This window comes from Enterobacter cloacae complex sp. HYC074_NIDB, from assembly GCF_056673345.1.
In genome coordinates, this window is record NZ_CP114214.1 from 1,543,630 (window position 1) to 1,601,300 (window position 57,671).

Annotated in this window: 52 protein-coding genes and 1 pseudogene (1 of these 53 running past the window's edge); 28 read left to right on the plus strand and 25 right to left on the minus strand. The window is 55.9% G+C overall.

Going from position 1 to position 57,671, the window contains the following annotated elements:
* The 3 genes in view from O1724_RS07595 to O1724_RS07605 are tightly spaced (at most 51 nt apart) and all read left to right on the plus strand, a layout consistent with a single transcriptional unit that may run on beyond the window.
* A protein-coding gene (locus O1724_RS07595) for a glycoside hydrolase family 1 protein (protein WP_045894927.1) crosses the window boundary here: on the plus strand, nt 1–1,010 show its 3' portion. 367 nt of this gene lie to the left of the window's left edge; only the last 1,010 of its 1,377 coding nucleotides appear in the window; its start codon lies off the left edge, out of view; its stop codon occupies nt 1,008–1,010.
* 51 nt (nt 1,011–1,061) lie between these two features.
* Nucleotides 1,062–2,384 carry a PTS sugar transporter subunit IIC gene (locus O1724_RS07600; protein WP_126296941.1) on the plus strand — a complete coding sequence of 441 codons (1,323 nt, stop codon included), beginning with the start codon at nt 1,062–1,064 and terminating at the stop codon, nt 2,382–2,384.
* Nucleotides 2,385–2,399: 15 nt separating this feature from the next.
* On the plus strand, nt 2,400–3,116 hold the full coding sequence (locus O1724_RS07605) for a GntR family transcriptional regulator (protein ID WP_032657805.1): 717 nt from the start codon (nt 2,400–2,402) through the stop codon (nt 3,114–3,116).
* A 41-nt stretch (nt 3,117–3,157) separates the two neighbouring features.
* On the opposite strand, the gene ldtB is transcribed toward O1724_RS07605, so the two are convergent.
* Entirely contained in the window at nt 3,158–4,078 is a 921-nt protein-coding gene (gene ldtB, locus O1724_RS07610) for a L,D-transpeptidase (protein WP_003858435.1), read from the minus strand.
* Nucleotides 4,079–4,300: 222 nt separating this feature from the next.
* Between ldtB and O1724_RS07615 the strand changes: the two genes are divergently transcribed.
* Nucleotides 4,301–5,896, plus strand: coding sequence for an ABC-F family ATPase (locus O1724_RS07615; protein ID WP_003858434.1), 1,596 nt, complete (start codon nt 4,301–4,303; stop codon nt 5,894–5,896).
* A gap of 91 nt (nt 5,897–5,987) precedes the next feature.
* On the opposite strand, the gene O1724_RS07620 is transcribed toward O1724_RS07615, so the two are convergent.
* Together O1724_RS07620 and O1724_RS07625 are read right to left on the minus strand one after the other, a co-directional pair.
* A complete protein-coding gene (locus O1724_RS07620; protein ID WP_126296940.1) occupies nt 5,988–8,351 on the minus strand; it encodes a glycoside hydrolase family 31 protein in 2,364 nt (787 codons plus the stop codon).
* 17 nt (nt 8,352–8,368) lie between these two features.
* Nucleotides 8,369–9,670 (minus strand): MFS transporter, encoded by a 1,302-nt coding sequence (locus O1724_RS07625; protein WP_023315692.1) that lies wholly within the window; start codon nt 9,668–9,670, stop codon nt 8,369–8,371.
* Nucleotides 9,671–9,958: 288 nt separating this feature from the next.
* On the opposite strand from O1724_RS07625, the gene O1724_RS07630 reads away from it, so the two are divergent.
* Nucleotides 9,959–11,032, plus strand: coding sequence for a LacI family DNA-binding transcriptional regulator (locus O1724_RS07630; protein ID WP_032657815.1), 1,074 nt, complete (start codon nt 9,959–9,961; stop codon nt 11,030–11,032).
* On the opposite strand, the gene O1724_RS07635 is transcribed toward O1724_RS07630, so the two are convergent.
* Both O1724_RS07635 and O1724_RS07640 read right to left on the minus strand, forming a co-directional pair.
* Nucleotides 11,029–12,285, minus strand: a complete 1,257-nt coding sequence (locus tag O1724_RS07635; protein ID WP_023324369.1) for a DUF1479 domain-containing protein — start codon at nt 12,283–12,285, stop codon at nt 11,029–11,031. The genes O1724_RS07630 and O1724_RS07635 overlap by 4 nt on opposite strands.
* A gap of 151 nt (nt 12,286–12,436) precedes the next feature.
* Nucleotides 12,437–13,252, minus strand: coding sequence for a Cof-type HAD-IIB family hydrolase (locus O1724_RS07640; RefSeq protein ID WP_045417410.1), 816 nt, complete (start codon nt 13,250–13,252; stop codon nt 12,437–12,439).
* Between the two features lie 304 nt (nt 13,253–13,556).
* Between O1724_RS07640 and O1724_RS07645 the strand changes: the two genes are divergently transcribed.
* Nucleotides 13,557–14,648: an IS4 family transposase gene (locus O1724_RS07645; protein ID WP_411320431.1), complete on the plus strand. Its 1,092-nt coding sequence runs from the start codon at nt 13,557–13,559 to the stop codon at nt 14,646–14,648.
* Between the two features lie 48 nt (nt 14,649–14,696).
* On the opposite strand, the gene O1724_RS07650 is transcribed toward O1724_RS07645, so the two are convergent.
* Together O1724_RS07650 and O1724_RS07655 are read right to left on the minus strand one after the other, a co-directional pair.
* The gene (locus O1724_RS07650) at nt 14,697–17,129 is read right to left on the minus strand and encodes a formate C-acetyltransferase/glycerol dehydratase family glycyl radical enzyme (RefSeq protein WP_126297420.1); all 2,433 of its coding nucleotides are present in this window, start codon (nt 17,127–17,129) and stop codon (nt 14,697–14,699) included.
* Nucleotides 17,130–17,133: 4 nt separating this feature from the next.
* On the minus strand, nt 17,134–18,033 hold the full coding sequence (locus O1724_RS07655; RefSeq protein WP_032665428.1) for a glycyl-radical enzyme activating protein: 900 nt from the start codon (nt 18,031–18,033) through the stop codon (nt 17,134–17,136).
* A gap of 127 nt (nt 18,034–18,160) precedes the next feature.
* Between O1724_RS07655 and fsa the strand changes: the two genes are divergently transcribed.
* Nucleotides 18,161–18,823 (plus strand): fructose-6-phosphate aldolase, encoded by a 663-nt coding sequence (fsa, locus tag O1724_RS07660; protein WP_017384896.1) that lies wholly within the window; start codon nt 18,161–18,163, stop codon nt 18,821–18,823.
* A gap of 89 nt (nt 18,824–18,912) precedes the next feature.
* On the opposite strand, the gene moeB is transcribed toward fsa, so the two are convergent.
* Together moeB and moeA are read right to left on the minus strand one after the other, a co-directional pair.
* The gene (moeB, locus tag O1724_RS07665; protein WP_032608915.1) at nt 18,913–19,665 is read right to left on the minus strand and encodes a molybdopterin-synthase adenylyltransferase MoeB; all 753 of its coding nucleotides are present in this window, start codon (nt 19,663–19,665) and stop codon (nt 18,913–18,915) included.
* A 1-nt stretch (nt 19,666) separates the two neighbouring features.
* Nucleotides 19,667–20,899, minus strand: a complete 1,233-nt coding sequence (gene moeA, locus O1724_RS07670) for a molybdopterin molybdotransferase MoeA (RefSeq protein WP_022650670.1) — start codon at nt 20,897–20,899, stop codon at nt 19,667–19,669.
* Nucleotides 20,900–21,088: 189 nt separating this feature from the next.
* On the opposite strand from moeA, the gene iaaA reads away from it, so the two are divergent.
* The 5 genes from iaaA to gsiD are packed head-to-tail and all read left to right on the plus strand — an operon-like array spanning nt 21,089 to nt 27,311.
* A complete protein-coding gene (gene iaaA, locus O1724_RS07675) occupies nt 21,089–22,027 on the plus strand; it encodes a beta-aspartyl-peptidase (protein WP_126297419.1) in 939 nt (312 codons plus the stop codon).
* Nucleotides 22,028–22,038: 11 nt separating this feature from the next.
* Complete coding sequence (gsiA, locus tag O1724_RS07680) at nt 22,039–23,910, plus strand: glutathione ABC transporter ATP-binding protein GsiA (protein ID WP_048209045.1); 1,872 nt, start codon at nt 22,039–22,041, stop codon at nt 23,908–23,910.
* Between the two features lie 23 nt (nt 23,911–23,933).
* On the plus strand, nt 23,934–25,472 hold the full coding sequence (gsiB, locus tag O1724_RS07685) for a glutathione ABC transporter substrate-binding protein GsiB (protein WP_126297418.1): 1,539 nt from the start codon (nt 23,934–23,936) through the stop codon (nt 25,470–25,472).
* Nucleotides 25,473–25,477: 5 nt separating this feature from the next.
* Nucleotides 25,478–26,398, plus strand: coding sequence for a glutathione ABC transporter permease GsiC (gene gsiC / locus O1724_RS07690; RefSeq protein ID WP_006809475.1), 921 nt, complete (start codon nt 25,478–25,480; stop codon nt 26,396–26,398).
* 1 nt (nt 26,399) lies between these two features.
* Entirely contained in the window at nt 26,400–27,311 is a 912-nt protein-coding gene (gsiD, locus tag O1724_RS07695; protein ID WP_003858425.1) for a glutathione ABC transporter permease GsiD, read from the plus strand.
* 118 nt (nt 27,312–27,429) lie between these two features.
* Here gsiD and O1724_RS07700 read toward each other — a convergent pair whose 3' ends face one another.
* The 4 genes and pseudogenes from O1724_RS07700 to O1724_RS07715 form a co-directional block, all read right to left on the minus strand.
* Complete coding sequence (locus O1724_RS07700) at nt 27,430–27,891, minus strand: hypothetical protein (RefSeq protein ID WP_045332519.1); 462 nt, start codon at nt 27,889–27,891, stop codon at nt 27,430–27,432.
* A 331-nt stretch (nt 27,892–28,222) separates the two neighbouring features.
* Nucleotides 28,223–28,537: pseudogene (locus tag O1724_RS07705) on the minus strand (C40 family peptidase); the annotation flags it as partial.
* Between the two features lie 155 nt (nt 28,538–28,692).
* A complete protein-coding gene (locus O1724_RS07710) occupies nt 28,693–29,331 on the minus strand; it encodes a winged helix-turn-helix transcriptional regulator (protein ID WP_052685722.1) in 639 nt (212 codons plus the stop codon).
* An 86-nt stretch (nt 29,332–29,417) separates the two neighbouring features.
* Nucleotides 29,418–30,080, minus strand: a complete 663-nt coding sequence (locus tag O1724_RS07715) for a winged helix-turn-helix transcriptional regulator (RefSeq protein ID WP_045332520.1) — start codon at nt 30,078–30,080, stop codon at nt 29,418–29,420.
* A gap of 406 nt (nt 30,081–30,486) precedes the next feature.
* Between O1724_RS07715 and O1724_RS07720 the strand changes: the two genes are divergently transcribed.
* The 8 genes from O1724_RS07720 to O1724_RS07755 all read left to right on the plus strand — a co-directional run bounded on the left by O1724_RS07720 (nt 30,487) and on the right by O1724_RS07755 (nt 37,858).
* Nucleotides 30,487–31,017 (plus strand): fimbrial protein, encoded by a 531-nt coding sequence (locus O1724_RS07720; protein ID WP_060579557.1) that lies wholly within the window; start codon nt 30,487–30,489, stop codon nt 31,015–31,017.
* A gap of 61 nt (nt 31,018–31,078) precedes the next feature.
* Entirely contained in the window at nt 31,079–31,756 is a 678-nt protein-coding gene (locus O1724_RS07725) for a fimbrial biogenesis chaperone (RefSeq protein WP_479983951.1), read from the plus strand.
* A 51-nt stretch (nt 31,757–31,807) separates the two neighbouring features.
* Nucleotides 31,808–34,342: a fimbria/pilus outer membrane usher protein gene (locus O1724_RS07730; protein ID WP_126297415.1), complete on the plus strand. Its 2,535-nt coding sequence runs from the start codon at nt 31,808–31,810 to the stop codon at nt 34,340–34,342.
* Nucleotides 34,343–34,402: 60 nt separating this feature from the next.
* Nucleotides 34,403–35,437: a fimbrial protein gene (locus O1724_RS07735; protein ID WP_060579560.1), complete on the plus strand. Its 1,035-nt coding sequence runs from the start codon at nt 34,403–34,405 to the stop codon at nt 35,435–35,437.
* A 20-nt stretch (nt 35,438–35,457) separates the two neighbouring features.
* A complete protein-coding gene (locus O1724_RS07740; protein WP_126297414.1) occupies nt 35,458–35,976 on the plus strand; it encodes a fimbrial protein in 519 nt (172 codons plus the stop codon).
* A 43-nt stretch (nt 35,977–36,019) separates the two neighbouring features.
* Nucleotides 36,020–36,529, plus strand: coding sequence for a fimbrial protein (locus O1724_RS07745; RefSeq protein WP_052685721.1), 510 nt, complete (start codon nt 36,020–36,022; stop codon nt 36,527–36,529).
* 46 nt (nt 36,530–36,575) lie between these two features.
* Entirely contained in the window at nt 36,576–37,253 is a 678-nt protein-coding gene (locus O1724_RS07750) for an EAL domain-containing protein (RefSeq protein WP_060579562.1), read from the plus strand.
* A 50-nt stretch (nt 37,254–37,303) separates the two neighbouring features.
* A complete protein-coding gene (locus tag O1724_RS07755; protein WP_157846200.1) occupies nt 37,304–37,858 on the plus strand; it encodes a helix-turn-helix transcriptional regulator in 555 nt (184 codons plus the stop codon).
* 159 nt (nt 37,859–38,017) lie between these two features.
* On the opposite strand, the gene rimO is transcribed toward O1724_RS07755, so the two are convergent.
* The gene (gene rimO / locus O1724_RS07760; RefSeq protein ID WP_022647549.1) at nt 38,018–39,343 is read right to left on the minus strand and encodes a 30S ribosomal protein S12 methylthiotransferase RimO; all 1,326 of its coding nucleotides are present in this window, start codon (nt 39,341–39,343) and stop codon (nt 38,018–38,020) included.
* A gap of 216 nt (nt 39,344–39,559) precedes the next feature.
* Here rimO and bssR point away from each other — a divergent pair, with 216 nt between their 5' ends.
* Both bssR and O1724_RS07770 read left to right on the plus strand, forming a co-directional pair.
* Nucleotides 39,560–39,943 carry a biofilm formation regulator BssR gene (gene bssR, locus O1724_RS07765; protein WP_003858412.1) on the plus strand — a complete coding sequence of 128 codons (384 nt, stop codon included), beginning with the start codon at nt 39,560–39,562 and terminating at the stop codon, nt 39,941–39,943.
* 106 nt (nt 39,944–40,049) lie between these two features.
* Nucleotides 40,050–41,168, plus strand: coding sequence for a PQQ-dependent sugar dehydrogenase (locus O1724_RS07770; RefSeq protein WP_032608921.1), 1,119 nt, complete (start codon nt 40,050–40,052; stop codon nt 41,166–41,168).
* Here the strand turns inward: O1724_RS07770 and O1724_RS07775 are convergent, their stop codons facing one another.
* A complete protein-coding gene (locus tag O1724_RS07775; RefSeq protein ID WP_003858411.1) occupies nt 41,169–41,795 on the minus strand; it encodes a glutathione S-transferase family protein in 627 nt (208 codons plus the stop codon).
* Nucleotides 41,796–42,038: 243 nt separating this feature from the next.
* On the opposite strand from O1724_RS07775, the gene dacC reads away from it, so the two are divergent.
* A complete protein-coding gene (gene dacC / locus O1724_RS07780) occupies nt 42,039–43,244 on the plus strand; it encodes a serine-type D-Ala-D-Ala carboxypeptidase (protein ID WP_022650677.1) in 1,206 nt (401 codons plus the stop codon).
* Nucleotides 43,245–43,330: 86 nt separating this feature from the next.
* On the opposite strand, the gene deoR is transcribed toward dacC, so the two are convergent.
* From deoR to O1724_RS07795, 3 genes are all read right to left on the minus strand, one after another.
* Complete coding sequence (deoR, locus tag O1724_RS07785; RefSeq protein ID WP_022650678.1) at nt 43,331–44,089, minus strand: DNA-binding transcriptional repressor DeoR; 759 nt, start codon at nt 44,087–44,089, stop codon at nt 43,331–43,333.
* A 67-nt stretch (nt 44,090–44,156) separates the two neighbouring features.
* Nucleotides 44,157–44,765, minus strand: a complete 609-nt coding sequence (ybjG, locus tag O1724_RS07790) for an undecaprenyl-diphosphate phosphatase (RefSeq protein ID WP_003858405.1) — start codon at nt 44,763–44,765, stop codon at nt 44,157–44,159.
* A 7-nt stretch (nt 44,766–44,772) separates the two neighbouring features.
* Nucleotides 44,773–45,501 carry a phosphatase PAP2 family protein gene (locus O1724_RS07795; RefSeq protein ID WP_022650679.1) on the minus strand — a complete coding sequence of 243 codons (729 nt, stop codon included), beginning with the start codon at nt 45,499–45,501 and terminating at the stop codon, nt 44,773–44,775.
* Between the two features lie 167 nt (nt 45,502–45,668).
* On the opposite strand from O1724_RS07795, the gene O1724_RS07800 reads away from it, so the two are divergent.
* Nucleotides 45,669–46,901: an MFS transporter gene (locus O1724_RS07800; protein ID WP_023315707.1), complete on the plus strand. Its 1,233-nt coding sequence runs from the start codon at nt 45,669–45,671 to the stop codon at nt 46,899–46,901.
* Between the two features lie 524 nt (nt 46,902–47,425).
* Here the strand turns inward: O1724_RS07800 and O1724_RS07805 are convergent.
* Entirely contained in the window at nt 47,426–48,238 is an 813-nt protein-coding gene (locus O1724_RS07805; RefSeq protein ID WP_022650681.1) for a Cof-type HAD-IIB family hydrolase, read from the minus strand.
* A complete protein-coding gene (locus tag O1724_RS07810; RefSeq protein ID WP_058672684.1) occupies nt 48,228–49,442 on the minus strand; it encodes an MFS transporter in 1,215 nt (404 codons plus the stop codon). Before O1724_RS07810 ends, O1724_RS07805 begins: the two co-directional genes overlap by 11 nt.
* Nucleotides 49,443–49,524: 82 nt before the next feature.
* Here O1724_RS07810 and O1724_RS07815 point away from each other — a divergent pair, with 82 nt between their 5' ends.
* Entirely contained in the window at nt 49,525–50,076 is a 552-nt protein-coding gene (locus O1724_RS07815) for a TetR/AcrR family transcriptional regulator (RefSeq protein WP_022650683.1), read from the plus strand.
* 27 nt (nt 50,077–50,103) lie between these two features.
* On the opposite strand, the gene arsC is transcribed toward O1724_RS07815, so the two are convergent.
* The 4 genes from arsC to O1724_RS07835 form a co-directional block, all read right to left on the minus strand.
* Nucleotides 50,104–50,529 (minus strand): glutaredoxin-dependent arsenate reductase, encoded by a 426-nt coding sequence (arsC, locus tag O1724_RS07820; protein ID WP_126297339.1) that lies wholly within the window; start codon nt 50,527–50,529, stop codon nt 50,104–50,106.
* 12 nt (nt 50,530–50,541) lie between these two features.
* Complete coding sequence (locus O1724_RS07825; RefSeq protein WP_479983952.1) at nt 50,542–51,831, minus strand: arsenic transporter; 1,290 nt, start codon at nt 51,829–51,831, stop codon at nt 50,542–50,544.
* A gap of 40 nt (nt 51,832–51,871) precedes the next feature.
* The gene (locus O1724_RS07830; RefSeq protein ID WP_045337505.1) at nt 51,872–52,192 is read right to left on the minus strand and encodes a metalloregulator ArsR/SmtB family transcription factor; all 321 of its coding nucleotides are present in this window, start codon (nt 52,190–52,192) and stop codon (nt 51,872–51,874) included.
* A 949-nt stretch (nt 52,193–53,141) separates the two neighbouring features.
* Nucleotides 53,142–54,827 (minus strand): aspartate:alanine antiporter, encoded by a 1,686-nt coding sequence (locus O1724_RS07835; protein WP_032610193.1) that lies wholly within the window; start codon nt 54,825–54,827, stop codon nt 53,142–53,144.
* A gap of 274 nt (nt 54,828–55,101) precedes the next feature.
* Between O1724_RS07835 and O1724_RS07840 the strand changes: the two genes are divergently transcribed.
* Nucleotides 55,102–55,476, plus strand: coding sequence for an inner membrane protein YbjM (locus O1724_RS07840; RefSeq protein WP_017384878.1), 375 nt, complete (start codon nt 55,102–55,104; stop codon nt 55,474–55,476).
* A 30-nt stretch (nt 55,477–55,506) separates the two neighbouring features.
* Here the strand turns inward: O1724_RS07840 and O1724_RS07845 are convergent, their stop codons facing one another.
* A complete protein-coding gene (locus O1724_RS07845; protein ID WP_006809455.1) occupies nt 55,507–55,776 on the minus strand; it encodes a GrxA family glutaredoxin in 270 nt (89 codons plus the stop codon).
* A 185-nt stretch (nt 55,777–55,961) separates the two neighbouring features.
* On the opposite strand from O1724_RS07845, the gene nfsA reads away from it, so the two are divergent.
* Nucleotides 55,962–56,684, plus strand: coding sequence for a nitroreductase NfsA (nfsA, locus tag O1724_RS07850; RefSeq protein ID WP_003858388.1), 723 nt, complete (start codon nt 55,962–55,964; stop codon nt 56,682–56,684).
* A gap of 64 nt (nt 56,685–56,748) precedes the next feature.
* A complete protein-coding gene (gene rimK / locus O1724_RS07855; RefSeq protein ID WP_032621711.1) occupies nt 56,749–57,651 on the plus strand; it encodes a 30S ribosomal protein S6--L-glutamate ligase in 903 nt (300 codons plus the stop codon).
* Nucleotides 57,652–57,671 lie beyond the last annotated feature (20 nt).

Consider the following 57,671-nt stretch of genomic DNA (forward strand, 5'->3'; position numbering starts at 1 on the left):
TGGCGCAGGAGTACAACGGCTTCAACGATCGCCGCGTGGTGGACGCCTTTATCCGCTACGGCAAAAAGATGATCGACTGCTTCGCTGACCGGGTGAAGTACTGGCTGACCTTCAACGAGCAGAACATTTTCCATATGCCGGAAGCTTTTCGCATTTCCGGTTACATGAAAGGTGAGCAAACCCTGCGTGAGCTGTATGAGCTTCAGCACCATGCGATGGTGGCGCACATGACTCTGACCGAATACCTGCACCAGACTAAGCCGGGCAAGCTGATGGGCGGCATGCTGGCGCACCAGCTGATTTATCCGGCCACCTGCAAACCGCGCGATATCTTCTGCGCCCAGCAGTACGACGAATTCCTCAACCAGAACCTGCTGCGCGTCTTCGCGGGCCAGGGCTACAGCCCGGCGGTAATGGCGGTGGTGGAGCAGGAGGGCTTCGGCGATATCTACCGCGCAGACGATCTCGCGCTGTTTGCGCGCACGAAGAACGACTTTATGGCCTTCAGCTACTACGCCAGCAAAACGCTGGACAGCGATGCCATCCCGGAAGGCACGCCGGTTAACTATTACCTGCTGCACGGCGAGAAAAACAATCCGTACCTGAAGGCCACCGAGTGGAACTGGCAGATCGATCCGCTGGGCTTTCGCACCATCATCACCCGCTACGCCAACGACTGGCGGATGCCGGTATTCCCGATTGAGAACGGTATTGGGGTGATTGAGTCCTGGGATGGCGTGAATCCGGTTGAGGACACCTACCGCATCGACTACCACCGGGCGCACATCGAGGCGATGAAAGCGGCAATATTCGAGGATGGGGCAGAGGTGATGGGCTATCTCGGCTGGGGGTTGATTGACATTCTCAGCTCGCAGGGTGACATGCGCAAGCGCTACGGCGTGGTCTACGTCAACCGTGAAAATCACGACCTGAAAGACCTGAAGCGCGTGCCGAAGAAGAGCTACGCGTGGTTAAAACAGGTTATCCATACTAACGGACGCGAGATGTAAGCCGTACGCTGCCGGGCCGTTTTTGTTACTGATTAATGGGAACACTCCGCTATGTCTGAAACAAAAATAACACCGCACATGCAGTCTTTTGTCGATAAATTTGTAGAGTTCTCGGCGCGCCTGGCAAACCAGGTGCATCTTCGCTCCCTGCGCGATGCCTTCGCCACGGTAATGCCGATTTTCATCCTTGCCGGTCTGGCGGTGCTGGTGAATAACGTGGTGTTCCCGTGGATTTTTGCGGGCGACACGCTTACGCAGTTTAAGGTGTGGGGCGAGGCGATTATCAACGGCACGCTGAACATCGCTGCGCTGCTGCTGGCCCCGATGATCGCCTGGTCGCTGGCGCGCAACAAAGATTTCGACAATCCGGTCTCGGCAGTGGTTATCGCCGTCAGCAGTTTCATTATCATGATGCCGATGCGCTTACAGATTACCCCCGTCGGCAGCGACGCCACGGTGAACGTCACCCAGGTTCTGACGTTCACCAATATTGGCTCCACCGGGATTTTCGCCGGGGTGCTGATTGGGCTGCTCTCAACCGAGCTGTTTATCGCCATTTCACGGCTGAAGGCGCTGCACATTTCGCTCGGGGAGAACGTACCGCCAGCGGTGAGCAAATCCTTTACCGCGCTGATCCCGACGATCCTCACGCTCTCCCTGTTTGCGGTGCTGGCGGCCATACTGGCGAACGTGCTGCACACGGATCTGATCCATCTCATTACGACATTTATTCAGCAGCCGCTGCGGTTGATCAACACCAGTCTGCCCGGGACGATTTTCATCTACAGCTTCGGTAACTTCCTGTTCACGCTCGGTATTCATCAGTCGGTGGTCAACAGCGTGGTGCTGGAGCCGTTCCTGCTGATCAATACCAATGAAAATATGCTGGCCTTCGCCAACGGCCAGCCGATCCCGCACATCATCAACAACATCTTTGTGCCGACCTTTGGCATGGTGGGCGGGACGGGCAGCACAATCTCATTGCTGATCGCTATCTTCATCTTCTCAAGACAGAAATCAGCGAAGCAGGTGGCGCGTCTCTCGCTGGCGCCGGGTCTGTTTAACATCAACGAGCCGGTGATTTTCGGCCTGCCGATAGTCTTTAACCTGCCGCTGATGATCCCGTTTGTGCTGCTGCCTGCTATCGGGATTTACTTTGCGTGGCTCTGTACCACGCTGGGGTTCATGTCGCGCTGCGTGGTGATGATCCCGTGGACGACCCCGCCGATCCTTAGCGCCTGGCTGGCGACGGCGGGGGACTGGCGGGCGGTGGTGGTGCAGTTGGCAATCATCGTATTTGGTGTATTCTTCTACCTGCCTTTCCTAAAGGTGGCCGAGCGAGTGGCCTTGAAAAACAGCGGGATAGAAAACTAACTGAAAGGAAGGACGATGGCGGCGAAGTACATCACCATAGCGCGGGAAATTAAAAAACGCATCATCAGCCAGCAGTACGCCGCCAATGAACCGCTGCCGGACCAGTTCGCGCTGGCGGCGGAGTTCAGCACCAGCCGGATGACCATTCAGCAGGCGATGCGCCAGCTGATCGTTGAAGGGCTGGTCTATACCCGACAGGGGCAGGGCACGTTCATCCGCAAAAATTTCCTCCAGCTTTCCCAGTGGGATCTCTCCGGCAGCGACTACTTCGGGGCGACCAAAACCTGGGAACATTTAGGCACGGTGAGCAGTCAGGTTGTGCACTTCGAACTGCGCTTCCCGAACGAGAAAGAGCAGGCATCGCTGATGATAAATCCGGATACGCCGATCTATGACTTTATCCGTCTGCGTTTACTGAACGGTGAGCCGATGTCTCTGGACGCCACGGTAATGCCGCTCAATCTGGTCCCCGGTCTGAACAAAACCCATCTTGAAAGTTCGGTATTCCGGTATGTGCAGGAGACGCTGGGGCTGAAGATCATGGGATCGTATCGTGTGGTGCGGGCGCTGAAGCCCAGTGCGCTGGATATGCAGCACCTTGTCTGCGAGCCAACCGACCCGGTGCTGGAGGTAGAGCAGGTGATCTATCTGGAAGATGGTACGCCGCTGGAGTACGCCCATTGTCACTATCGCTATGACCATGGCGGCATCGTTATCGTGAATAACGGATAAAAAAAAACGGACTTCAAGGTCCGCTTTTTTAATTATCACGATTAGTTTAAACGCACCGGCATACCGGAACGGTTCTGAATCGCCTGGTCAACGATGGTCGTGTCAACATCCGCCTGAGAGGTGACGGACTGCACCGCGCTGGTCAGCTTAATCGGTACGATTTCGTTGTTGTTGATCTGATCTTCGCTGGTGGACAGCGGGTTATGCACTTCAATGTAACGGCTGCCGTCCGGCTCTGACGTCGCTTTCACCGGTTCGTTAATGAACTGCACGCGCGTACCAACCGGCACGTTATCGAACAGGAATTTGATGTCTTCATTACGCAGACGCACGCAGCCGTGGCTTACGCGCAGGCCGATACCGAAGTTGGCGTTTGTACCGTGGATGGCATACAGACGACCAATGTACAGCGCGTACAGACCCATCGGGTTATCCGGGCCGGCAGGCACAACGGCTGGCAGCGGTTCACCGGCAGCAATGTACTCAGCGTGCATTTTGGCGGTCGGCGTCCAGGTTGGGCCCGCTTTCTTACGCTCCACTTTGGTGGTCCAGTTCAGCGGGGTGTCTTTACCCAGCTGACCGATACCGATAGGCAGAACGATCACGGTGTTGGTGCCTTTCGGGTAGTAATACAGACGCATTTCGGCGCTGTTAATCACGATACCTTCGTGCACGGTATCCGGCAGGATCAGCTGCTGTGGAATGTTGAGTACGGTACCCGCTTTCGGCAGATACGGGTCAACGCCCGGGTTCGCTTCCAGCATGTTAGACAGGCCGAGCTGATACTGCGCCGCGAAGTATTCCAGCGGCTGAGTGTTACCTTCCGGCACCGTCACCACCTGGTTTTCACCCACCAGACGGCTTCCGTCTGTCGGCAGGGGATACGTCACCGCAGACGCGGTCTTACAAAAACCTACTACGGCTAACGCCGCCGCAAAAAGCGTTGTTAATTTCATGTTCATGTTATGCGAGGTATCTAAGCCATTCTGGCGATGAGTTGATAAGTCTGAATCAGTAATGGGAGCGCATTATATGTGCATTCCCGTTAACTGGGAATTCAGATGTGTACGAAATCACATTTTTTTCGATTTTGTTAAAGTTTAGTGGATTACCGCAACACGGGATCTCAATTCGGAATTGTGGCATAATGCCGCGTTTATCACACTTTTCGCAGGAATCTCTCCGTGTTAGTTACCAGCAACGTCACTATGCAGTTTGGCAGTAAGCCGCTGTTCGAAAATATTTCCGTCAAATTTGGCGGCGGCAACCGTTACGGCCTGATTGGTGCCAACGGTAGCGGAAAATCCACCTTTATGAAGATCCTCGGCGGTGACCTGGAGCCAACGCTCGGTAACGTGTCGCTCGACCCTAACGAGCGCATCGGTAAGCTGCGTCAGGATCAGTTCGCCTTCGAAGAGTTCACCGTGCTCGACACCGTGATCATGGGGCACGCGGAGCTGTGGGAAGTGAAGCAGGAGCGCGATCGTATCTACGGTCTCGCTGAGATGAGCGAAGAAGACGGTTACAAAGTGGCCGACCTGGAAACGCAATACGGTGAAATGGACGGCTACTCTGCGGAAGCGCGTGCGGGCGAGCTGCTGCTGGGCGTCGGCATTCCGGTTGAACAGCATTACGGCCCGATGAGCGAAGTCGCGCCAGGCTGGAAGCTGCGTGTGCTGCTGGCGCAGGCGCTGTTCTCTAACCCGGACATCCTGCTGCTCGACGAACCAACGAACAACCTGGACATCGACACCATCCGCTGGCTGGAGCAGACGCTGAACGATCGCGACAGCACCATGATCATCATTTCGCACGACCGTCATTTCCTGAACATGGTGTGTACCCACATGGCGGATCTGGACTACGGCGAGCTGCGCGTTTATCCGGGCAACTACGATGAGTACATGACGGCGGCAACCCAGGCACGTGAACGTCTGCTGGCCGACAACGCCAAGAAGAAAGCGCAGATTGCGGACCTGCAATCCTTCGTCAGCCGCTTCAGCGCCAACGCCTCTAAGTCGCGTCAGGCGACCTCGCGTGCGCGTCAGATCGACAAAATCAAGCTGGAAGAGGTTAAAGCCTCCAGCCGTCAGAACCCGTTCATCCGCTTCGAGCAGGACAAGAAGCTGTTCCGTAACGCGCTGGAAGTGGAAGCCCTCACCAAAGGCTTCGATGAAGGCCCGCTGTTCAAAAACTTCAACCTGCTGCTGGAAGTGGGCGAGAAGATTGCCATCCTCGGCGCCAACGGCGTGGGTAAATCCACTATGCTGAAAACCCTGGTGGGTGAACTGCAACCGGACAACGGAACCGTGAAATGGTCTGAAAACGCGCAGATTGGTTACTACGCGCAGGACCATGAATATGAATTCGAAAACGATCTGACTGTCTTCGACTGGATGAGCCAGTGGAAGCAGGAAGGCGACGATGAGCAGGCGGTACGCAGCATTCTGGGGCGTCTGCTGTTCAGCCAGGACGACATCAAAAAGCCCGCCAAAGTGCTCTCCGGTGGTGAAAAGGGCCGTATGTTGTTCGGCAAGCTGATGATGGAAAAACCGAATATTCTGGTGATGGACGAACCGACTAACCACCTGGATATGGAATCGATCGAATCCCTGAACATGGCGCTGGAGATGTATCAGGGCACCCTGATCTTCGTCTCTCACGACCGTGAGTTCGTCAGCTCGCTGGCGACCCGCGTGATCGAAATTACGCCAGAGCGCGTGGTGGACTTCACCGGTAACTACGAAGATTACCTGCGCAGTAAAGGTATCGAGAGTTAAAAAATAGCCGGGTGGCGGCTTCGCCTTACCCGGCCTACATTTTATCCCCTCTCCCTGTGGGAGAGGGTTAGGGTGAGGGCTACAGGCCGCACTACACCACCCACTCGCCCCCTTCAACTCCATTCACCCGCAGCGTACGTTTTTCCCCCGCCGGTAATGATACCTTCAGCGCCTTCCATGCCGGACGATAGTCGCCGCGAGCGTTCACCTTCAGGTTGATGGTTGCGCCATCGCACACCATTTCCCATTCCACCCACAGCGCATTGCCGTTCAGGTAGCCCCAGCTTTCACCGTCGTCTTCAAACAGCAGCCCCGAGGTTGTGCCGACGCCTTTCACCGGGAACAGCTTCAGCTCACGGGTATCGTCTTTATCGGCGCTCACGTGACGGATGCGCTCGCTGAGCGGCAGACCGGCCCCGGCGCGCACCAGCAGCGGCAGTTTTTCCAGCGGCGCATCAAGGACGATCGCTTGCCCGCCCGCATACCACGCGTGAGTGTAAAAATCGTACCAGCCGGTTTCGTTATCCGGCAGCCAGACGCGGCGCTCGCGCTGCCCGGCTTCGACGACGCTGGCGACCAGCAGGTCGCGGCCCAGCAGGAAGTCGTCGCACTCTTCAAAGGTCTGCGCATCGTGCTCGTGGTCGAGGAAGGTCGGGCGCAGCATCGGTTCGTCGTCGGCGTGCGCCTGCCAGAGCAGGGTGTAAAGATACGGCAGCAGGCGGTAGCGCAGCTCAATCGCGCCGCGGATGGCAGGCGTGACGCCCGGATACATCCACGGCTCGTTCACCGTGTGGTCATCGTTCCACGAGTGAATGGTAAAGCGCGGGTGCATCACGCCGTTCTGCACCCAGCGCACGAACAGCTCGGCGTCCGGCTTGTCGCCGGAGAAACCGCCGACGTCGTGCCCGACGTTGAACAGCCCGGACAGGCTCATGCCCAGCCCCATGCGGATGTTATAGCGCAGGGTGTCCCAGTTGGTGCGGTTGTCGCCGCTCCAGGTCTGGACGTAGCGCTGCATCCCGGCGCAGCCGGAGCGGGAGATCAGATACGGACGCTTTTCCGGCGCAAAGCGCTGCTGCGCTTCCAGCGAGGCGCGCATCATCAGCAGCGGCATCACCGGGCGAATATGCTTGATGGCTATCTCCTTGCCGAAGCCATAGCAGCGCGCTTCCCCGTCCCACACTTCATACTCGTTGTTGTCGTTCCAGGTGGAGTCGATGCCCATCTCCAGCAGCTGCGTGGTCACGCCGTTCTGCCACCACTGCACCGTCTGCGGGTTGGTAAAGTCGAGGTGTGAGCCTTCATCATCCCAGAAGCTGGAACGTTCAGGCGCATCGGTTTCTGAATCACGAATGAACAGGCCGCGTTCCGCCACTTCGCCGTAGCGGGGATGATCCTGCAACAGACACGGCTTGATGTTGGCCGCAAGCCGCAGCCCCGCGTCGTGGAACGCCTGGCTCATCACCTTCGGCTGCGGCACTTTGTCGTAGTTCCAGTTAAAGACGTAGCGCTTGCCGTTAATCGAGGTATAGCCGGAGGAGAGCTGGAACGAGTCGCACGGAATGGCATGCTCTTCGCACAGGCGAATAAAGTTCATCAGCTGATTCTGCGCGTCCGGCGCGTCGGTGTAGTGCATGGTTGAGCCGCTGTAGCCCAGGCTCCATTTCGGTCCGAACAGCGTTTTTCCGGTCAGGCGAACAAAGGCTTTAGTGACGTCCAGCACGCGCTTGCCGGTAAAGATGTAGTAATCGATATCGCCCGCTTCCGCCTGCCAGCGGCGGTAGGCGGTGTGATAGTTGTCGATCTCGTTACCCAGATCCAGCCAGCAGCTGCTCAGGTTATCGTAGAACAGACCGTAGCTCACGTCATCGCGACGGGTGAGGGTGAACGGGATGTGCTTGTACAGCGGATCGGTGCTGGCCGCGTTATAGCCCATCGCATCCAGGTTACGCATCTCGTAGCGTTTGCCGTTGCGCTGTAAATCGCCCGCTTTCTCACCCAGACCGTAAAAACGTTCATCATTACGGCGGCTGAGATAGTGCGCCACGCCGTCACCGTGGGCGTTCAGCAGGTAGGCGCTGGTCGGGCGGTCATTGACCAGCGGCTGCCACTCGCCCGCGTCATTGCGGTAGTGCCACTCCAGCCACAGCGGCTGGTGGACGGTGACGCGCAGCTGCTCGGTTGCCACGGTTAACGTATCGTCCTGCTGCGTCAGCGTCCAGGCGGGGCAGGAGAAGCCGCTGATATCGTCACGACGGCGACCTTCCCACGGCACGTCTTTTTCCGGTGCGATGCTCCAGGTGCGGTCCAGCGCCAGCTCGCCTTTACGCTTGATCAGCACGCGGAACAGGTTCTCTTCCAGCACATACAGGCACAGGCGGTGCTGGCTATCGACCAGCAGTTCCAGATGGTTTGCCGACTGCGTATCAAGGGTCCAGTTTTTCAGGGTTTTCATATGCAATACATCCACTATCAGGCGCGCTTCGCGCGACGTTCAGCAATAAATGCTACCAGGAAGAGAGCGCCAATCAGGTCAAAGAAGCCCATGGCGATAAAGAGCGGGTTAAAGCCGATTTTGTCGGCGGTCACACCGATTAACAGCGAGAACAGGAAGCTGGCGATCCACGCCGCCGAGCCGCGCATGCCGTTGACGGTCGCCATCTGGCCTTTGTCGAATGACTCCACGACCAGGGCGCTGAGCATGCAGGAGATGATCTGGTGCCCGAAGCCGCCGATGGAGATCAGCACGATGGTGATATACGGGTCGCGGGTAATGGCCACGATGGCCAGCGAGATCATCAGGAACGCGCCGGTCACGGAGCTGGCGACAACCGAGTTCACGCGGGAGCAGCCGAACAGGCGGGTGTACAGACGCGTCAGGTAGCCGCTCGCCACGCTGCCGAGGTCGGCGGCGAGGAACGGCAGCCAGGCAAACATCGCAATCTGCTTCAGGTCCATGCCGTGCTCTTTGGCGAGGTACAGCGGCACCCAGAAGCTCAGCACCGCCCAGGCGGGTTCTGCCATAAAGGCCGGAATGGCGATACCGTAGAAACGTTTGTTTTTTGAAACGGTTTTCAGCGCGGTCAGGAAGGGCAATTTGACCGGCGCTGGTTCGTTATCCTGCTTGATAAACGCCAGCTCGTCCTTGCTCAGGTTCGGGTGCTGCTCGGGGTTGTGGTAGAACGCCCACCAGAGGATCACCCACAGCAGCGCCAGCACGCCGGTAAACATAAACGCGCCCTGCCAGCCGAACGAGGCGTGAGCAAAGTAGATGATAGGCGGAGCCAGCATCGCGCCGATGGAGAAGCCCACGCCTGCCCAGCCAGCAGCAACGGGACGCTCTGATTTCGGGAACCATTCGCCGATGGTTTTGGCGTTCGCCGGGGTGGCGGCGGCCTCTGAAGCCCCCATAAAGAAGCGCAGTATGGCCAGGTGCAGCCAGCTTCCGGCGCCCGCGTGGAAAATACACATCAGCGCCCAGATCCCGGCGCAGACCATAAAGCCAATCTTCAGGCCAATGACGTCAATCAGCCAGCCGCACAGGGGCTGGAAAATGGTATAGGCGATCTGGAAGGCGCCAACGATCCAGGAGTACTGCTCTGTGGTGATCCCGAGGCTCTCTTTTAGCTCCGGAGCGAGAATACCTAAGGAATTTCGGGTGATGTAGTTAACGGTGACGCCCAGCAAAAACAGCACCAGCACGTACCAGCGCAGGTTCTTGATGACGCGACGGGTTTTGCCTGTCGCAATGGTGTTATTGATGTCCTGACTCATTTTACTCTCCACAAGACGGACGGTAAGGGGACGGAGTTTCAGGTGTCACACAGATTGTTATGCCTTTGATTTCTATCCGCTTATAATGCTTAAGTTGCTATACAACTAGTATGGAAGCTGTGTGACAAGTTCACCTTAAGGAAGAAAATGAGTGGGCAAAAGTGGATTTTGTGCAAAATTTCTCATAACCGACGAAAACACTCTGGCATGATGGCATTCATGCCAGTTATTTCCTGACAAACACGCTATGAAAATTTTTTCATTTCGCAAATGGAGCCAGATCACAAAATGGACAAAAGGCTAAAAATCACCGAAATCGCGTCCCGCACGCAGCTCTCCATCAGCACCGTGTCGCGGGTGCTGGCGGGGAAAGCGAATACCAGCGAAAAAGCGCGTGCAAAGGTGCTGGCGTGCGCGCGCGAGCTGGGGGTAATGGACGGCATGGCGGCAGGGCGTCTGCTGCTTAACAGCCTGGTGGTTTTTGCCCCGCAGCGCGCTTTCGACGAGCGGTCCGACATCTTTTACTACCGCGTGATCCAGAGCGTGAGCAAAGCACTTGCCTCCCACGAGGTCCGGTTGCGCTACTGCGCGCTGGAGGAGAACGACAGCGACGCCCAGCTGTTTCTGGCGCGGATGAACGAGCCGGACACGCAGGCGGCCATTCTTCTTGGTATTGACGATCCGCATATCCACGATCTGGCGGTGGACGTGGGCAAACCCTGCATGCTGATTAACTGCCGCGACCGGCACATGCGTCTGCCTGCCGTTGCGCCGGATCACCGCGCCATCGGCGAGCGGGCGGCGGAGTACCTGTTCGAGATGGGGCACCGCGAGGTGATGAACGTGCTGTGCCTACGTCGCTACACCATGGAGCTGCGCCTGTCGGGGATCCGCGACGCGTGGCAGTCCCACAACCTGGCGTTCAACGACAAGCGCGATCTGCTGGTGGTGCCGAGCTTCAGCGCCAGAGAGACGGAGCAGCTGGTGAGCGATTGGCTAAATCAGCAGCAGGGAAAAGACATGCCGACGGCGTTCCTGGTTGGCGGCGACTTTATGGCGGCGGGCACCATCAGCGCATTACAAAACCACGGCCTGCGCGTGCCGCAGGACGTCTCGGTGATGAGCATCGACGGCTTTAACCTGGCGGCGATTCAGGATGTTCCATTAACGGCCGTGCATGTTCCCCGCGATGAGCTGGGAACGGAAGCGGTACACATGCTCCAGCAGCGGCTCATGCGCCCGGACGCGCCGGTGGGCACATTGCTGCTGAACGGCACGCTGGCCGTGCGGGAATCGGTACGGCGGATACGTCAGGGGAAACGACGCACCGCCGTGGAGCGGGAAGGGCTGTACGACAGCTAGACCATGCCCAGCGCGCGTTTGCCGTGGATGTTGAGATCGTTCACGGTAAAGCGGTCCTGCCAGGTTTTTTCATAATCCTCGCGCGGGAAGTCTCCCGGCGACGCGCCGGTCTCCAGCGCTTCCTTGACCTTCTTCGCATAGGCGAGGTTCTTCTCGCACATCGGTGCGGCGGGGATATACATCACGTTGCCCCAGCCCTGCTGATTATCCACCGGCGCGACGGAGTGGATCACATCGCAGTGCCACCACACCGAATCACCCGCCTCCAGCGCAGGAATGCTGGTCAGCGCCTCGATAAGCAGCGGGTGCCACTTCTCGGAAACCGGCAGCACGCGCCCCGGCGCCACGCCGCACAGCTCGTCCTCCGGCACGTCGTCCAGCAGCGGACGCAGCAGAATATAGGCCATTGCTTCCGGGATCGGCACCACGTGCAGCAGCCCCTGACCGGGGATCATGTCCGACAGCGCCGTCCAGCCCTGGAAGGTGCGGAACACCGAGCATTTGGTGGTGTTATCGACGGTATACTCTTCCACTTCGGTACGATGCGCGGCGTTCCACGGATCGTATTTCTCAACGTTGCCGTCAAACACGCGGGCAAAGACCTGCTGATAAGCGGGCAGCAGCCAGCGCTCCAGCGCGCCAGAATCAGTGTGTGCGCCAAGTCCCTTCGAGGTGGTTCCCGGCGGACGGCGGCGGATACGATCCGGATAAATCACGCTCACGTCCGGGTCAAACCACTGCTTGCCGTTGCTCTCGAACGTCCATAAGCGGTTCAGGAACGACTGCACCTGCGCCATTTCTTCGCTCTGGCGCGCCTGCATTTGCGCCTGCGACCAGTAGATCGGGTAAATCTCCGGACGGGAGGCGGTCAGGGTGCCGAAGAAGTTATCGCCTGGCCCTTTGTACACCTCGTCAAACTTGTTCAGATCGAGGTAGTCGAGCATCGACTGATCCCACGCCAGCGCCTGCTCGCGCGGGAAGTGACCTTTAATCACCGCGCAGCCGCGGCGCTTAACGGCCTCGCGCTGTGCGTCGGTAATCGTGCCGTTTTTCACATCGTTAAACGGAATCACCGGCCAGACGGATTCACCTTTATTTTTAAGGGCGTTAATTTCCGCCACGCGGGTGGCAATGCTGTCGCTGAGCTTGTCGAACACCGCCTGCACGTCGCCGATCTGCGCGCGTAACTCACGTTTCAACTGACGGATTGCCGCTTTGTGATCCGCCGGCAAGGTTTCACTGGTAAAGGTCATAACTGCCTCGCATCTTTCATTCGAAAGTAAAAGTGTCTGCAAGTGATACTTTAAGTTAAAAATAAGTTAATGCAAGTTTAAAAACTTGACGTGTGCCACAGGACGGGAAAATGAGTGAGGGTGCCGGAGCAGGGCTCCGGCGAGAAGAGGATCAGGCGTCGAACGGGGAATGGTTGTCGAGCACGGCCTGAATGACGTTCAGCGCGCCCTGATGGTTGTTGTCGTCGGTGCTGTAGCGGCTGATTTCTTTGATGCTCTCTGCCGCGTTACCCATCGCAAAGGAATATTTCACCAGCTTCAGCATCTCGGCATCGTTGCCGCTGTCGCCAATCGCCACGCACTCTTGCGGAGAAATTTTCCAGCGCTTCAGCAGACGGCTGATGCCGTTCGCTTTGTGCAGGCCGGGGATAATCAAATCGACAAAGCCAAAGCCGCTGGTGACCGGCTTCATGATGCCGTCCAGGGAGACGTGGAGTTTATCCACCAGATTAGGAATATCGCTGTCCGGCAGGTTCAGGGAGAACTTAAACAGCACGTCGTCAATGTCGCGGTAATCGCTGATGCGCTTTAAGCGGTGGTAGTGCTTTGACATTAGCGCCACGAACGCGTCTGGCGCTTTATCGCTGACGTAGGCACTCTCCAGCCCGCAGGCCACGAAGTTCAGCCCTTTGTCTTTCAGCAGTTCGCCAATCACGATCTGCGACTCATGGCGGGTCAGCTCGCCGTGAAAAATCTGCTCGCCGCGATCGAACACCAGCGCGCCGTTTTCCGCAACGAAGGAGATCCGATCTTTAAGCTCCGGAAAGAAGGAGATGAGCTGGTAATACTGGTTGCCGCTGGCGACAACAAATTCAATGTCGCGGGCTTTAAGCTGTTCAAACTGTGCCTGGAAGCGGTCACGATCGTACTGCTTGGCATCATCAAGGAAAGTTCCGTCCATATCGGTGACGATAACTTTTACGGTCATACTATGCTCCTGGGTCACTGCGTTTTGAAACATTCTAATAACAAGGTGACGGGGAGCACAAATTTAATTTCATTCGAAAGTAAAAGCAAAACGGCAACCGAGGTTGCCGTTTTTAGTGTTTTCTCCCTCTCCCTCAAGGGCTGAGGGTTCCCCAGAAAAATGAAAAGCACGATGAAGTGTGATCTACTGGTTGCGCTAACAAATCAGAAGAGACCTCATCGTGCCTTTACAGACAGTCTGCCAGAAATTTTTCTCCGCGTCTTTACCGGACATTCACAGCTTTCGGGTTAATGTCCTTGTTTCCATGGCTGTTGCCCTCACCCACGGCGCCAGACTGACCCTGACCAGCCTGGGACGAACCCTGCCCGGCAGGGCGCACGTCAAAAATAAAATTAAACGGGTTGACCGTGCCCTGGGCAATACCGCTCTCCAGCGTGATATTCCCCGTATTCAGCACCACCTCACACATGCCATCACCTCCGTGATGCCCTTCTGTGTTATCGCTGTCGACTGGACAGGCTGGCATGACAGGAACTGGCATCTTCTGCGGGCAAGCCTGCTCTGTAATGGTCGTTCACTTCCTCTTATGAGTGAGGTGGTTCCCGCAGAGCTGGCGCAGAACAGCGATGTACAGTGTCGCTTCCTTGACCGCCTCCATGATGCCATCCCGAAAGATAAAGCCGTCACCGTCATTACGGATGCCGGCTTCAGAACAGACTGGTTCCGGCATGTCAGCCAGCTGGGCTGGAGCTTTACCGGCAGGGTCAGGGGCTGCATCAGCTTCCGGCTGGACGGAGAAAAAAAGTGGATGAAAATCAGCGAGCTTGAGGCCTCCGGGCAACCGGTCTGCGTGGGGCACGGTGTCCTGTCCCGTAAACCACGTACGCCCTGTTACGGACGGTTTTATCTGCACAGGCGCCCGGAAGCAGGGCGTCATGGAAAGGGCGGAATGCCAAAAACACAGCGGGAACACCGCAGCAGCGCACGGGAGCCGTGGCTGCTGTTCAGTAATGCAGAAAGTCTGGAGCCACACCAGATAATGGCGCTGTACAGCCGCAGAATGCAGATAGAACAAAACTTCCGGGACGACAAGAGTCCGCGCTTCGGGTTCGGTCTGAGGCTGAGCCGGAGCCAGGGAAAAGGACGACTGGAAGTACTGAATATGGTGGCGGCGATGGCAAGTCTGGTGATGTGGCTGGCAGGCTACAGGGCCGAAAGACAGTGCTTACACAGGCACTATCAGGCAAGCAGCGTCAGGCATAAACGGGTTCTGTCCTACCTGAGTCTGGCAGAAGAAGTGATCCGGCATGAGCCTGATAAAGTAAGGCGACTGAATATAGGTAACGAGATGAAAAAGCTGGGAAAAGAGTACAGTAATATGGTCATGGTGGCATGACCATATTACTGGGGATCCCTCAGCCCTCAAGGGAGAGGGGATACACTATTACAGCGTATGCTCAGTACGGGCGATAATATCGTCCTGCGCATCCGGCGACAGGGCGGTGAAGAACGCCGAGTAGCCCGCGACGCGCACTACCAGGTCGCGGTACTGGTCCGGGTGTTTCTTCGCTTCCAGCAGCGTTTCGCGCGAGACGATGTTGTACTGAATATGCCAGCCCTTATGCACCTCGAAGAAGGTGCGCAGCAGCACCATCAGCTTCTGGCGATCGCTGTCGTTTTCCAGCGTCGACGGGTTCAGCTTCTGGTTAAGCAGCACGCCGCCAAGAATCGCTTCCGTCGGTAGTTTACCCACGGAGCCAATCACCGCCGTCGGCCCGAGGTGGTCGGTACCGGAAGCCGGGCTGGCCCCTTCCGCCAGAGGGGTATGCGCCTTACGCCCGTCCGGCGTCGCCATGGTCGCTGCGCCAAACGGCACGTTTGCTGAGATAGACGACGTGCCCGCGTAGTAGTTACCCCCAATCGGGCCGCGGCCGTAGCGCGGGTTATGGTACTGCTTCAGCTCTTCAATGTAGGTCTGATAGGCGCGGGTCAGCAGCATATCCACGCTGTCGTCGTCGTTGCCGTACTTCGGCGCGCCGTTGATCAGGCGCTGGCGCAGCTGCTCGTGGGTTAGCCCCTCGAAATCATCTGCCAGCGCCGCCGCCAGCTGCTGCTGGCCGATGACGCCCTGTTCGAACACCAGCTTCTTCACCGCCGCCAGGCTGTTGCCGAGATTGGCGATACCGACCTGTAGGCCGGAAACCCAGTCATACTTCGCGCCGCCCTGCTTGATGCTTTTCGCGCGCTCGATGCAGTCGTCCACCAGCGCCGAGCAGAGAATATCGTGGACGTTCTCCTCCAGCATAGTGTCTACCACGTACTCAATTTCGATGGATTTGCGGGTGTAGTAGCGGATCTGGGTGTCCCACGCCGCCATCACCTCCTCGAAGTTATCGAAGTTACCGGCAGAGAGGGCTTTCTCCTGCGGCAGGAACACCTTGCCGCTGGTGGCGTCGCGGCCGCCTTCCAGCGCGGCCAGCATCACGCGGGCGAAGTTAATAAAGCTCATGCCGGTGCAGCGGTAGCCCCATTTGCCGCCCACCGCGGTTTCGATACAGCCAATGGCCGCGTAGTCGTAGGCGTCGTCGCGTTCAACGCCGAGCTTGATGAATTCCGGAATGACGATTTCGTCGTTGTTAAAGGCCGGCATGCCGAAACCGCAGCGGATCACCTGCACGCAGGCGTCGAGGAAGTCGTTGCTCATGCCGGCGTGGTAGCGCACGCTCAGGTTTGGCTGGGTGGAGCGCAGGCGGCCGCAGGATTCCAGAATGGCGTAGGAGAGCGGGTTGACCGCGTCCATTGGCTCGCCGTTGACCAGCTTCTGGCCGCCGATGGTGACGTTCTGATACAGCGGGCTGCCCGCAGAGGCTTTGGAGTGCGAGCCGGAGCGGATTTTGTTCACCTCCAGCAGCTTCAGCCAGCAGCTGTGCAGCAGCTCGATGGCGTGCTCGCGGTCCAGGCTCTGGTCCAGCTCCACGTCGCGGCGATAGTACGGGTAAAGGTACTGGTCCATACGGGCAAAGGATACGGAGTGACCGTTGGACTCAATTTGCAGGATTAGCTGAATGAAGTAGCACAGCTGTAACGCTTGCCAGAAGGTTTTTGGCGGCTCGTGAGCAATCACGTCGCAGTTTTCTGCCATCGCCAGCAGCTCGTCGCGGCGGCTTTCGCGGGTTTCGCTGGAGGCCATCTCGCGCGCCAGATCGGCGAAGCGTTTGATGTGCAGGCTGACGGCTTCCAGCACAATATCAATGGCTTTCAGGAACTGATCGCCGTGCAGGTCTTCCAGCACCGTCAGGTTGATGCGTGAGCGGCGCTCGGCCACTTTGGCGCGCAGGCCGTCCAGCCCTTTCTCCAGCACCAGCGGGAAGTTCACCGCCAGGTGCGCGTCGCCGGAGGTCATGTTGCCTTCGGCTTTGATGATGCCGGTTTCCAGCAGGCCTTTCTGCTCGTCGGTGAACATGCCGTAGCAGCGATCCTGCACCGTCTGGCCGCGCCACCACGGGCAGATTTCATGCAGAACGCGTTTATTCTCTTCGCTCACCGCAAAGCCCGCGCCCGGGCGATCCGCCAGATCGTCAATCTCTTTCTCAATCCAGGAGACGGTATATTCCGGGAAGATCGGCGCGGCGCGCACTTCGCTGGCCTGGTTACCGATAATCAGCTCATCGTGCTTGATCCAGATGGTACGCTTGGCCAGGTGATGCGCCAGCGCCAGGGCGCGGCGCACCGGGATCGGCTTGTCCATGTGCTGCTGGTACATTTCGGTGTAATGCTGGGCGCGCTCGGTACAGACCGGCGGCTTCACGATATGCACCAGGGCCGTTTTGTGCGCCTTAATGCGCTCGCTGAGGGTGTTGAGATTCAGGGTGGTCATAAGTTTATCCTCGTAAGGTCGCGGTTAACCCTTTCTGGCAGGCGTACTGCTGCGCGAAGTCCAGCAGGGCAGGGTTATCCAGCGGTTTGTCAGGGGCAGAGTAGGGTTGGCCGAGCAGGGTGTATTTGTTCATGCCCAGCGTGTGATACGGCAGAAAATGAATATCGTGGACGCCGAGTTCATCGGCAGCGAAGTTGGTAATGGCGGTAACGGACGCTTCATCGGCGTTAAAGCCCTGGATCAGCGGCACGCGAATGGTGATTGTTTTCCCGGCGGCGGCCAGGCGCTTCAGGTTGTCCAGGATCCGTCTGGCTGAGCCATCAGTCCACTGTTTGAATACGTCACTGTCCACATGCTTCAGGTCCGCCAGGAACAGATCGACATACGGCAGTGAAGGCTCGATATAATGCCAGGGGACGTGAAGGCAGGTTTCAACGGCGGTATGAATGCCTTGTTCATGGCTGGCTTTAAACAGCGCGTGCGCCAGCTCAGAATTCATAAACGGCTCGCCGCCGGAAAGGGTGATCCCGCCGCCGCTGCGGTCGTAGAAGGGCTTGTCTCGCAGCACGGTGGCCATAATCTCCTCCACCTGCTTCTCTTCACCGCAGACGGTAAGCGCCTGGGTCGGACAGCAGTCGGTGAGGGCAGTGAGCGTCTCTTCGTTAAGTTTCTCACGATGAATGACCAGCCCGTTCAGCGCGCGTTCAACATACCCCGGCGCGGCCTGCTGACACAGTTCACAGCCGTCCAGGCACAGACGCGCATCAAATAGCACGTCCCGGCTGCGGGAGCGGCTTTCCGGGTTCTGACACCAGCGACAGCCCAGCGAGCAGCCTTTCAGGAATACCACGGTTCGAATACCTGGGCCGTCGTGGGTGGAGTAACGCTGTATATTGAAGATCATTTTTCTGCCCTCGGGTTACATATGAATATTAAATTACTTTCGAATGAAAGCTATCTTGATATGGGTCAATTCCTGAGCAGGTTTTGCTGTGATAGGGTAAGTGCAGGCTAAATTTGAGGGCGACATCATGGAACTTTATCTCGACACATCTGACGTTGCGGCAGTCAAAAAGCTGGCGCGTATCTTCCCGCTGGCGGGCGTGACCACTAACCCAAGCATTGTGGCGGCGGGTAAAACCCCCCTGGAAGAGCTGCTGCCCGCGCTGCACGACGCGCTGGGCGGCAAGGGCCGGCTGTTCGCTCAGGTGATGGCGAAGACTGCCGAGGGGATGGTGGAAGACGCGCGTAAGCTGCGCGCGATAATCAATGACCTGGTAGTGAAAGTGCCCGTGACCGCTGAAGGGCTGGCGGCGATCAAGATGCTGAAAGCGGAAGGGATCCCGACGCTGGGCACGGCGGTGTACGGTGCCGCGCAGGGGATGTTGTCCGCGCTGGCGGGGGCTGAGTATGTGGCCCCTTACGTGAACCGCGTGGACGCGCAGGGCGGGGACGGGATCCAGACGGTGGTCGAACTGCAACAGTTGCTGACCCTGCACGCGCCGCAGTCAAAGGTGCTGGCCGCGAGCTTTAAAACCCCGCGCCAGGCGCTGGACTGCCTGCTGGCAGGGTGCGAGTCCATCACGCTGCCGCTGGACGTGGCGCAGCAGTTTATTACCTCTCCGGCGGTGGATGCGGCAATTGTGAAGTTTGAGCAGGACTGGCAGGGGGCGTTTGGGCGGACGTCTATTTGATGGGTGTGGCCTGATGCCCTCACCCCAACCCTCTCCCACAGGGAGAGGGAGCAAACACTAAAACGGCAACCTGAAGGTTGCCGTTTGCTTTAACCTTCGCACACCTCACACCCGGGATTACGCATTAGCTTCATCTCGCGAAACTGGCAGGTCATCGCGTCATACATCACGATTTTACCCGCGGCGGGCGTGCCATAGTGCGCCAGCACTTTGATCGCCTCCATGGCCTGCAAGGAACCGATAACGCCAACCAGCGGCGCCATTACGCCCGCCTCGACGCAGGTCAGCGCATTCTCGCCAAACAGACGGCTCAGGCAGCGGTAGCAGGGCTCTCCTTCAGCGTAGGTGAAGACGGTGATTTGCCCCTCCATGCGGATGGCCGCGCCGGAAATCAGCGGCGTTTTATGGGCAAAGCAGCCCGCATTGAGCTGGTTGCGAATGGCGACGTTATCGGTGCAGTCCAGCACCAGGTCATGCCGTGCAATCTGCGCAAACAGCGCGTCGTCATCCAGCATCGCGTCAATCAGGGTGAACTGAACGTTGGGGTTAATGCGCGCCAGCGCCGTGCGTGCTGATTCCACTTTAGGCTGACCGACCGTCGCGTCGCTGTGCAGCGTCTGGCGTTGCAGGTTGGACACCGACACGGTGTCGAAATCCAGCAGCGTCATGCTGCCGACGCCCGCCGCAGCCAGGTATTGCGCCGCCGCGCAGCCCAGCCCGCCCAGACCCACAACCAGCACGCTGGCCGCCTTGAGCGCTTCCTGGCCCTCGAAATCAAACCCGCGCAGCACGATCTGGCGGTTATAGCGCATCATCTCCGGGTCGCTCAGTTCCACCGTCATGTCAGCCTCCGAACAGGTGGTTAAAGCGTTCCACTTCAACCCATTCGCCCGCCTCAACGTGGCCGCGATCGCGCTCCAGCACGATAAAGCAGTTACCCTGACTGAAGGAGCTAAAGATGTGCGAACCCTGATGCCCGGTGGTGCTCACCTCCAGCTCGCCGTCGGCGTTGCGCGCCAGAATGCCGCGCTGGAAATCGAGACGGCCCGGTGATTTTTTGAGGCGCGTTGCCGCCCGCACGCGCACACGTTCCGGCAGCGGGCTGGCATTGTTGCCTGAAAGCTTCGCCAGCAGCGGGATCACCAGCTGGTAGAAGGTCAGCGCGGCAGAGACCGGGTTACCCGGCAGGCCACAGAACCAGCTGTGCGGAAGTTTACCAAACGCGAACGGTTTGCCCGGCTTAATCGCCAGCTTCCAGAAGGCGATTTCACCCAGCTCTTCAAGCAAGGTTTTGGTGTAATCCGCTTCGCCAACCGAAACGCCGCCGGAGCTGATCACCACGTCGGCAGAGGCGTCAGCGTCGATAAACGCCGCGCGCAGTTTTTGCGGATCGTCAGGAATGATACCGAGGTTAATCACCTCGCAGCCCAGCTGCTCAAGCATCAGGTGCACCGCCAGACGGTTGGTGTCGTAAATCTGCCCCTCGTTCAGCGGCTGACCCGGAAGCTGTAGCTCGTCTCCCGTGGAGAACACCGCCACGCGCACTTTGCGGACCACGTCAATCTCCGCGATGCCAAGCGATGCCAGCACCGGCAGTTCGGCGACCGTCAGCTTTTGCCCGGCGGCAAAGACCGTTGCGCCCAGGGTAATATCTTCCCCGATGTGGCGGATATTTTGTCCCGCTTTGACGCTGGCGGTAAAGCGCACGCCGTCGTCCGTTTGTTCGGTCTCTTCCTGCATCACCACGGCTTCACAGCCCTTTGGCACCGGCGCGCCGGTCATAATGCGCACGCAGGTGCCCGCTGGCCACTCACCGTTGAACGGCTGCCCGGCAAACGCTTTACCTGCCACCGGCAGCGGCTGACCCGTTTGCAGATCCGCCAGACGTACGGCATAGCCGTCCATCGCCGCGTTATCGAACCCCGGCACGTTCAGCGGCGAGACGATATCGCGCGCGGCAATACGGCCAAAACAGCGCACAAGCGGCAGCGTCTCAACGTCGTGCAGGGGAGTAATACGATCAAGCATCTGCGAGAGTGCCGTCTCAAGCGGCATCAGTCCGGCGGTAAAATCCATGGTGGGCTCCTGCGGAGTAACAACGAAAGCGCTCATTATGGCAGAAAAGTGCGGCTAACTGTATGACCCGATGGGTGTACGCTTTACATCACAGTTGCGTCTTTCTATATTCAAAAATCATCTGAAGATTCGTCGACGATAATGATATTTATAGAAAAAGCAGCCAGCCAGGCTGATGGGTGATGCGAAATGAGTAAAGCGGTTATCGCAATTCATGGCGGTGCCAGGGCAATCACCCGTGCACAGCTCAGTCCCGAGCAGGAGAAGCGTTATATCGATGCGCTGAACGTCATTGTGGAAACAGGCCAGCGGATGCTGGAAGCGGGCGACAGCGCGCTGGACGTGGTGACCGAAGCGGTGCGTCTGCTGGAGGAGTGTCCGCTGTTTAATGCCGGTATTGGCTCGGTCTTTACGCGCGATGAAACGCACGAGCTGGATGCCTGCGTGATGGACGGCGTCACCCTGAAAGCGGGCGCGGTAGCGGGCGTCAGTCGTCTGCGTAATCCGGTGCTGGCCGCGCGTCTGGTGATGGAACAAAGCCCGCATGTGCTGCTGGCCGGGGCGGGGGCGGAAAAATTTGCCGTCGAGCACGGGATGGACACGGTCTCGCCCGAGCTTTTTTCCACCGAGGAGCGTTACCGGCAACTGCTGGAGGCCCGTACAGCGGGGATGACGCAGCTGGACCATGCCGCGCCGCTCGATGAACGCAGCAAAATGGGCACGGTAGGCGCGGTGGCGCTGGATAAAGCCGGTAACCTCGCCGCCGCGACGTCGACAGGCGGCATCACCAACAAACTTCCCGGTCGCGTCGGCGACAGCCCGCTGCCGGGGGCCGGGTGTTACGCCAATAACGCCACCGCGGCGGTGTCATGCACCGGCACCGGCGAAGTGTTTATCCGCGCGCTGGCGGCCTACGACATTACCGCACTAATGGATTACGGCGGATTAAGCCTGAGTGAAGCCTGCGAGCGGGTAGTGATGGAGAAACTGCCGGCGCTGGGCGGGATTGGCGGCTTAATTGCGGTGGATCGGGAGGGCAACGTGGCTCTGCCGTTCAACAGTGAAGGAATGTACCGGGCGTGGGGGTATGCCGGCGATGCGCCCAGCACAGGCATTTATCGTGAATAAGGGGGCATTGCGTGCCGCACCGTGAAGAGCTGGACAACTGCGAAGTGCTGGCTGTCCACCAACTGAATATTGCGTTTCAGGAAGAGCGGCAGTTCATCCCCGCAGTACAGAATTTATCGTTTTCGCTCAGACGCGGCGAGACGCTGGCGATTGTTGGCGAATCAGGTTCCGGTAAATCCGTTACCGCGCTGGCGCTGATGCGTCTGCTTGAGCAGACGGGCGGGCAGGTCACCAGCGAGCGTATGCTGTTGCGCCGTCGCAACCGTCAGGTTATCGATCTCAACGAGCTGAGCGCGTCCCGGATGCAGGGTGTGCGCGGGGCAGACATTGCGATGATTTTTCAGGAGCCGATGACCTCCCTGAACCCGGTTTTCCCGGTGGGCGAGCAGATTGCCGAATCTATCCGCCTGCATCAGGGACTGAGCGGTGATGAGGCGCTCAACGAAGCAAAACGGATGCTGGAGCTGGTGCGTATCCCTGAGGCGCACGCGATTTTGTCCCGCTACCCGCATCAGCTTTCCGGCGGCATGCGCCAGCGGGTGATGATTGCGATGGCGCTGTCGTGCCGTCCGGCGGTACTCATTGCGGACGAACCCACCACGGCGCTGGATGTCACCATTCAGGCCCAGATCCTGCAACTGATTAAGGTGTTGCAGCAGGAGATGGAGATGGGGGTGATTTTCATTACCCACGATATGGGGGTGGTGGCGGACATTGCCGATCGGGTGCTGGTTATGCATCAGGGCAATGCCGTGGAAACCGGCACGGTGGAGCAGGTCTTTCATGCGCCGGTGCATTCTTATACCAAAGCGCTGCTGGCGGCGGTCCCGCGTCTGGGGGCCATGAATGGCAGTGATTTTCCGCGCCGTTTTCCGCTGATCTCACAGACCGAACAGGGCAAGCAGGAAGACGAAACCGAGCAGGATACGGTGGTTCCCGGCAGGCCAATCCTCGAAGTGCGTGACCTGGTGACCCGTTTCCCGCTGCGTAGCGGGATCCTCAATCGCGTGAAGCGCGAAGTGCATGCGGTTGAAAACGTCAGTTTTGATCTCTGGCCGGGCGAAACGCTGGCGCTGGTGGGGGAGTCCGGCTGCGGTAAATCCACCACCGGACGGGCGCTGCTCAGGCTGGTGGCGTCGCAGGAGGGGAGCATCACCTTCAACGGTGAGCGCATCGACACGCTACCTAACAGTAAATTGCAGGCGGTACGCCGGGATATTCAGTTTATATTCCAGGATCCTTATGCGTCGCTCGATCCGCGCCATACGGTGGGGTACTCGATTATGGAGCCGCTGCGGGTGCATAACCTGCTCGACGGTGAAGCCGCGCAGCGCCGCGTCGCGTGGCTGCTGGAGCGCGTGGGCCTGAAGCCGGAGCATGCCTGGCGTTATCCGCACGAATTTTCTGGCGGTCAGCGACAGCGTATCTGCATAGCCCGGGCATTAGCCCTGAATCCGAAGGTGGTGATTGCGGATGAGTCCGTGTCAGCGCTGGATGTCTCCATCCGCGCGCAAATCATCAATCTCCTGCTCGATTTACAGCGGGATTTAGGCATTGCGTTTCTGTTTATCTCCCACGATATGGCGGTGGTGGAGCGGATCAGCCATCGCGTGGCGGTGATGTACATGGGGCAAATAGTTGAAATCGGCCCCCGTCGGGCGGTGTTTGAAAACCCGCAGCACCCGTACACCCGCAAGCTGATGGCCGCCGTACCGGTTGCCGATCCTGAGCATCGTCACGCCCAGCGCGTGCTGTTGCAGGACGAAATGCCGAGCAATATTCGTAAACGGGGCGAAACCCTTGAGCGTGTGGCGCTGCGTGAGGTGGGTCCCGGTCATTTTGTCGCACCACCGCGTCAGGGCAATGCATTCTCGCGGTTATAACTTACAACAGGCAGGAGAACACAATGGTTCCTTTTGTTGCTCGTCAATGGCTGCTTGCCGCGAGCGTGACGGCTGCGCTGGCCGCCGCCCCCGCGTTCGCGGCGAAAGATGTGGTGGTGGCTGTGGGGTCTAACTTCACGACGCTGGATCCGTATGATGCTAACGACACCCTTTCTCAGGCGGTGGCAAAATCTTTCTACCAGGGGCTGTTCGGCCTGGACCGCGAGATGAAGCTGAAAAACGTGCTGGCGGAAGGCTATACCGTGTCGGACGATGGGCTGGTCTATACCGTTAAGCTCCGTACCGGCGTGAAGTTCCAGGACGGCACCGACTTCAACGCCGAGGCGGTTAAGATCAACCTGGACCGTGCCAGAAATCCGGAGAACGGTCTTAAGCGCTACAACCTGTATAAAAATATCGCCAGCACCGAGGTGGTTGACCCGGCGACGGTGAAGATCGTCCTGAAAGAGCCGTTCTCGGCGTTTATCAATATCCTGGCGCATCCCGCGACGGCGATGATTTCACCCGCTGCCCTGAAAAAATACGGCAAAGAGATTGGCTTCCACCCGGTGGGGACCGGACCGTACGAACTGCTTACCTGGAACCAGACCGATTATGTGAAGGTGAAAAAATTCGCCGGATACTGGCAGCAGGGGCTGCCGAAGCTGGATACCATCACCTGGCGTCCGGTCGTGGACAACAATACCCGTGCCGCGATGTTGCAAACCGGCGAAGCGCAGTTTGCCTTCCCGATCCCTTACGAACAGGCGGCGCTGCTGGCGAAAAACAGCAAGCTGGAGCTGGTGGTCAGCCCGTCGATAATGCAGCGCTACATCAGCATGAACGTCACGCAGAAACCGTTCGATAACCCGAAGGTGCGCGAAGCCATCAACTACGCCATTAACCGTCAGGCGCTGGTGAAGGTGGCCTTTGCCGGTTACGCCACTCCCGCGACGGGCGTGATGCCGCCAGCCATCGAGTATGCGCAGAGCTACCAGCCGTGGCCGTACGATCCGGCGAAAGCGCGGGAGCTGCTGAAAGAGGCGGGCTATCCGAACGGCTTTAGCACCACGCTGTGGTCGTCTCATAACCACAGTACCGCGCAGAAGGTGCTGCAATTTACCCAGCAGCAGCTGGCGCAGGTGGGCATTAAAGCCAGGGTCACGGCGATGGATGCCGGACAGCGAGCGGCGGAAGTAGAAGGCAAAGGGCAGAAAGAGAGCGGCGTGCGGATGTTCTACACCGGCTGGACGGCTTCAACCGGCGAAGCGGACTGGTCCCTGTCGCCGCTGTTCGCTTCCCAGAACTGGCCGCCAACGCTGTTCAATACCGCGTTCTACAGTAATCCGCAGGTGGATAAAGATCTGGCCGATGCCCTGAAAACCACCAAACCGGAAGAGAAAGCGCGCCTGTACAAAGAGGCGCAGGACATTATCTGGAAAGAGTCGCCGTGGGTGCCGCTGGTGGTGGAAAAACTGGTCTCAGCCCACAACAAAGCGCTGACCGGTTTTTACATCATGCCGGATACGGGCTTTAGCTTTGATGACGCGGATTTAAAATAAAACTCATGCTGAATTATGTGTGTAAACGCCTGCTGGGGCTTATCCCGACGCTGCTGATTGTGGCCGTGCTGGTGTTTTTGTTTGTCCATATGCTGCCCGGCGATCCGGCGCGTTTGATTGCCGGACCGGAAGCGGATGCGACGGTTATTGAACTGGTGCGTAAACAGCTCGGTCTTGACCAGCCGCTGTACAGGCAATTTCTGCGTTACATTGGCAATGTCCTTCAGGGCGATTTCGGCATCTCAATGGTGTCGCGTCGTCCGGTGTCGGAGGAGATTGCCAGCCGCTTTATGCCTACCTTCTGGTTAACGATTGCCAGTATGAGCTGGGCGGTTGTGTTTGGCCTGGGCGCGGGGATTGTCGCCGCCGTCTGGCGCAACCGCTGGCCGGATAAGCTCGGTATGGCGCTGGCGGTCACCGGCATCTCTTTCCCGGCGTTTGCGCTGGGCATGCTACTGATGCAGATTTTCTCCGTTGAGCTGGGCTGGTTGCCGACCGTCGGGGCCGACACCTGGAAGCACTACATTCTTCCCTCTATGACGCTTGGCGCGGCCGTTGCGGCGGTGATGGCCCGGTTTACCCGCGCCTCGTTTGTCGACGTGCTGAGCGAAGATTACATTCGCACCGCGCGGGCAAAAGGGGTGAGTGAGAAATGGGTCATTCTGAAGCATGGTTTTCGTAATGCGATGATACCGGTGGTCACGATGATGGGGCTACAGTTCGGCTTCCTGCTGGGCGGCTCTATTGTGGTTGAGAAGGTCTTCAACTGGCCGGGGCTGGGGCGCCTGCTGGTCGACTCGGTCGATATGCGTGACTATCCGGTCATTCAGGCTGAAGTCCTGCTTTTCTCGCTGGAGTTTATTCTTATCAACTTAGTGGTGGATGTGCTGTACGCCGCCATTAACCCGGCCATCAGGTATAAGTAAGATGCGATTACTGAACTGGCGTCGCCAGGCCATTTTAAACGCTATGCCGGGGATCAGGCCGGACCATATTCGCACCCCGTGGATTGAGTTCTGGCGTCGATTCCGTCGTCAGCCCGTCGCTATGGTCGCCGGGTTGTTTGTGTTACTGCTGATCCTGGTGGCGATTATCGCCCCCTGGTTAGCCCCGTTTGATGCGGAAAACTACTTCGATTACGACCGGCTGAACGATGGACCGTCGATGATGCACTGGTTTGGCGTGGACTCGCTCGGGCGCGATATTTTCAGCCGCGTGCTGGTAGGGGCGCAGATCTCGCTGGCGGCCGGGGTCTTTGCGGTGCTGATGGGCGCAGCAATTGGCACCGTGTTGGGGCTGGTGGCCGGGTACTACGAAGGCTGGTGGGACCGCATCATCATGCGTATCTGCGATGTGCTGTTTGCCTTTCCTGGTATTCTGCTGGCGATTGCCGTGGTGGCGGTGATGGGCAGCGGCATGGCGAACGTCATCATCGCCGTGGCGGTATTCTCGATTCCCGCTTTCGCGCGCCTGGTACGTGGCAACACGCTGGTGCTGAAGCAGCAGACATTTATCGAGTCGGCGCGCAGCATGGGAGCCAGCGATGCCACCATCCTGTTCAGCCATATTCTGCCGGGAACGGTCTCGTCTATCGTGGTCTATTTCACCATGCGCATAGGCGTGTCGATTATCTCGGCGGCCAGCCTGTCGTTTCTGGGGTTAGGCGCACAGCCGCCGACGCCGGAGTGGGGCGCGATGCTGAACGAGGCGCGGGCGGATATGGTGATTGCGCCACACGTGGCGATCTTCCCGAGCCTGGCGATTTTCCTGACCGTGCTGGCGTTTAATTTGCTGGGGGATGGGCTGCGCGACGCGCTGGATCCGCGGATTAAGGGGTAGTGGATAAACCTACCCACGGCTCATAACCTGTAGGCCCGAGCAAGCGAAGCGATGTCGAGTAATGCTACATTCCTGCTTTTAAGTGCCGGGCAGCACTGCATTTGCCCGGCCTGGGTGTTTAGTCAATCAATGCATCAATCGCCACGCGTCCCTCCGGCGTTTGCAGCCAGCGCGGGGCGTTCAGCGTATCGGCGTAGAAGCTCACCAGTTCATACAATAGCCCTTCCATTACCTTTGCCATATCCCGTGGCATTGCGTTGCTGATTAGCAGCTGCGTAAGCGTCTGGCAGTACAGCCCCAGCAGCTCGCTTTCCGGTTCGAATACGGGCAGACGGGACGGCAGATCGGTCAGGGTAAATCGCTCCACCAGGTGTGGCGGGATGGGCTCGTGGAGTGTTGGCTGTAGAAGTACAAGACATGCAGAAAGGCGGGCGCAGAGTGCCATTTTCTCCGCCGGGTCGTCAGTTTCCAGCAGGTTATGGGCAAAATGCTCGCAGTGGTCCGCCAGATCATTGAAGTCGGTGTTGTGAGAGAAGGGAACTGTAAATAATGCCTGAGCATGGGTAGTGATAGTAGCCAAAGTGGCAGCCTCCTGTAACGGTATTTAAATCCGCCATCGAAGAGGTCAATCTCACGGGTGGCGGAACCAGACGAGGTTGACCTTACCGGCGTTACAGGAAACCGGCGCGTCTTGCGACGCCCCCGCCCGGCCCACCATTGAAGTGTATCCGTGCGTACGACATAGTAAACCATGTCGCCTGTAACTTATACCAGGAGGTCAATCCCGACGCCTGATTTTGCAGGCGCAACAGGAAGATACTGCGGAGAGTATGCGTCGACAAACAGGGCAAATTATTCCCGGAAGGCGCCTCGCAAAAAATCGACATCATGCCGCTGCAGACATTCTCCGTCACCCGACGGGCAGTGATGAAGTGCGATTGCCAGTAGACATTGCCCAGATCAGAAACGGTGACCCCCTGACTGGACGAGGCATGGATAAACTGGTTGTCACCGATATAGACGCCGACATGGCGAAGGTGTTCGCCCGTCTGGAAGAACACTAAATCCCCGGTCTTCAGGCTAAATTCTTCAACCTTCACCCCTCTGTGGATTTGTTCTCTGGTAGTACGGAGTAATGTCAGGTGCGCTGCATCGCGAAACAGGTACTGCATCAGTGCGAAACAGTCCACGACATTGTGCGTGGTGCCGCCCCATTGATAATGGGTTTCTTACCAGACGGAGAAGAGATCCCAGCGAGTCGCCTCTCGATGCGGAAACACTACCGATTGTTTATTTTTGACCAATTCATTATAGGTCTAAAAGTTGACTACTGCTGCTCAACAGCGCCGGGCGGCACTGCGTACGGGGATCACCAGGAGCTTCAGTATTTCTCTGGCAGTTTAACGATGTTTATAAGCACGCCGCGCTGCATTTCAATGTATCCCCCCTTTTTTAACCCCGCCAGGATGCGCATCACGCCGCTGCGGGACAGATGCGTTTTTTCACGGATATAGGACTCGACGGTAATATTATTTCTGACGCTGGGATCCTCATTAAACAACTCATTAAGCTGCGCGCGGACGATGTCATAGGCAGAAGGGGCAGAAAGCTGCTCGCTGGACTCAAAAAGCTTACCGGCTATAACCATCATATGTTTTGCCAGCGGCTCCCAGAGCTGGTTCGCGCTGATAATATCGTGAACTGTTGCCATCTTGAGGATCGCAATGTCGCTAGCGACCAGCGTTTTGATATAGCCATCCATCTGCATTTGCTGCAAATTGCCGATGCCAACCAGGGCGGGTGACGTTGCGGTTGCCATCGCCAGATCGTCACTGCGGCGATGAACGGTTACGCGTCCATTCAGGACTAAATAGCAAAAGCGTTCATGACCTACCTGCATACTTAAACGGCGGCGGGGGAGAATATGTTTTACTTCGGCATCGCGCTTCAGGTAATCAATCAGCAGGTGAGTATAATCTGATTTGCGTAAAATCGTTGATTCAGATGTTCCAGTTGCCATAACTCTGCCTGTCAAAAGCATATTGCGTAGTTATGGCAAGTATAGTGCGGTTTTTGATCCTGCTCACCTGAGGGACTGGCTGGGAGTTAATACTTTAACGGCAGATGGTTAATGGCGACCAGAATGCCACGATTGAGTTCGATATAACCAGCCTCACGAAGCTCGGCGATGATGCGCATGATGCCGCTGCGGGAGAGATAGGTTCGGCTTTTGATGTAGTTGGCCGCCGTTATGCTGGTGCGGATCCGCTCTGATTCATTCATCAGCTCCTGGAGATGAAAGCGAATGATCTCATAGGAGGACATCTGCGAAATCAGGGTGCAGTGCTCGTAGACACGGGAAGCGGTATACACCAACAGTTTGCACAGGCTCTCCCACAGGGCAAAACTCTCAATCAACAGGTTGAAACGCTCAAGTGGTAAGCGGCTCATTAGAGCATTCTCATTGACCCGAATATAGAGGTTTTCGGACTGAGAAAACTGATTGCTCACGCCCAGAATAAATGTGGCCTGCTCTGAATTTAACACCATACCATCACCTCTGCGGTTCAGCGTAACGCTTCCCTGATGGAGTAAATAACAGGTTCTTTTATTGCCTGAATAATAACGTAAAATTTCGCCTTTTTTAGCCCGGAAGCTTGTCGCAAATGGAGAAATTTGTTCAATTATTTTGTCAATGTCAGCGACGGGTTTTGTCCCTAGTGCAGATATTATCCCCGGGTTGGCACCGGTTATGATTTTGGTATTCATTATCTTAACTCCAGACGATATTTATAAAGGGAAAGATATATGGAGGATTATTGATCTGATGATCTTATAAATACATATTGCATTAGTGCCATTGTGGACTGGAGTTTTAACAATTATTTAAAAATTATTGTTTTGCTATTTAAAGCGATTTCCAGTGTTAGCTAAATGTTAAATTTAAAGTCTACGGTTGGCCTAAATTTTATTTGTGCTCTCCGTTTAAGTTCTATAAATTTCGCATCAGCAAGTGAGAGCGTGAAAACAAAGTTATTTGATGAATATCTTTGCTTTCCGCCTGTTGCACATCAGAAATGAAAGAACTGGCGCAAAAAAATATACGGTCATCAGACTGTCTGGATGTTGTTGCCTGAATTTCGGAAACTTATAGGGTTATTAAGGAAATAAATTTATGAAAAAGAATATTATCGCTGCTGCTATCGTTGCTACCGCTGCACTGTCTATGTCTAACGCATTCGCTGCTGCTGGCACCGTAAACTTCAACGGTGAAATTCTGGACGCAGCTTGCACCGTTGACGTTGGTTCTCAGAACCAGACCGTTGAGCTGGGTAAATACAACAAGTCTGAATTCACCTCCGCTGGCGACAAGACAGCTGCAACCAAATTCAGCATCGTGCTGAAAGATTGCCCGGCAACCGTAACTTCAGCTGCTGTGCGTTTCGACGGTACGCCTGATGCTACCGACTCTACTCTACTGGCTATCGACAGCTCTGTAGCTGGCGCTGCGACCGGTGTTGCTATCAACCTGATGACCGCTGATAAGGCTCAGCTGCCGCTGCACGGTTCTAACGGTTACAGCTATGCGCTCTCTTCAACTGCAGACAACACTCTGGATTTCTACGCTCAGTACGAATCTACCGTTGCTTCAGTAACTGCGGGTCCAGCTAACTCTGTAGCCAACTTCTCTGTGGTTTACAACTAATTTCCTTTGTCGGAAAACAACAGGGGCCGGCTTCTAGGCCCCTTTTTTATCGAGGTATAAAATGCACTTTCTGAGTAAATCTTTAATTGCCTGTGCGCTGCTTTCTGCTGGCGTTTCAGCGGCCAATGCCGGAGTGGTAATTGGTGGGACGCGTGTCATTTATGACGGCAATAAAAAGGAATCCTCTATTAGCGTCAATAACCCCGACACGACGCCCTATTTAATTCAGTCGTGGGTTGAAACGTTAAATGGGGGTGCTGAGAAAGCACCTTTTATTATTAACCCGCCGCTGTATCGACTGGATAAAGATCAGCAGAACGTCGAGCGTATCGTATTAGCCGGTGCGCTGCCGCAGGATAAAGAGTCGCTCTACTGGCTGAATATTAAAGCCATTCCCGCCGCGCCACGTAAAGATAATACTCTGCAAATTGCGGTAAAAACCCGCATTAAGCTCATCTACCGTCCGGCAGCGTTAAAAGGTGTTATTCCGGAAGAACTGGCGGATAAATTAACCTGGCAGCGCAGCGGTAACCAGATTCAGGTCACCAACCCCACCAATGTGGTGATGAATTTCAATGAAATAAACGTTAACGGTAAAAAGCTGGAAGACGTTTCGTACGTTCTGCCGGGCGCAACCGCGCGCTTCGATCTGCCTAAAGGGGTCAGCGGCCGGGCAGTGACCTTCAAAATTATCAACGATTACGGCGGCACCGGAAACGTACATAACGCCACGATGTAATTCGCGCTGGGGTAAAGGACACCTGTTTCGTACCGATGGAGTAAATAACCGATGAGTAGCAATAAGCAGGAAATATTATTCAGACCTGCACGTCTCGCGTTTTTAATCGCTTTTGCCCTGGGGGCGGTCTCAATGACCGCTCATGCTCGCGATTATTTTAACCCTGAACTGATTGAGCTGGATAACCCGGGCATGAAAGGGGCGGATCTGTCAGCGTTTGAGTCCGGTTCTCAGTTACCCGGCACCTATCGCGTCGATATCGTTCTTGGCGAACAGGTTGTCGATACCCGAGATATTAAATTTGACGCGGTGACGGAGGCCGATGGCGAGGCATCACTGCAACCCTGTCTGAGCGTCGCCCAGCTGAAAAGCTGGGGCGTGAAGACCGAGCTGTTCCCGGAGCTGGCCTCCGGCGGCGAATGCGCGAAGTTAAACGCGATCCCGCAGGCCTCTGCGGAGTTCCTGTTCAGCGCCCAGCGTCTGGTGATCAGCATTCCGCAGGCGGCACTCTCCCCACAGGCGCGCGGCTACGTGCCGCCCGAAATGTGGGACGAAGGGATCACCGCCGCGATGCTGAACTACAGCCTCAGTGGATCTAACAACCGGGCACGTAACGGCAACGGCAGCGATAGCAACAGCCAGTACGCCAACCTGCGCCCGGGCATTAATATCGGCCCCTGGCGGCTGCGTAACTACACCACCTGGAGCCGCGACAGCAAGGGCAACGACAAGTGGGATACGGTTTATACCTACGGCCAGCGGGCAATTATTCCTCTGAAGGCGCAACTCACCACCGGTGACAGCTCCTCCCCGGCGGACGTGTTCGACAGTATCCCGTTCCGCGGGGCGCAGCTGGCCTCCGATGACGACATGATGCCGGATTCGCTGAAAGGCTATGCGCCGGTAGTGCGCGGTATTGCGCGCACCAACGCGCAGGTGGTTATTCGTCAGAACGGTTATCAGATTTACCAGAGCTATGTGGCGCCGGGTGCGTTTGAAATTACCGATATGTACCCGACCGGTGGCGCAGGGGATCTTGACGTCACCGTGAAAGAGAGCGACGGCAGCGAGCAGCACTTCACCGTGGCTTTTGCGTCACTGCCGGTGTTGCAGCGTGAAGGGCGCTTTAAATATGCGGTGACAGGCGGCCAGTATCGCTCGTACAACAGCGACGTGGAGAAAACCCCGTTTGCTCAGCTCACCGGCATTTATGGCCTGCCGTATGGTCTGACGCTGTACGGCGGCGTGCAGGAATCGAGTAAGTATCAGTCCCTGGCGGCGGGTATTGGTAAAAACATGGGTGACTTCGGCGCGTTCTCCACCGACGTGACGCAGTCGTGGGGCACCCCTGAAGGCATGCCGAAGAGCAGCGGCCAGTCCTGGCGGATCCGCTACAGCAAAAACTTTGTTGAGACGGGCACTAACTTTGCCATCGCCGGTTATCGTTACTCCACCAGCGGCTATTACGGCATGCAGGAAGTGATGGACTCCTACGGTGACAACAGCGCATTGCAGGACTGCCGTCGCAACCGCGCCGAGCTGACCATGAGCCAGAACATCGGCCAGAACCTCGGATCGCTGATGCTGAGCGCCGTGCGTGAGGATTACTGGAATTCCGGAAAGACCATGGAGTCCTACAGCGCCGGGTATAACAACGCCTGGAACAGCGTGACCTACGGGATCACCTATACATACAGCAAAAACGGCAGTACCGATAGCTACGGCCATACGACCAGCTATGACAAGGATCAGCAAATAGCGCTGAACGTCAGCGTGCCGCTGGAGAAATTCCTGCCGCGCACCTGGGCCAACTACAGCATGAACCACAGCAAGAACAACGGTACTACGCACAACGTGGGCCTGAACGGTTCGGCACTGGAGAACAATGCCCTTAACTGGAACGTGCAGCAGGGTTACGGCACCGACGGCGTGGGGTATACCGGCAATGCTAACGCGGATTACAAAGGCACCTACGGTGAAGTAACGGCGGGCTACGGCTACGACAAAGACAGCGATCGTCTGAACTACGGTCTGCAGGGCGGGATCATTGCTCATGCCGATGGCGTGACCTTCTCACAGCCGCTGGGGGAAACCAACGTGCTGGTGAAAGCACCAGGGGCGAAAGGGGTGGGCATTCAGAACCAGAGCGGGGCGAAAACCGACTGGCGCGGCTACACCGCTGTCAGCAATCTGATGCCGTACCGCAAAAACGACGTGGCGCTGATGACTGATACGCTTCCGGATGATGTGGAACTGGAACTGACGAATAAAACCGTTATCCCAACCCGCGGTGCGGTGGTTAGGGCGGACTATGTAGCAAACGTCGGGATGCGGGTGTTAATGACGCTTAACCACAGCAGCGGCAAGCCGATACCCTTTGGGGCTATCGCAACGGTTCAAGGACAGAGCAAGAACAGCTTTATTGTCGGCGACAAAGGTCAGGTATATTTAACAGGGTTAAATCAGAGTGGAACATTGCTGGTGAAGTGGGGGAATGATATTACTGAGCAGTGTCGCGTCAATTACTCACTTCCTGAACAAGATAAGAGTTTAAATGTTCTGGCTATATACCAAGTTTGTAATTGATAAATTTAACTATTACATTTTAATTCCTAGTTAGGCTAATTTTTAATAAAGGCATTTACAATGTTTAAACATTTTCGCTATCTAATAATGCTTTTGATTTTCTTGCCAATTTATAGTCAAGCATGTGTTTATACTTATATCGGCTCGCCCTATACTGTAAATTATGGGGATATTATTGTACAAAGAGATACGCCTATTGGATCACCAATAAGCAGTGTTATTTATGGAACAATGGCTAAGACTTATTCTTGTGTATCTTCGGGAGCGGAGGGGTCCACGGCGGGTATCAAAAGCGGTGTGCTCCAATATGCACTAACTTCCTCTGGTAGTGCAAGGATATATAAAACTAATTTGCCGGGTGTTGGTATATCTTTTGGTGTAAATCTCAATACTTCAGCAGGATCGTCATCGTGGAGCGGAAGTGGGATTATTGGTATTCCCGGACCTATTAACGTATCGCCTGATGTTTGGGCGCTTAACTGGTATACATATAATACAAACGAAACTAACACTTACAATTATCAACCAAGAATTCAGTTTTGGAAAATAGGTCCCATTACGTCAGGAATGGTTACAGGTCAAATTGCATCATTTATTGCTAATGAAAATAATTCGGCTACGGGTGCCTGGGTTCGGGAAGTACCAATATATATCGGGAGTGGTTCGATAACACAAGTAGCCTGTTCAATCAGTACTCCCAATTTAACATTTCCAATTGGTAACGTTTTGGCAAGTAGCTTTGCTTCTACAATTGGAACTGTACCTTCTGGGGCGCAGAACACTCAGAATTTAGGCTTAAATTGCGATGCTGGAGCCAATATAAACGTCATGCTTCAAGGTACCCAAAACCCTGACGTCGGCACCACTAGCGTATTAGCCTTAACAGGCCAGGGAAATGCAGATGTGGCAAAAGGTGTCGGTGTCCAGCTGTTATATAACGGCACACCATTAACATTAAATAACCGAATTGTGCTGAAACAATCCGCAGGCGGCCAGGAAACTTTCCCGATAACCGCCCGCTATTATCAGACCAAAACCAGTGTTTCTACGGGTAAAGCTAACGCAGCGGCCACCCTTGATTTAACGTACCAATAATAGATAAAGGAATGAGAAAAATGGCGAAATTATCAATTATCGCAGCCAGTACCCTGGGTCTGATGGTAGCTAGTCTTAATACATATGCAGGCGACCCGGTCACACTGAATATTACCGGCAACGTCATTGCCTCTCCTTGCCAGGTAAGCAGCGACAGTATTACGAAATCTGTCGATCTTGGGCAAAATATCCAGGCATCCTCGCTGCAAACCGCAGGTGCGGCCACCGATTGGGTCAATTTTGATATCAACCTGAACAGCTGTCCGGCAGGAACGACGAAGGCCATTATGACCATGCATGGCACCGCCGATCTCAATAATCCGGCTGATATGTATCGTAATACCGGCACCGCAACCAACCTGGCCGTTCAGTTACAAAGTCAGGCAGGGGATCAACTGGGTAATACCAAAACGATTTCCGGAACTATCGCCAGTAATGCCTATACCTACAAACTGCGGGCACGTGCTTATACCCAGAACGGCGGCGTGATGCCAGGCAGTATTAGCTCGGTGGTTACGGCAACCTTTGAATATCAATAGCCTGAATGCGCTCCAGCCTGCTGGAGCGCAACGGAGATTTCACATGCTTAAACGTAAATGGCTTGCCAGCGCATTCATGATGATGTTGCCATGGCTATCCTATGCTGATGCGTCGCTGACGCTGACCGGTAACGTGGTTGCCAGCCCCTGTACGGTGGATACCGATACGGTTAACAAAACTGTGGATTTAGGTACCCTGCAACGTCGGGATCTGCAAACCGCAGGAGAAGGCGGGGAGTGGCAGGACTTCGACCTGCTGCTCACCAATTGTCCGGCCGGAACGACCAAAGTGACGGCTATAGTTAGCGGCACGCCCGATACCCAGGACGCCACCGCATGGAAAAACAGCGGCACCAGTGACAACACGGCGCTTCGGATCGCCAGCCGCGATCGTAGCCAGACAGTTGCACCGGGCGATTCGCTGGCTCAGAACGTTAACATCAGCACGCGTTCAGCCTCATTCCTCCTGTCGGCCAGAATGTTTACCCCACAGGGCAGTGCCACCGCTGGGACATTCCAGTCGGTCATCAACGTCGATTTTACCTGGCAGTAGATCACTTTCCGGCAATAAACCTCTGATATTTATTTAAAGGTGCACTATGCCTTATCGTTTATCCTTTGAAAACGCGGTACGCGGAATACGTTTTCAACCTATTTATTCCGTGGCTGAAAAAGCAATTAAAGCCTGGGAGATATTAAGTTTATTGCAGCCCGGAATTAATCATGAGCAGTACTTTGCTTCACAATCGCATCAAGCCTGTCTGAATATCCTGTGCTGGCAGTTGCAGATTATTTATAAGATGAAAAACAAAAAGCGTTATTATTTAAACGTTCCTGCCAGCCTGCTTTGCTCTTCGCAGGCTGTTCAACTCCTCCTGCCCTGGCTACGGGAGGGGATTATTCTCGAAGTCCAGGATCCGCACGAGTTTATTTCTCTTTCCTGCTCTGAACGCCGGGCGTTTAACGCCCATGTCAGGATGATCAAATCCATGGGAGCTGAACTTTGGCTGGATGATATCAAGCCGGATCAGTTCAGCGATTTAGCCGATGATCTGGCGCGATTCGATGGCGTCAAAATTGATAAAAGCGTTATTCTGGAAGAGCCTTCATCCTTAAGCTCGCTGATTGCAGATTGCGCCCGATACGTTCAATTCGTGCTCGTGGAAGGGGTGGAAAATAGCCAGCATTATGAAATTGCCGAGGAGAGTGGAAGCCATTTTCTCCAGGGATTTATGTGGCCTGAAGAGCAATTTTATATCAGCTATACATCGGTTTGAACATGCTAAAGATTTTAATAAATGATCCGGACCTCCTGTTTCGAAGAGGTATGAAGTACTTTCTAAGCGATTTTTTCTGTAAGCGGTTTAATCGTCATGTTGAATTTATCACCGACTATACATCGGAAAATATTGCTGACGCGGATGTGATTATTCTTTCGCTTTGCAATGGTGAACGTTATATCTGTCTTCCGGAACTCCGCGCGCGGCAAAAGGGTATAATAATTGGTTTAGTTGATGAAGAAGATGATTCCCGAATTTCTCCATCCTGCTTTGCCGATATAGTCTATATCCTGCGGCGCGAACCGCTGAGTGAAATTACGCGAAAACTTACTTTCGCCTGGCAAAAATGGATAGAGATCCAGGAATTTCAAGGTTATAAATCGTGCTTCGGGTGTAAACATGTTTCGCTGTCTCTCACCCAGCTTGAAATAATCACCGGATTGAATAAAGGATATTCTTTTCAGGAGGTTGCGATAAATATGAATATCACCTATAAGACAGTTACAACGCATAAATATTTGATAATGCGAAAATTTTGCTTGAGAAATGATTATGACCTGTTTCGCTTTTTAGGCAGGCTGAACCAAAAAAGCGCAATCTAATTATTACAGTAAACGCCTCAACAAAAGCATAGATAATCTGCCGTTGCGCTGCTACCCTCGCGCAATTGCGGTCATTGTACAACCCTGACCGCAAGAGCTTATCGGGACCAGGTTATGCCCGATAAGCACAGCATCATCAGTCGTTATTCAAAGAGGAGATTAAACCCGGCTACCCCACAAATCATACTCGTCGGCGTTTTCGACCTTCACGCGAATAATATCGCCCGGCTTGACGTTGGTTTCCCCGTTCAGGTATACCGCGCCGTCGATTTCAGGCGCATCCGCCATGCTACGGCCAATCGCGCCTTCTTCATCCACTTCGTCGATAATGACCAGAATTTCGCGGCCCACTTTCTCCTGCAAGCGTTCAGCAGAGATCTGCTGTTGCAGCTGCATAAAGCGGTTCCAGCGCTCCTCTTTGACCTCTTCCGGTACCTGGTCCGCCAGCTCGTTGGCCGTTGCGCCTTCAACCGGGCTGTACTTGAAGCAGCCGACGCGATCCAGACGCGCCTCTTTCAGGAAGTCGAGCAGCATCTGGAAATCTTCTTCGGTTTCACCCGGGAAGCCGACAATAAAGGTGGAGCGCAGGGTAAGATCCGGGCAGATCTCACGCCACTGCTTGATGCGCGCCAGCTGGCGGTCAACGGAGCCAGGACGTTTCATCAGCTTCAGAATGCGCGGGCTGGCATGCTGTAGCGGGATATCCAGGTACGGCAGGATTTTGCCTTCCGCCATCAGCGGGATCACATCGTCAACGTGCGGGTAAGGATAGACGTAGTGCAGGCGCGTCCAGATCCCGAGCTTAGCCAGCTGCTCGCACAGGCCGACCATGCTGGTTTTCACTGGCTCGCCGTTGTGGAAACCGGAACGGTGTTTAACGTCCACGCCGTAGGCGGAGGTGTCCTGGGAGATGACCAGCAGCTCCTTCACGCCCGCGTCGGCCAGGCGTTTGGCTTCTGCCAGCACCTCGCCAATCGGACGGCTCACCAGATCGCCACGCATCGACGGGATGATGCAGAAGGTGCAGCGATGGTTGCAGCCTTCGGAAATTTTCAGGTAGGCGTAGTGGCGCGGCGTCAGCTTCACGCCCTGTTCCGGCACCAGGCTCAGGAACGGGTTGTGCTTTGGTTTGGGGACGTAGTGATGAACATGTTCCAGCACCTGCTCGTAGCTGTGCGGGCCGGTGATCTCCAGCACTTTCGGGTGAACTTCGCGGATCTGATCCACCTTCGCGCCCAGGCAGCCGGTGACAATCACTTTGCCGTTTTCCGTCAGGGCTTCACCAATAGCTTCCAGTGACTCCTGGACCGCGCTGTCGATGAACCCGCAGGTGTTGACGATCACCATGTCGGCGTTGTCGTAGCTTGGCACCACGTCATAGCCTTCAGTGCGAAGTTCAGTCAGGATGCGTTCGGAGTCCACCAGGTTCTTCGGGCAGCCCAGGGAGACAAAGCCGATTTTCGGCGGGTGCGTAACATTGCTCATAGGTTAAAAATTCATCAATTATGGAGTTATCAGGGCGGGATTTTACAGCGTATCGCAGGGGATTTATACACTCTTGATGGCGCAGTTGAGGCCGGCAATCGTTGTAACATTGTAAAGAATGTTAATCAGTTATCGTTTATTGATCCCAGGCATTACATTGTACAAAAAATGACCTTATTCTTAATGAGGTAACATGGCTGACAGAGGAGGAATAGCATGTCCGTTGACAGACTGAAACGCGATCTGCTTAACAAGCTGATCAACGCCCGAATCGACCTGGCTGCATATCTGCAACTCCGCAAGGCGAAAGGGTATATGTCAGTCAGCGAAAGCGAAAATCTGCGTGATAACTTCTTTGAACTTTGCAATTTCATGCGTGAAAAAGCACCCATCCTGAAAGCGCACTACGCTGAAAGCGAATTAGTGGCGCTGCGCCGCGCCGCCGAGGTGCTCTCCATCGCCGGGGTCTGTTTGATGAACGGACGTCACGACTGCCCGAATTTTATTGCCGTTAACGCGGAGAAGCTTGAAAACTGCCTGACCACGCTCGCGCTTTGCATCATGTGTCTGAACAAGCCGGAAACGCTTGCCCGGCACTGAACCCGGGGGAGGCAACTCCCCCTTCTGATTAAGCTTTTGTAAAAGTGGTAACGCACCCGGGAACAGTGGCTAATCTTTAAGCCATATGTCGATAAAGGAGTGCGTTATGCCTCGATCCTCGCTGATTTTCCTTCCAGTCTTGTTATTCCCGCTTTCACTGCTTGCAGCGCCTGAGACGGTTAAGGTCGACGTGCTACAGACAAAACTGGATCACCCCTGGTCGCTGGCGTTTCTGCCAGATAACAAGGGGCTGCTCATCACGCTCAAAGACGGGCAGCTTAAGCACTGGCAGGCAGGGAAAGGGCTCTCCGATCCGATTGTCGGCGTGCCGAAAGTGTGGGCGAGCGGCCAGGGCGGACTGCTGGACGTCGCGCTGGCCCCGGATTTTGCACAATCACGGCGGGTCTGGCTCAGCTTCGCCGAGGCAGGTAATGATGGCAAAGCGGGTACCGCGGTGGGCTACGGGCGGTTGAGCGATGACCTGTCGCGCATTGAGGGCTTCCAGGTGGTGTTCCGACAGATGCCGAAGCTCTCTACCGGCAACCACTTTGGCGGACGGCTGGTGTTCGACGGCAAAGGCCATCTTTTTATTGGCCTGGGTGAAAACAACCAGCGCCCGACGGCGCAGGATCTGGACAAGCTTCAGGGCAAGGTGGTGCGCCTGACGGAGGACGGAAAAGTGCCACCGGATAATCCGTTTGTGAACACCGCCGGTGCGCGCCCGGAAATCTGGTCCTATGGCATTCGCAACCCGCAGGGAATGGCGATGAACCCGTGGAGTGACACGCTGTGGCTCAACGAACACGGACCACGCGGTGGGGATGAGGTTAACATTCCTGAGAAGGGCAAAAACTACGGCTGGCCCCTGGCGACGCACGGGATCAATTACAGCGGCCTGAAAATCCCGGAAGCGAAAGGCGAGCACGTTGAGGGCACTGAAAAACCGCTGTTTGTCTGGAAAGTGTCGCCCGCCGTCAGCGGCATGGCGTTCTACAACAGCGACGTCTTCCCGCAGTGGAAAAACAAGCTGTTTATCGGCGCGCTGAAGGAGAAAGACGTCATCGTGCTGAGCGTGAAGGGCAATAGCGTGACGGAGGATGGGCGAATTCTTGGGGATAAAGATCAGCGTATCCGCGATGTGCGCGTCGGGCCGGATGGTTATCTGTACGTGCTGACCGACGAGACGGACGGGCAGCTTTGGAAAGTCAGCCCGTCCGGGTCGTAATCAGGTCACCGGGATCATCACCACGTTGCGATACGCCGGGCGCTCGCTGAGCTGCTGGATCCAGCGCTCAAGGTGAGGGCGCGGGGTCCAGCTGAGACCCATGTTAGTGAGGTTCCAGACGAAGGGGGCGACGGCGATATCGCCCACGCCGAACGTGTCGCCGGAGAACCAGGTATGCTTCGCCAGTTCGTCGTCCATCATCGCAAACAGCGACTCACACGCATCCTGGGCGGCATGAATGGCGGGATAATCACGATCGGCTTCCGGCGTACGGATAAGCCCCATCAGGATCACGCGGTGCGTGGGGGAAAGCGTCTGGTTTGCCCAGTCCATCCATTTTTCGCCCTGCGCGCGCTGGGCCGGATTTTCAACCCACAGGCGACCCTGGCCGTACTGCGCGGCGAGATAACGCACAATGGTATTGGACTCCCACAGCGTGGCGTCTGTCTCGTCATCGCGCAGCAGCGGCACCAGCCCGTTTGGGTTCATCGCCAGATAGTCGGCGTCTTTATTCACCCCGAACGCCATGCCAGCCATAATTTGGTTGAACGGTAAATCCAGCTCCTCCAGCGTCCAGAGCACTTTCTTCACGTTAGTCGAATTGTTCCTGCCCCACAGCGTAATCATATTTACTCCCGATGAGATGTGAATCCGAGTCAGCTTTTCGCCATGGTGAGATAAACCTAACAATTACGCAACAGATGCTAAAAAAAACGCCGCAATCAAAGCGTATCTGAATGTTATTGCATAAACTTTAAAAACTTTACCTGGAACAGGTTTCTTTGAAGGCTGTAGTGCGCTATTACTCATCGCTTCTTGCGACACGGTGATTGTGACGTGATTTTTAGAATGGACACTCGGGTGGCATTTATGACGCAAAAAACTTCTTCTCTGCGCAGCCTGGCGGCAGGCTCGGCGCTGCTTTTCCTTTTTGCCCCAACGCTTCATGCGGCGGAACAGACAGCGCCCGAAGCGCCGCCTGTTGATGCGCGCGCCTGGATCCTGATGGATTACGCCAGCGGGAAAGTGCTGGCGGAAGGTAACGCCGACGAAAAACTCGACCCGGCGAGCCTGACGAAAATTATGACCAGCTATGTGGTCGGCCAGGCGTTGAAAGCGGGCAAGATCAAGCTGAATGACATGGTCACCGTCGGGAAAGATGCCTGGGCGACCGGTAACCCGGCGCTGCGCGGCTCGTCCGTGATGTTCCTGAAGCCCGGTGATCAGGTCTCCGTTTCCGATCTGAATAAAGGGGTCATTATTCAGTCGGGAAATGATGCCTGTATTGCGCTGGCCGATTACGTCGCGGGCAGTCAGGACTCATTTATTGGGCTGATGAATGGCTACGCGAAAAAACTGGGTCTGACCAATACCACCTTTAAAACCGTTCACGGCCTGGATGCGCCGGGTCAGTTCAGTACCGCGCGCGATATGGCGCTGCTGGGCAAAGCGCTGATCCATGACGTTCCGGATGAGTACGCCATCCATAAAGAGAAAGAGTTTACCTTCAATAATATTCGCCAGCCTAACCGTAACCGCCTGCTCTGGAGCAGTAACGTTAACGTGGACGGCATGAAAACCGGTACAACTGCCGGGGCCGGATACAACCTGGTGGCTTCTGCGACGCAGGGCGATATGCGCCTGATCTCGGTGGTGCTGGGCACGAAAACCGACCGCATTCGTTTTAACGAGTCAGAAAAACTGCTGACCTGGGGTTTCCGCTTCTTTGAAACCGTCACGCCGATTAAGCCGGACGCCACCTTCGTCAGCCAGCGCGTCTGGTTTGGTGATAAAAGTGAAGTAAACCTGGGGGCAGGTGAAGCGGGGTCCGTCACCATTCCACGCGGCCAGCTGAAAAACCTGAAAGCGAGCTATACCCTGACCGAGCCACAGCTGACCGCGCCGTTAAAAAAAGGCCAGGTGGTCGGGACGATAGATTTCCAGCTTAACGGCAAATCCATTGAGCAGCGTCCGCTGGTGGTAATGGAAGCGGTGGAAGAGGGCGGCTTCTTCAGCCGGATATGGGACTTTGTGTTAATGAAATTCCACGGCTGGTTTGGCAGCTGGTTCAGCTAAGTTTTTGCCGGGTGGAGCTGCGCTTAACCTGCCTACGTTCGAGCCGTTGTAGGCCGGGTAAGGCGAAGCCGCCACCCGGCATAACCTCAATACATCAACTTCACCTGCTGCGCTTTCGCGTATGCCACCAGCTCATCATCCGGGCGGCAATCACTGACGATGGCGTCAAAGCGCGACAGCTCTCCCATCCTTGCCGGACGGACCTTGCCAAATTTACTGTGATCAACCACCAGCACATGCTGCTGTGCGGCGTTGAGCGCCCACTGTTTCACCGGTAACTCTTCAAGATTAAAACAGGTTGCCCCCTGTTTCACATTCACGCCCGCCGCAGAGTAAAAGGCGATATCCGGGCATACATTGCTCAGCGTGTCCTGAATATTCAGCGGTTTGAAAATGGCGTTGCTGGCATGAAATTCGCCGCCACACAAAATCACCCGGCACGCCGGTTTCTCCTGCAAGGCCAGGAAGGTGTTTAGCGAATAACAGACGGCGGTAAAGGGAACGGTGCTGTCGATGGCCTCGATGATCCACGGGGTTGTCGTACCGCAGTCAAAAAACAGCGTTTGATGCGGCTGCACCAGCGAGGCGGCGAGCCGCGCGGCTTTGCGCTTCTCCTCCACCAGGCGTGTTTTTTGATCGCTTAACAGATAATGGCTGGCGCTACGCGGCTCCAGAACAATATACCCGCCAAGCAGCACAACGGGGGCGCTGTCGCTGTTCAGATCGCGACGAATGGTCATTTCAGACACGCCAAGCAGGGTAGCGGCTTCCTTAAGATGCAGCTTATCGCTGCGCTTCAGCGCCTGGAGCAGCTGAGCAATGCGGTCATCGCGACGTGTTTCCATAGATCCTCGGGCTAAAAAAGTGAGCCCCCGCAGGGCGGGGGCTCAAGTGTAACCTGACGGACCGGGGTTAGTCACGTATCCAGCCTTTGCGGATCGGAAGGGCAAACAGAACGCGATAGGCCTGTGATAATCCACGATAAAGCGCCGGACCAAAGAGGCTCCACAGGATGGCTGCGCTGACGCAGCCCATCAGCCCCACCAGGAAACCGCCGACCATATCCAGCGGCCAGTGCACGCCCAGGTAGACGCGGGACCAGGCGATGGCGACCGCCACGCCCATCAGCACTACGCCGGACCACAGGCGATGCCAGAACAGGAAGGCCAGCGCAAAGGTGAAGATCACCGTGCCGTGATCGCTCGGGAACGAGTCGTCCGGCGCATGGTGCAGGAAGTTGTAGCCGACGCGATCTACAAACGGACGATCATGTGGGAAGGCGTGGCCCAGCACGTAGCTTGCCAGCACGCTGACGCCGATCGCCATCGCCATTTTGATCACCAGATGGCGCTGGGCGGTGACCTGTGTACGAGGTCCCCATAACCAGAGGATCACCGCCAGCGCCGGTACAATGCTGATCACATCTTTCGCAATGAAGGTGGCGAGATCGATCATCCATTCCGGTGACGACGGCGTGGCGTTGAGCAGGTAAAACAGTTCGTAGTTCAGATTTTCTAACATAATCTCGTTACTCTTTAGCAAACCAGGCGGAAACCAGCCCGTAAACCAGCACCTGGGAAAACCAGACCCACCACCCGGCCCACAGGTTGTGAGAGAAAAAATGCGCGCCGCGCATGACCTGCCCGAATCCCATCAGCAGCCCCATAACAACGCCCAACGCGACAAAGGTCCAGGCCAGGCGTGGACGTTCACGCCAGAAGGCAAAAAACAGCCCCATCACCATAAACCCGCTTGAGGCGTGGCCGCCGGGAAAGCAGCGTCCCGGTCCGCTGTCGGCCGGAATCGCGCTGAACAGGGGATACGAGACGGCTTTGCCGCCATACTCCACCAGATCCCACGGACAGCTGTGGTGGCTCATGCTTTTCAGGGCTCCTACAACGAGCGCGCCCAGACCCATCAGAAGCGCGGCCGTCACCAGCCGGGCATTGCGTCTGTAAGCCCCGTAAACCAGCGCGATGACGGCCAGGGCAATGGCCACATATTTCGCCAGCCGATGGTTGAGCAGATCCAGCAGCGGATTTTGCTGTAGCGGGAAATGATGCGTCGCCGCGTCATACCAGAAGCCGGTGATCCATCGGTCAAGCGATTCATCGCGCGAAAGCCAGGTAAAAAGCAGCGCAAGGACGATCAGCACGAAAAGCTGATAACCATAAAAGCGGGCAGGCAAACGGTAAAGGCGTTTTGTCTTATTTGTCGGTAACTTAGATAATTCTGAAGGGCTGACGGCGTGTGTCATAGTTTCGGTCAATAACGTGAAATAGCACTATCATAAGGAGGGCAACTTAAGGAAACCTTAAACAACAACGATAAGTGCGTTATTTCTGTTTTTTCACGTTAATTTGCTATCTCAGACAGCGGCAATTCATTACACTCATCGCGATTTTTTCATATTAAAGAGATTGCATGATAAACCGTTCTTCTTCCGGTAATCGTCTGGGTCGTCAGGCGTTACTTTTTCCTCTGTGTCTGGTGCTTTACGAATTCTCTACCTACATCGGCAACGACATGATCCAGCCAGGCATGCTGGCTGTGGTTGAGCAGTACAACGCAGGTATTGAGTGGGTACCTACATCGATGACCGCCTATCTCGCGGGCGGCATGTTTTTACAGTGGCTTTTAGGGCCGCTGTCGGATCGTATTGGCCGCCGCCCGGTGATGCTGACGGGCGTGGTATGGTTTATCGTCACCTGTCTCGCCACGCTGCTGGCGCAGAACATTGAGCAGTTTACGTTGCTGCGTTTCCTTCAGGGCGTGAGCCTGTGCTTTATTGGTGCCGTGGGCTACGCCGCTATTCAGGAGTCGTTTGAGGAGGCGGTATGTATCAAAATTACCGCGCTGATGGCGAACGTGGCGCTGATTGCACCGCTTCTGGGGCCGCTGGTGGGAGCCGCATGGGTCCACGTCGCGCCGTGGGAAGGGATGTTCGTGCTATTTGCCGCGCTTGCGGCCATCTCTTTCTTTGGTCTGCACCGTGCGATGCCGGAGACCGCCACCCGCCTGGGCGAAAAGCTCTCGCTTAAAGAGCTGGGGCGTGATTATAAGGCGGTGCTGAAAAACGGCCGTTTTGTCGCGGGCGCGCTGGCGACGGGCTTTGTCAGCCTGCCGCTGCTGGCGTGGATTGCCCAGTCGCCGGTCATTATCATCAGCGGCGAACAGCTTAGCAGCTATGAGTATGGCCTGTTACAGGTGCCGATTTTTGGCGCGCTGATTATCGGTAACCTGGTGCTGGCGCGTCTGACGTCACGCCGTACCGTGCGTTCGCTGATTATTATGGGCGGTTGGCCCATAGCGGCAGGGCTGATTATTGCGGCGGTGGCGACCGTAGCCTCGTCTCATGCGTACCTGTGGATGACGGCGGGGCTGAGCATTTACGCGTTTGGTATCGGCGTGGCGAATGCCGGTCTGGTACGCCTGACGCTGTTCGCCAGTGAAATGAGTAAAGGCACGGTCTCTGCCGCGATGGGGATGCTGCAAATGCTGATTTTCACCGTCGGAATTGAGGTGAGCAAGCATGCTTATGCGTTTGGCGGAAACGGGCTCTTCAGCCTGTTCAATCTCGCAAACGGTGTGCTGTGGGTAGGTCTGATGGTGGTGTTCCTGAAGGACAAACGCGTCGGAAACGCCCTGCAACCGTAATCCTTATTCCCTCTCCCCCGTGGGCGAGCTCGGGACAGTTCCCTCTCCCTGTGGGCTGAGGGATCCCCAGTAATTTGAAAGCAAAAGCGATAACGTTGCCTCAGAATAACTGAGGGCTTTCAGCGATGCCTCGGTCCGGCTGTAAATCGCTGAGGCGTTTCCTGTAGGCCGGGGCGAGGCGCAGGGATGCGCCGAGAGGGCGGGCTTTACAGGGATGTTACCTCCGCCCGTCCCCGATAAGCCGGAAGGAATAAGCCGAAGGCACCGCGAAGCGGCGATTTTCCGCCGGGAGCCCGGGTCGCCAGGGTGGTGGCGACTGAGCCACCCTGGCACGTTCACCGCTCATGTCGCTACAGAGTAGCAAGGAACATAAAGTGAACGGAATGACCACCAGAGCCGTATGTTCCCCCTCACCCCAGCCCTCTTCCTCAAGGGAGAGGGGGCCGTCTGTGCAGGCATTATTTTGTGGGGAACCCTCAGCCCTGTGGGAGAGGGTTAGGATGAGGGCACCAGAGCGCACGGAATCAATTAAACGGCGCCTCCCCGTCCAGCACCCTATCAATTACGTCCAGCACCCCTTCGTCATTATTGTTCGGCGCTTCATAGCGGGCCACCGCCTTAATGTGCGGTCTGGCATTGGCCATCGCGAAGCCAAACCCAGCCTGGCGCAACATCTCCACGTCGTTACCGCTGTCGCCAAAGGCCACCACTTCACTGTCCTCAATGCCCCAGCGCGCTTGCAGGATCCGCAGGCCGTTAGCTTTGTGTACGCCGGGGATAATCAGGTCGATACTACCGTGTCCCGTGGTCACCGGCACCATGATGTCGCCAAGCTTCTCATGCAGCAGCGCCTGAATGCGCGGAATTTCGTCGTCAGAGACGTTTAGCCCGAATTTGAAGAAAATATCGTTGAGGTTGTCAAAGCTGCTGACGCTTTCAAGGCGGTGATAGTATTTCGCAGCAATCTCTTTGAAGAGGTCGTTATACGTTTTCAGCGTGTAGGCGCTGTTTTTTCCGCAGGCAATTATCTCAATGCCGGGCACGTCGTTTAACAGGGTGGCGACGGTCAGAAAATGCTCTTTCGACAGTTCGCCGTTAAACACGTCTTCGCCCGCATCTACCACCCAGCCGCCGTTTTCGGCGACGAAGGCAATTTCATGGGCGATCTCCGGGAAAAATGAGATCAGCTGGTAGTACTGGTTTCCGCTGGCGACCACAAAACGGATGCCTTGCGCTTTCATGCGCGCGTACTGCGCCAGAAAACGCGCGCGGTTATAGGTTTTCGCATCGCTCAGGAAGGAGCCATCCATGTCGACTGCAATCAGTTTAACGCTCATATCCCTTCTCCATTGACGTTGTTTCTGCTTCCGGTTTTGCCACCGCTCGCGCCACCAGGGCGGCAATAATGACTAACCCTAATACCACCAGCATCGCGCTGCGTAACCCGTAGTGCTCACCGAGGAATCCAAGCAGCGGCGGGCCCACCAGGAAAGCGAGGTAGCCCGTGGTCGCCACGACGCTCACGCGCGTCGGCGCGTCGGGGCCGGTATCGCTGGCAGCGGAAATGGTCAGCGGGAAGCCAAGGGAGGCGCCCAGTCCCCACAGGATCACCGACACGCCGGCAATCCAGTCCACATCCACAAAGATAATCATCGCGATGCCCAGCCCGCCCAGCAGGGCGCTGGCACGGACGACAGCCACGCGGCTGTAACGGTCGATAAACCAGCCCCCGGTAAAGCGTCCGACGGTCATGCCGAGCGTAAACCCGGCGTAAATCAGCGAGCCGGAGGTGGGGCTAAATCCGTGCCCGTCCACCATCAGCAACGGTAGCCAGTCGTTGGCGGAGCCTTCAGCAAACGCCATCGCCAGCACTACCACGCCAATCAGCATCAGCTGGAAATCGCGATAGAAAGGCAACCCTTTTGCCGCAGTCTTCTGTTCGTCCGAGGCGTTTTGTCCTGTGCCAGCGGGAATAGCCCTGATGCCGGTGAGGATCGGGATAATACAGACCAGCGCCGCGAGTAAAATGTGCACATTGGCCGCAATGCCCAGCGCCGTCAGCGCCATCCCTACGCCCGCGCCCGCCAGCGTGCCGAGGCTGTAAAAGCCATGCATCATCGGCAGCACCGTTTTGTTCATCGCCTTTTCGACGGCGGCCCCCTCGACGTTAATGGCCACTTCCGCCGCACCAAAGCTGCCGCCAAATACCATCAGCCCAAGGGCAAACATCAGCGGCGAGGCGAACCACAGCGCCACGCTCAGACCGAGCATACCTACCACGGCGCAGCACATGGTGGTGCGGATCACCGCCCGCGTGCCAAAGCGCTTCACCAGCCAGGCCGAGCAGAGGATGCCGCTCATCGAGCCAATCGACAGGCCAAACAGCACGATCCCCATCTCCGCCGTCGAGACGGACAGCGTATCGCGGATTGCCGGGGTGCGCGTTGCCCAGGAAGCCATCAGCAGCCCGGGGATGAAGAAGAACATAAACAGCGCCCACATGCGCAGATGCAGGGCTTTGCGAGGAGAAGTTAGCGTCATTGGGATCAGCACCAGAAGTACAACAATAGCGACAACACTAGCAACTTTGTGTACATTTGTACACAAACTGGATGAGGATTTTATGAGCAGACCACCGAACGACCCTAACCGCCGCGAGAAGATACTCCAGGCGACGCTGGACACCATTGCTGAGCACGGTATTCATGCCGTCACGCACCGCAAAATTGCCACCTGCGCAGGCGTGCCGCTGGGGTCGATGACCTACTATTTCGACGGGATGGAGTCGCTTCTGGAGGAGGCATTCACGTGGTTTACGCAACAGATGTCTCAGCAGTACCGGGATTTCTTCGCGGGGGTGACCGGGCGGGAGAGGGCGTGCGAGGCCATTACCACGCTGATCCACAGTTCAGCCGTGACCACGCCACACAATATGGCGCTGATGTATCAGTTATACGCGTTTATGCACCGCAGCGCCGCGCTGAAAACGGTGATGCAGGACTGGATGAAGATGAGCCAGACTACGCTTGAGCAGTGGTTTGATCCGGCCACCGCCCGTGCGCTGGATGCGTTTATCGAGGGGATGACGCTGCATTTTGTAACCGACCGGTCGCCGTTAACCCGGGAGGAGATCCGGGTGATGGTGGGGCGGATTGCAGGCGAGGATACCGTCTGATAGCGCTCGCACCGGCCACGCCTGATGTCAGGAGATTTTTTTCCCGCTGGCGTCAACGACGACTTCGCCATCTTCCTTCGTAAATGCCCCTTTTTGCGCGTCCGGAAGGATGTCGAGAACGACTTCAGAAGGGCGGCACAGACGGGCACCCAGCGGCGTCACCACAATCGGACGGTTAATCAGAATAGGGTATTGCAGCATGAAATCGATAAGCTGGTCGTCGGTGAAATGTCCCTGTGAAAGGCCCAGTTGCTCATAAGGCTCGACGTTTTTGCGCAGCAGATCGCCTATGGAAATCCCCATATCTGCAATCAGCCTTGTCAGTTCATCACGCGACGGTGGGTTCTCAAGATAGAGAATAATTTCGGGTTCCGTACCGCTGTTGCGGATCATCTCCAGCGTATTGCGCGACGTGCCGCAGGCCGGGTTGTGGTAGATAGTGATATGGCTCATATCCGTTACTCATTACAGTGTGAAGGAGAGACGTAGCGCCAGCGCGGCAAGCGTCACAAAGAGAACTGGCAGCGTCATTATGATGCCCGTCCTGAAATAGTAGCCCCAGGTAATAGTCATGTTTTTCTGTGCCAGCACATGAAGCCATAGCAGGGTAGCCAGGCTCCCGATGGGGGTAATTTTCGGCCCCAAATCGCAGCCAATCACGTTAGCGTAAATCATCGCCTCTTTAACCAACCCTGTTGCAGCACTACCCTCAATGGAGAGCGCGCCAATCAGCACCGTTGGCATATTGTTCATTATGGATGACAGGAAGGCGGTGATAAATCCGGTTCCCAGCGTGGTGACCCAGAGTCCGTACCCGGCTAAGTAATCAAGAACGCCTGAAAGAGACTCCGTCAGCCCGGCGTTGCGCAGGCCATACACCACCAGATACATCCCCAGCGAGAAGATAACAATTTGCCACGGCGCGCCGCGCAGCACTTTTCCGGTGTTAATGGCGTGCCCGCGTTTAGCAACGGCAAACAAAATCAGCGCGCCAGTTGTTGCGATAGCGCTGACCGGGATACCCAGAGGTTCAAGCACAAAGAAACCGACGAGCAGTAGCAGCAGCACGATCCAGCCCGTTCTGAACGTCGGCAGGTCGTGAATGGCCAAAGCAGGCTCGCGGAGTTTTGCCAGGTCATATTCCGGCGGTATTTCCTTGCGGAAGAACAGATGCAGCATCACCAGCGTTGCGGCAATTGCGGCGATATCAACCGGGATCATCACCGAGGCGTATTCGCTAAAGCCCAGCTTAAAGAAGTCCGCCGACACAATGTTGACCAGGTTGGAGACAATCAGCGGCAGGCTGGCGGTATCGGCGATAAATCCCGCCGCCATCACGAACGCCAGCGTGGCCTGCTTGCTGAACCCCAGCGCCAGCAGCATGGCGATAACGATAGGCGTCAGGATCAATGCCGCACCGTCATTGGCGAACAGCGCCGCCACGGCCGCACCCAGCAGCACGATCCAGGTAAACAGCAACCGCCCGCGACCGTTTCCCCAGCGAGCAACGTGCAGCGCCGCCCACTCGAAAAAACCGGACTCATCCAGCAGCAAACTGATAACGATTACCGCGATAAACGTGGCCGTCGCATTCCAGACGATGTTCCAGACCACCGGAATATCGTTAAAGTGGATCACACCGCTCGCCAGCGCCAGCGCGGCGCCAATGGTGGCACTCCAGCCGATACTGAGCCCTTTGGGCTGCCAGATAACCAGTACCAGCGTAAACAGAAAAATAGCCCCTGCCAGAAACATCTTTTACTCCGTTATATCTGTTTTTGTGAATGTGTCGTGGTTAGCAAGAGCCCGGGAGGCGGTTTTTCAGCTTCATACGTGTCTCTTCTCGCAGGCAGTTCCAGCTGTTATCGATAACGGTTGCCGCCCACGCGGGCATGTTGGGAGAGAGACGGTAGTAGATCCATTTACCCTCACGACGATCGATGACCAGCCCGGCCTCGCGCAGTAAGGCCATATGGCGCGAGACTTTCGGCTGCGGCTCGGTGGTCGCGGCGCAGAGATCGCAGACGCACAATTCTCCTGCTTCACGGAGCAGCATGACGATGGAGAGCCGCGTTTCGTCGGAGAGGGTTTTGAAGAGCTGAACGGGGTGAAGCATCTGGGGATCCTGCGTGTTTTTTTTATCATATACATTAAATCATATATGTTTGTGGCAGGTGAGGGAAGGGCAATAAGGGCAAATAAATGCCCTCAGTGAAGTACCACTACGTTGAGCCGTCGTCTTTGAGCCACAGACAGGGCGGGATTAGAAGATTAATGATTCCTGGTTTTGTTGAATATCTTCAATGTTATGAGACAGACGATCGTTGCAGATGTTAACAGAATCAAAATATCAATATTTGTATATGTTTCGTACATTGTCTCCGCATTAATATCACCATAGATGAAGCCGCAAATAGCAGTTGCAACGTCGTGGTTAATATAAGCTGTTGAAGGACCCAGCATACGTCCTGCCAGGAAGCTAATTAACACAAACCAGACGGCCTTAAGTAGTCTTGAGCCCCATTTACGGGCAAGGGTAGTGATATCCACCGTCAATAACCTCAATACTATTGCACGCGATATGTGAACGCATACATGGGACCTAAATAAATTCCGGTTTCAGAAGAGCGATTCCGAAATTGGAGTGGTGAGCGAGCTTTATGTAGACTTCTGCCGCTATCCCCGGATGAAGCCTTCATTCCTTTTCCTGTCATCAGGTGGATTAATTCGTTCCAGCTTATGCCAGCTGCCTGTATCGAAGTTCAAACCCGATCATATCTACGCTCAATCGTTGTTCTTTTAAGATATTGACCAGGCAAAATTTAACCGCGCAAGAAGATCAGCTATACCGCCATGGAAATAAGGTAGTGTTATAAGTAATTGATAGGGAAGGTATTAATTTCAGGAAACAAAAAACCCATCAACCTTGAACCAAAACGGCGGGGTTGATGGGCTCCACAAATTGGGGACATCAAAGAAAAGCAGTGGCACTAGTTATGACTGCACCCTGCGTAAAAAGTTCTGCGCGTAACGAAAATTTTTTGCGCCACACGCAAACTTGAGATTTATCCGAGTCCTGGCCAGATAATGATGATTAGCGTACCTGCCAGCGTCAGCAGCACGTTTGCGATGGCGTAGGTGCCTGCATAGCCCAGCGCCGGGATGTTGCTGCGCGCGGTGTCGCTGATGATCTCCATCGCCGGTGCGCAGGTGCGCGCGCCCATCATTGCCCCGAAGAGCAGGGCGCGGTTCATGCGGAGCACGTAGGCGCCGAACAGGAAACAGATCACCACCGGTACCAGGCTGACGATAAGTCCGGAAACCAACATTTGCCAGCCGACCGCGCCCAGGCCGTTGCCAATGCCGCTCCCGGCGCTTAAGCCGACACCCGCCATAAAGACCATCAGACCGAACTCTTTCACCATGTTCAGCGCACCCTGAGGGATATAGCCGAAGGTGGGATGGTTCGCTCGCAGGAAGCCCAGCATGATCCCGGCGAACAGCAGACCGGCTGCGTTACCAATGCCGAAGCTAAAGTTGCTGAACTGGAAGGTGATCATCCCGATCATCAGGCCGACAATGAAGAAGGCGCAGAAGGCTAACAGGTCCGTCACCTGGCTGTGGATCGAGATAAAGCCGATACGGTCGGCAACGGTTTTAACACGTCGGGCATCGCCGCTAACCTGCAACACATCGCCTTTATTGAGCACCACGTTATCGTCGATAGGCATTTCAATCTGGCTGCGGATCACGCGGTTGAGGAAACAACCGTGGTCGGTCAGCTTCAGCTGTGCCAGACGGCGGCCCACGGCATTGTGGTTTTTCACCACAATCTCTTCGGTGACAATACGCATGTCCAGCAGGTCGCGGTCAAACACCTCTTTCCCGTTGCGGAAGCTCGGATCGAGACGCGCGTGGGCGTCCGGGTAGCCAACAAGGGCGATGTCATCGCCCATCTGGAGCACCGCGTCACCGTCCGGGTTTGCCAGAATGCCGTTACGACGGATACGTTCGATGTAGCAGCCGGTCTGACGGTAGATCCCCAGCTCGCGCAGGTTTTTCCCGTCGGTCCAGGCAACCAGCTCCGGCCCGACGCGGTAGGCGCGGATCACCGGCAGGTAAACTTTACGTTTGGAGTCCGTGTCCAGGCCGCGCTCGCGGGCGATGGTCTGGGCGCTGGTCTGGAGATCCTGATGCTGAAGTTTTGGCAGATAGCGCGCGCCAACAATCAGGCTCACCAGACCAATCAGATAGGTCAGGGCATAGCCCAGACTCAGGTTGTCCAGCGCGGAGGAAAGCGGCGTGCCGGCCATGCCAGAATGACGAAGCGTATCCCCCGCGCCGACAAGCACCGGTGTGGAGGTCATCGAGCCTGCCAGCATACCGGCCGTTAAGCCGATGTCCCAGCCAAACAGCTTGCCCAGCCCTAACGCAATCAGCAGGGCGCTGCCGACCATCACCAGCGCCAGCATCAGGTAATTTTTGCCATCTCGGAAGAAAATGGAAAAAAAGTTCGGACCGGCTTCCACGCCTACGCAAAAAATAAACAGCATGAAACCTAAGTTAAGCGCGTCCGTGTTAATACTGAAATGTTGTTGACCTAATAACAGGGAGACGACTAAAACGCCAATGGAATTACCAAGTTGAACTGAACCCAGGCGTAATTTACCCAGACAAAGGCCCAGCGCCAGTACCACAAATAATAACAGGATGTAATTCCCATTTAACAAGTCTGCGACGTTTATATTCACGGAGGCTAACTTCTTGTTTACCAGTAAGTTGTTGAATGAAAGGACTATTTGGGCTACTGTTTTCAGAGTCAGGGAATCACTTTGCATCTCCCTGCTTCCTGATAAATACCCTAAACACTAGCAGTCGGTTAGTTTAATCGTAATAGCTACCGACAGCCACCTATTATCGCACGACTTCTGTGCGTGCTTTGGCAAGGATTGCCGCATTGCTTTATCTGACTGGGCGTCCACCGGACGATTTTTGTATTTGATAGAGATAAGTCAGGAGGATAGTTTGAACTTTAAACGAAACTGGGCTGGCGTAATCAGCTGTTTTTTGCTGTTTACGGTCGTTTGCATGTCACTCGCTTTTAACGTGAAAGGCGCCTTCAGAGCGTCCGGTCATCCCGAGCTGGGCCTGTTGTTCTTCATCCTGCCGGGGGTAGTAGCCGGTTTTCTCTCACGTAAAGGCGAGGTGGTGATGCCGCTTATTGGGGCAATGCTTGCGGCCCCGCTCTGCCTGCTTCTGATGCGCGTGCTGTTTCTCTCGTCGAGAAGCGTCTGGCAGGAAGTGGCGTGGCTACTGAGTGGCGTTTTCTGGTGTGCGCTGGGCGCGCTCTGTTTCTTATTTACGCGCAGCCTGCTGCAACAGCGGAAGCACCGTAAATAAAAACGCCCTCAGGGTGAGGGCGTCTTCGCATTACTGAGCCGCAAACAGGCCCAGGTGTTCTTTGGCGTAGGCCTCAAAATCGGTGCAGCCGCCGATGTGTTTCTGATCGAGGAAGATCTGCGGCACGGTTTCAACCGGTTTACCCACGGTTTTTTCCAGATCGGCTTTAGTGATGCCTTCCGCGTGGATATCCACATAACGGAAGTTGAAATCATCACGCTCTTCAGTCAGTTTCTCTGCCAGTTCTTTCGCGCGCACACAATAAGGGCATCCTGGACGACCAAAAATTACTGCAAACATTTCTCTCTCCTCAAAAAACAAGCCTGACGGCGAATAGCACCTATAGTGCACGATAACCTGCCGTCATGGAAAGAAGGTTTCACCTGTCACTTTGATACAGTCAGGCTATGTTTCGCCAATTACATCAGGTGGATCATTGCCTATACTGGCTGCCATACGTTTTACGCAACACAAAGAGAGACAAAATGACGCCAACCATTGACCTGCTTCGTTCCCACCGTTCCATTCGCCATTTCACCGATGAGCCAATTACCCAGGCGCAGCGGGACGCGATCATCGACAGCGCAAGAGGCACCTCCAGCTCCAGCTTTTTGCAGTGCAGCTCCATTATCCGCATCACCGATCCGGCGATGCGTGAGCAGCTGGTAACGCTGACGGGCGGACAAAAGCACGTTGCCCAGGCGGCTGAGTTCTGGGTGTTCTGCGCCGATTTTAACCGTCACCTGCAAATATGCCCTGAGGCCGAGCTGGGGCTGGCGGAACAGCTGCTGCTGGGCGTAGTGGATACGGCACTGATGGCGCAAAACGCGTTCACGGCGGCGGAATCACTGGGGCTTGGCGGCGTCTATATTGGCGGGCTGCGTAACAACATCGAAAGCGTGACGGAACTGCTGAAGCTGCCGAAACACGTGCTGCCGCTGTTTGGTCTGTGCCTCGGCTGGCCGGCGGATAACCCGGATCTGAAGCCGCGCATTCCTGCTGCGATGCTGGTGCATGAAAACCACTACCAGCCGGTCGACCAGGACGTTCTGCATCAATACGATGAAGAGCTGGCGAACTACTATCTGACGCGTGACAGCAACAACCGCCGCGACACCTGGAGCGACCATATTCGTCGCACCATCATCAAGGAGAACCGCCCGTTCATTCTCGACTACCTGCACAAACAGGGCTGGGCAACGCGGTAGTCCATTCCTCCTGCGCCTCGTGTATGATAGGCAGGCTTTTACCATGTCTTTAGAGAGGTGCAGGGTGAAAATTGCCATATTGTCCCGGGATGGAACGCTCTATTCATGTAAACGCCTGCGAGAAGCGGCGGCGAAACGCGGACATCAGGTTGAAATCCTCGATCCGATGTCCTGCTATATGAACATCGACCCTGCGGCGTCGTCGATTCATTACAAAGGCCGCAAATTGCCGCATTTTGATGCGGTAATTCCCCGTATTGGCTCCCAGATCACCTATTACGGCACGGCCGCGCTGCGCCAGTTTGAAATGCTGGGAAGCTATCCGCTCAATGAATCCGTGGCGATTTCCCGCGCCCGCGATAAGCTGCGCTCGCTGCAACTGCTGGCGCGCCAGGGGATCGATCTGCCCGTCACCGGGATTGCTCACTCCCCGGACGACACCAGCGATTTAATCGATATGGTGGGCGGTGCGCCGCTGGTCATTAAGCTGGTGGAAGGTACGCAGGGTATTGGAGTGGTACTGGCGGAGACGCGTCAGGCGGCGGAAAGCGTGATCGATGCGTTTCGCGGTCTGAATGCCCATATTCTGGTGCAGGAGTATATTAAAGAGGCTAAAGGGTGCGACATCCGCTGCTTTGTGGTGGGCGATGAAGTGGTGGCCGCCATAGAGCGGCAGGCGAAAGAGGGCGATTTTCGCTCTAACCTTCACCGCGGCGGTATCGCACGGGTGGCCCTTATCAGCGAGCGCGAGCGTGAGATTGCGGTGAAAGCGGCGCAGACGCTGGGCCTGGACGTGGCGGGGGTCGATCTGCTGCGTGCCGACCGCGGGCCGTTGGTGATGGAAGTTAACGCCTCGCCGGGGCTGGAAGGGGTGGAAAAAACCACAGGCGTCGATATTGCAGGTAAAATGATCGCATGGATTGAACGCCATGCGACGCCGGGATTTTGCCTGAAAACGGGCGGTTAAATGGATCGGCGCGCACTTTT

What these genes read in the sequence shown, in the direction of transcription:
- O1724_RS07600 (WP_126296941.1), top strand. Translation starts at nt 1,062, where the DNA reads ATGTCTGAAACAAAAATAACACCGCACATGCAGTCTTTTGTCGATAAA.
- O1724_RS07605 (WP_032657805.1), top strand. Translation starts at nt 2,400, where the DNA reads ATGGCGGCGAAGTACATCACCATAGCGCGGGAAATTAAAAAACGCATC.
- ldtB (WP_003858435.1), bottom strand. Translation starts at nt 4,078, where the DNA reads ATGAACATGAAATTAACAACGCTTTTTGCGGCGGCGTTAGCCGTAGTA.
- O1724_RS07620 (WP_126296940.1), bottom strand. Translation starts at nt 8,351, where the DNA reads ATGAAAACCCTGAAAAACTGGACCCTTGATACGCAGTCGGCAAACCAT.
- O1724_RS07625 (WP_023315692.1), bottom strand. Translation starts at nt 9,670, where the DNA reads ATGAGTCAGGACATCAATAACACCATTGCGACAGGCAAAACCCGTCGC.
- O1724_RS07630 (WP_032657815.1), top strand. Translation starts at nt 9,959, where the DNA reads ATGGACAAAAGGCTAAAAATCACCGAAATCGCGTCCCGCACGCAGCTC.
- O1724_RS07635 (WP_023324369.1), bottom strand. Translation starts at nt 12,285, where the DNA reads ATGACCTTTACCAGTGAAACCTTGCCGGCGGATCACAAAGCGGCAATC.
- O1724_RS07640 (WP_045417410.1), bottom strand. Translation starts at nt 13,252, where the DNA reads ATGACCGTAAAAGTTATCGTCACCGATATGGACGGAACTTTCCTTGAT.
- O1724_RS07645 (WP_411320431.1), top strand. Translation starts at nt 13,557, where the DNA reads ATGGCTGTTGCCCTCACCCACGGCGCCAGACTGACCCTGACCAGCCTG.
- O1724_RS07650 (WP_126297420.1), bottom strand. Translation starts at nt 17,129, where the DNA reads ATGACCACCCTGAATCTCAACACCCTCAGCGAGCGCATTAAGGCGCAC.
- O1724_RS07655 (WP_032665428.1), bottom strand. Translation starts at nt 18,033, where the DNA reads ATGATCTTCAATATACAGCGTTACTCCACCCACGACGGCCCAGGTATT.
- fsa (WP_017384896.1), top strand. Translation starts at nt 18,161, where the DNA reads ATGGAACTTTATCTCGACACATCTGACGTTGCGGCAGTCAAAAAGCTG.
- moeB (WP_032608915.1), bottom strand. Translation starts at nt 19,665, where the DNA reads ATGACGGTGGAACTGAGCGACCCGGAGATGATGCGCTATAACCGCCAG.
- moeA (WP_022650670.1), bottom strand. Translation starts at nt 20,899, where the DNA reads ATGGATTTTACCGCCGGACTGATGCCGCTTGAGACGGCACTCTCGCAG.
- iaaA (WP_126297419.1), top strand. Translation starts at nt 21,089, where the DNA reads ATGAGTAAAGCGGTTATCGCAATTCATGGCGGTGCCAGGGCAATCACC.
- gsiB (WP_126297418.1), top strand. Translation starts at nt 23,934, where the DNA reads ATGGTTCCTTTTGTTGCTCGTCAATGGCTGCTTGCCGCGAGCGTGACG.
- gsiC (WP_006809475.1), top strand. Translation starts at nt 25,478, where the DNA reads ATGCTGAATTATGTGTGTAAACGCCTGCTGGGGCTTATCCCGACGCTG.
- gsiD (WP_003858425.1), top strand. Translation starts at nt 26,400, where the DNA reads ATGCGATTACTGAACTGGCGTCGCCAGGCCATTTTAAACGCTATGCCG.
- O1724_RS07710 (WP_052685722.1), bottom strand. Translation starts at nt 29,331, where the DNA reads ATGGCAACTGGAACATCTGAATCAACGATTTTACGCAAATCAGATTAT.
- O1724_RS07715 (WP_045332520.1), bottom strand. Translation starts at nt 30,080, where the DNA reads ATGAATACCAAAATCATAACCGGTGCCAACCCGGGGATAATATCTGCA.
- O1724_RS07720 (WP_060579557.1), top strand. Translation starts at nt 30,487, where the DNA reads ATGAAAAAGAATATTATCGCTGCTGCTATCGTTGCTACCGCTGCACTG.
- O1724_RS07725 (WP_479983951.1), top strand. Translation starts at nt 31,079, where the DNA reads ATGCACTTTCTGAGTAAATCTTTAATTGCCTGTGCGCTGCTTTCTGCT.
- O1724_RS07730 (WP_126297415.1), top strand. Translation starts at nt 31,808, where the DNA reads ATGAGTAGCAATAAGCAGGAAATATTATTCAGACCTGCACGTCTCGCG.
- O1724_RS07735 (WP_060579560.1), top strand. Translation starts at nt 34,403, where the DNA reads ATGTTTAAACATTTTCGCTATCTAATAATGCTTTTGATTTTCTTGCCA.
- O1724_RS07740 (WP_126297414.1), top strand. Translation starts at nt 35,458, where the DNA reads ATGGCGAAATTATCAATTATCGCAGCCAGTACCCTGGGTCTGATGGTA.
- O1724_RS07745 (WP_052685721.1), top strand. Translation starts at nt 36,020, where the DNA reads ATGCTTAAACGTAAATGGCTTGCCAGCGCATTCATGATGATGTTGCCA.
- O1724_RS07750 (WP_060579562.1), top strand. Translation starts at nt 36,576, where the DNA reads ATGCCTTATCGTTTATCCTTTGAAAACGCGGTACGCGGAATACGTTTT.
- O1724_RS07755 (WP_157846200.1), top strand. Translation starts at nt 37,304, where the DNA reads ATGAAGTACTTTCTAAGCGATTTTTTCTGTAAGCGGTTTAATCGTCAT.
- rimO (WP_022647549.1), bottom strand. Translation starts at nt 39,343, where the DNA reads ATGAGCAATGTTACGCACCCGCCGAAAATCGGCTTTGTCTCCCTGGGC.
- bssR (WP_003858412.1), top strand. Translation starts at nt 39,560, where the DNA reads ATGTCCGTTGACAGACTGAAACGCGATCTGCTTAACAAGCTGATCAAC.
- O1724_RS07770 (WP_032608921.1), top strand. Translation starts at nt 40,050, where the DNA reads ATGCCTCGATCCTCGCTGATTTTCCTTCCAGTCTTGTTATTCCCGCTT.
- O1724_RS07775 (WP_003858411.1), bottom strand. Translation starts at nt 41,795, where the DNA reads ATGATTACGCTGTGGGGCAGGAACAATTCGACTAACGTGAAGAAAGTG.
- dacC (WP_022650677.1), top strand. Translation starts at nt 42,039, where the DNA reads ATGACGCAAAAAACTTCTTCTCTGCGCAGCCTGGCGGCAGGCTCGGCG.
- deoR (WP_022650678.1), bottom strand. Translation starts at nt 44,089, where the DNA reads ATGGAAACACGTCGCGATGACCGCATTGCTCAGCTGCTCCAGGCGCTG.
- ybjG (WP_003858405.1), bottom strand. Translation starts at nt 44,765, where the DNA reads ATGTTAGAAAATCTGAACTACGAACTGTTTTACCTGCTCAACGCCACG.
- O1724_RS07795 (WP_022650679.1), bottom strand. Translation starts at nt 45,501, where the DNA reads ATGACACACGCCGTCAGCCCTTCAGAATTATCTAAGTTACCGACAAAT.
- O1724_RS07800 (WP_023315707.1), top strand. Translation starts at nt 45,669, where the DNA reads ATGATAAACCGTTCTTCTTCCGGTAATCGTCTGGGTCGTCAGGCGTTA.
- O1724_RS07805 (WP_022650681.1), bottom strand. Translation starts at nt 48,238, where the DNA reads ATGAGCGTTAAACTGATTGCAGTCGACATGGATGGCTCCTTCCTGAGC.
- O1724_RS07810 (WP_058672684.1), bottom strand. Translation starts at nt 49,442, where the DNA reads ATGACGCTAACTTCTCCTCGCAAAGCCCTGCATCTGCGCATGTGGGCG.
- O1724_RS07815 (WP_022650683.1), top strand. Translation starts at nt 49,525, where the DNA reads ATGAGCAGACCACCGAACGACCCTAACCGCCGCGAGAAGATACTCCAG.
- arsC (WP_126297339.1), bottom strand. Translation starts at nt 50,529, where the DNA reads ATGAGCCATATCACTATCTACCACAACCCGGCCTGCGGCACGTCGCGC.
- O1724_RS07825 (WP_479983952.1), bottom strand. Translation starts at nt 51,831, where the DNA reads ATGTTTCTGGCAGGGGCTATTTTTCTGTTTACGCTGGTACTGGTTATC.
- O1724_RS07830 (WP_045337505.1), bottom strand. Translation starts at nt 52,192, where the DNA reads ATGCTTCACCCCGTTCAGCTCTTCAAAACCCTCTCCGACGAAACGCGG.
- O1724_RS07845 (WP_006809455.1), bottom strand. Translation starts at nt 55,776, where the DNA reads ATGTTTGCAGTAATTTTTGGTCGTCCAGGATGCCCTTATTGTGTGCGC.
- nfsA (WP_003858388.1), top strand. Translation starts at nt 55,962, where the DNA reads ATGACGCCAACCATTGACCTGCTTCGTTCCCACCGTTCCATTCGCCAT.